The 55,946-nt window shown below is 68.2% G+C and carries 51 protein-coding genes (2 of these 51 only partly in view); 18 read left to right on the top strand and 33 right to left on the bottom strand.

The window, feature by feature from the left end:
* Positions 1 to 74: the 3' end of a low molecular weight protein-tyrosine-phosphatase gene (locus tag LCM15_RS04860; protein ID WP_224853675.1), read on the top strand. It extends 382 nt beyond the left edge of the window; 74 of the gene's 456 nt are visible here — the last part of the coding sequence; its start codon lies off the left edge, out of view; the stop codon is at positions 72 to 74.
* Here the strand turns inward: LCM15_RS04860 and LCM15_RS04855 are convergent.
* The 3 genes from LCM15_RS04855 to secG form a co-directional block, all read right to left on the bottom strand.
* Positions 59 to 244 (bottom strand): CTP synthetase, encoded by a 186-nt coding sequence (locus tag LCM15_RS04855; RefSeq protein ID WP_224853673.1) that lies wholly within the window; start codon positions 242 to 244, stop codon positions 59 to 61. The two genes, LCM15_RS04860 and LCM15_RS04855, sit on opposite strands and share 16 nt — an antisense overlap.
* A 374-nt stretch (positions 245 to 618) precedes the next feature.
* A complete protein-coding gene (locus LCM15_RS04850; RefSeq protein WP_224853670.1) occupies positions 619 to 2,262 on the bottom strand; it encodes a CTP synthase in 1,644 nt (547 codons plus the stop codon).
* A gap of 173 nt (positions 2,263 to 2,435) precedes the next feature.
* Entirely contained in the window at positions 2,436 to 2,813 is a 378-nt protein-coding gene (secG, locus tag LCM15_RS04845; RefSeq protein ID WP_224853667.1) for a preprotein translocase subunit SecG, read from the bottom strand.
* 241 nt (positions 2,814 to 3,054) lie between these two features.
* Between secG and LCM15_RS04840 the strand changes: the two genes are divergently transcribed.
* Positions 3,055 to 3,996, top strand: a complete 942-nt coding sequence (locus LCM15_RS04840) for a DMT family transporter (protein ID WP_224853665.1) — start codon at positions 3,055 to 3,057, stop codon at positions 3,994 to 3,996.
* Here LCM15_RS04840 and LCM15_RS04835 read toward each other — a convergent pair.
* Positions 3,911 to 4,606, bottom strand: a complete 696-nt coding sequence (locus LCM15_RS04835; RefSeq protein ID WP_224853662.1) for a thiamine diphosphokinase — start codon at positions 4,604 to 4,606, stop codon at positions 3,911 to 3,913. The genes LCM15_RS04840 and LCM15_RS04835 overlap by 86 nt on opposite strands.
* A gap of 138 nt (positions 4,607 to 4,744) precedes the next feature.
* Here LCM15_RS04835 and LCM15_RS04830 point away from each other — a divergent pair, with 138 nt between their 5' ends.
* Positions 4,745 to 6,907, top strand: a complete 2,163-nt coding sequence (locus tag LCM15_RS04830; protein WP_224853659.1) for a hypothetical protein — start codon at positions 4,745 to 4,747, stop codon at positions 6,905 to 6,907.
* A gap of 436 nt (positions 6,908 to 7,343) precedes the next feature.
* Here LCM15_RS04830 and rpsU read toward each other — a convergent pair whose 3' ends face one another.
* On the bottom strand, positions 7,344 to 7,550 hold the full coding sequence (rpsU, locus tag LCM15_RS04825; protein ID WP_005614280.1) for a 30S ribosomal protein S21: 207 nt from the start codon (positions 7,548 to 7,550) through the stop codon (positions 7,344 to 7,346).
* A 118-nt stretch (positions 7,551 to 7,668) separates the two neighbouring features.
* Between rpsU and LCM15_RS04820 the strand changes: the two genes are divergently transcribed.
* From LCM15_RS04820 to LCM15_RS04810, 3 genes are all read left to right on the top strand, one after another.
* Complete coding sequence (locus LCM15_RS04820; RefSeq protein WP_224853656.1) at positions 7,669 to 8,367, top strand: COQ9 family protein; 699 nt, start codon at positions 7,669 to 7,671, stop codon at positions 8,365 to 8,367.
* 18 nt (positions 8,368 to 8,385) lie between these two features.
* The gene (locus LCM15_RS04815; RefSeq protein WP_224853652.1) at positions 8,386 to 9,369 is read left to right on the top strand and encodes an NAD(P)H-quinone oxidoreductase; all 984 of its coding nucleotides are present in this window, start codon (positions 8,386 to 8,388) and stop codon (positions 9,367 to 9,369) included.
* Between the two features lie 212 nt (positions 9,370 to 9,581).
* On the top strand, positions 9,582 to 10,568 hold the full coding sequence (locus LCM15_RS04810; RefSeq protein WP_224853649.1) for a quinone oxidoreductase family protein: 987 nt from the start codon (positions 9,582 to 9,584) through the stop codon (positions 10,566 to 10,568).
* Positions 10,569 to 10,738: 170 nt separating this feature from the next.
* Here LCM15_RS04810 and LCM15_RS04805 read toward each other — a convergent pair whose 3' ends face one another.
* The 6 genes from LCM15_RS04805 to LCM15_RS04780 form a co-directional block, all read right to left on the bottom strand.
* Positions 10,739 to 11,875, bottom strand: a complete 1,137-nt coding sequence (locus LCM15_RS04805; protein WP_224853646.1) for an ATP-binding protein — start codon at positions 11,873 to 11,875, stop codon at positions 10,739 to 10,741.
* Positions 11,872 to 12,882, bottom strand: coding sequence for an ATP-binding SpoIIE family protein phosphatase (locus tag LCM15_RS04800; protein ID WP_224853644.1), 1,011 nt, complete (start codon positions 12,880 to 12,882; stop codon positions 11,872 to 11,874). The genes LCM15_RS04805 and LCM15_RS04800 overlap by 4 nt, the downstream gene beginning before the upstream one ends.
* Complete coding sequence (locus LCM15_RS04795) at positions 12,879 to 13,295, bottom strand: ATP-binding protein (RefSeq protein ID WP_224853642.1); 417 nt, start codon at positions 13,293 to 13,295, stop codon at positions 12,879 to 12,881. The genes LCM15_RS04800 and LCM15_RS04795 overlap by 4 nt, the downstream gene beginning before the upstream one ends.
* Positions 13,288 to 13,641, bottom strand: coding sequence for an STAS domain-containing protein (locus tag LCM15_RS04790; protein WP_224853640.1), 354 nt, complete (start codon positions 13,639 to 13,641; stop codon positions 13,288 to 13,290). Before LCM15_RS04790 ends, LCM15_RS04795 begins: the two co-directional genes overlap by 8 nt.
* 1 nt (position 13,642) lies before the next feature.
* The gene (locus tag LCM15_RS04785; RefSeq protein ID WP_224853637.1) at positions 13,643 to 14,518 is read right to left on the bottom strand and encodes an STAS domain-containing protein; all 876 of its coding nucleotides are present in this window, start codon (positions 14,516 to 14,518) and stop codon (positions 13,643 to 13,645) included.
* Between the two features lie 472 nt (positions 14,519 to 14,990).
* Complete coding sequence (locus tag LCM15_RS04780; protein WP_224853634.1) at positions 14,991 to 16,331, bottom strand: mechanosensitive ion channel family protein; 1,341 nt, start codon at positions 16,329 to 16,331, stop codon at positions 14,991 to 14,993.
* Between the two features lie 393 nt (positions 16,332 to 16,724).
* Between LCM15_RS04780 and LCM15_RS04775 the strand changes: the two genes are divergently transcribed.
* A complete protein-coding gene (locus LCM15_RS04775) occupies positions 16,725 to 17,828 on the top strand; it encodes a THUMP domain-containing class I SAM-dependent RNA methyltransferase (RefSeq protein ID WP_224853632.1) in 1,104 nt (367 codons plus the stop codon).
* A 44-nt stretch (positions 17,829 to 17,872) separates the two neighbouring features.
* A complete protein-coding gene (locus tag LCM15_RS04770) occupies positions 17,873 to 18,316 on the top strand; it encodes a hypothetical protein (protein ID WP_224853630.1) in 444 nt (147 codons plus the stop codon).
* Between the two features lie 69 nt (positions 18,317 to 18,385).
* On the opposite strand, the gene LCM15_RS04765 is transcribed toward LCM15_RS04770, so the two are convergent.
* From LCM15_RS04765 to LCM15_RS04745, 5 genes are all read right to left on the bottom strand, one after another.
* Entirely contained in the window at positions 18,386 to 19,933 is a 1,548-nt protein-coding gene (locus LCM15_RS04765; RefSeq protein ID WP_224853627.1) for a Ppx/GppA family phosphatase, read from the bottom strand.
* Between the two features lie 106 nt (positions 19,934 to 20,039).
* On the bottom strand, positions 20,040 to 21,338 hold the full coding sequence (locus LCM15_RS04760) for a flagellin (RefSeq protein ID WP_224853625.1): 1,299 nt from the start codon (positions 21,336 to 21,338) through the stop codon (positions 20,040 to 20,042).
* A gap of 528 nt (positions 21,339 to 21,866) precedes the next feature.
* A complete protein-coding gene (locus LCM15_RS04755; RefSeq protein WP_224853622.1) occupies positions 21,867 to 24,041 on the bottom strand; it encodes an RNA degradosome polyphosphate kinase in 2,175 nt (724 codons plus the stop codon).
* A 50-nt stretch (positions 24,042 to 24,091) separates the two neighbouring features.
* Positions 24,092 to 24,793: a chromosomal replication initiator DnaA gene (locus tag LCM15_RS04750; RefSeq protein ID WP_224853619.1), complete on the bottom strand. Its 702-nt coding sequence runs from the start codon at positions 24,791 to 24,793 to the stop codon at positions 24,092 to 24,094.
* Complete coding sequence (locus LCM15_RS04745) at positions 24,790 to 25,860, bottom strand: AI-2E family transporter (RefSeq protein WP_224853616.1); 1,071 nt, start codon at positions 25,858 to 25,860, stop codon at positions 24,790 to 24,792. The genes LCM15_RS04750 and LCM15_RS04745 overlap by 4 nt, the downstream gene beginning before the upstream one ends.
* A gap of 190 nt (positions 25,861 to 26,050) precedes the next feature.
* Here LCM15_RS04745 and proS point away from each other — a divergent pair, with 190 nt between their 5' ends.
* Both proS and LCM15_RS04735 read left to right on the top strand, forming a co-directional pair.
* Positions 26,051 to 27,388, top strand: coding sequence for a proline--tRNA ligase (gene proS, locus LCM15_RS04740; protein ID WP_224853613.1), 1,338 nt, complete (start codon positions 26,051 to 26,053; stop codon positions 27,386 to 27,388).
* Between the two features lie 78 nt (positions 27,389 to 27,466).
* On the top strand, positions 27,467 to 28,090 hold the full coding sequence (locus LCM15_RS04735) for a DUF2937 family protein (RefSeq protein WP_224853610.1): 624 nt from the start codon (positions 27,467 to 27,469) through the stop codon (positions 28,088 to 28,090).
* Between the two features lie 172 nt (positions 28,091 to 28,262).
* On the opposite strand, the gene glmM is transcribed toward LCM15_RS04735, so the two are convergent.
* The 9 genes from glmM to LCM15_RS04690 all read right to left on the bottom strand — a co-directional run bounded on the left by glmM (position 28,263) and on the right by LCM15_RS04690 (position 40,056).
* Entirely contained in the window at positions 28,263 to 29,606 is a 1,344-nt protein-coding gene (gene glmM / locus LCM15_RS04730; protein ID WP_224853608.1) for a phosphoglucosamine mutase, read from the bottom strand.
* Entirely contained in the window at positions 29,596 to 30,612 is a 1,017-nt protein-coding gene (folP, locus tag LCM15_RS04725; protein ID WP_224853606.1) for a dihydropteroate synthase, read from the bottom strand. The genes glmM and folP overlap by 11 nt, the downstream gene beginning before the upstream one ends.
* A 56-nt stretch (positions 30,613 to 30,668) precedes the next feature.
* Positions 30,669 to 31,580 (bottom strand): dihydroneopterin aldolase, encoded by a 912-nt coding sequence (locus LCM15_RS04720; RefSeq protein ID WP_224853603.1) that lies wholly within the window; start codon positions 31,578 to 31,580, stop codon positions 30,669 to 30,671.
* Between the two features lie 176 nt (positions 31,581 to 31,756).
* Complete coding sequence (locus LCM15_RS04715) at positions 31,757 to 32,386, bottom strand: cell wall hydrolase (RefSeq protein ID WP_224853600.1); 630 nt, start codon at positions 32,384 to 32,386, stop codon at positions 31,757 to 31,759.
* 162 nt (positions 32,387 to 32,548) lie between these two features.
* Positions 32,549 to 35,134: a putative PEP-binding protein gene (locus LCM15_RS04710; protein ID WP_224853597.1), complete on the bottom strand. Its 2,586-nt coding sequence runs from the start codon at positions 35,132 to 35,134 to the stop codon at positions 32,549 to 32,551.
* A gap of 155 nt (positions 35,135 to 35,289) precedes the next feature.
* Positions 35,290 to 37,392, bottom strand: a complete 2,103-nt coding sequence (gene glyS, locus LCM15_RS04705; protein WP_224853593.1) for a glycine--tRNA ligase subunit beta — start codon at positions 37,390 to 37,392, stop codon at positions 35,290 to 35,292.
* A gap of 97 nt (positions 37,393 to 37,489) precedes the next feature.
* On the bottom strand, positions 37,490 to 38,350 hold the full coding sequence (locus LCM15_RS04700) for a DUF1206 domain-containing protein (protein ID WP_224853590.1): 861 nt from the start codon (positions 38,348 to 38,350) through the stop codon (positions 37,490 to 37,492).
* Between the two features lie 213 nt (positions 38,351 to 38,563).
* Positions 38,564 to 39,079, bottom strand: a complete 516-nt coding sequence (locus LCM15_RS04695; RefSeq protein ID WP_224853587.1) for a DUF6446 family protein — start codon at positions 39,077 to 39,079, stop codon at positions 38,564 to 38,566.
* Between the two features lie 47 nt (positions 39,080 to 39,126).
* Positions 39,127 to 40,056 (bottom strand): glycine--tRNA ligase subunit alpha, encoded by a 930-nt coding sequence (locus LCM15_RS04690; RefSeq protein WP_224853584.1) that lies wholly within the window; start codon positions 40,054 to 40,056, stop codon positions 39,127 to 39,129.
* A 176-nt stretch (positions 40,057 to 40,232) separates the two neighbouring features.
* Between LCM15_RS04690 and LCM15_RS04685 the strand changes: the two genes are divergently transcribed.
* The 3 genes from LCM15_RS04685 (at position 40,233) to LCM15_RS04675 (ending at position 44,188) form a co-directional block, all read left to right on the top strand.
* On the top strand, positions 40,233 to 41,990 hold the full coding sequence (locus LCM15_RS04685; RefSeq protein ID WP_224853582.1) for a serine protease: 1,758 nt from the start codon (positions 40,233 to 40,235) through the stop codon (positions 41,988 to 41,990).
* A 458-nt stretch (positions 41,991 to 42,448) separates the two neighbouring features.
* Complete coding sequence (locus LCM15_RS04680) at positions 42,449 to 43,834, top strand: GntP family permease (protein ID WP_224853580.1); 1,386 nt, start codon at positions 42,449 to 42,451, stop codon at positions 43,832 to 43,834.
* A gap of 159 nt (positions 43,835 to 43,993) precedes the next feature.
* Complete coding sequence (locus LCM15_RS04675; protein ID WP_224853578.1) at positions 43,994 to 44,188, top strand: hypothetical protein; 195 nt, start codon at positions 43,994 to 43,996, stop codon at positions 44,186 to 44,188.
* Positions 44,189 to 44,269: 81 nt separating this feature from the next.
* Here LCM15_RS04675 and ilvC read toward each other — a convergent pair whose 3' ends face one another.
* Entirely contained in the window at positions 44,270 to 45,292 is a 1,023-nt protein-coding gene (gene ilvC / locus LCM15_RS04670) for a ketol-acid reductoisomerase (RefSeq protein WP_224853575.1), read from the bottom strand.
* A 135-nt stretch (positions 45,293 to 45,427) separates the two neighbouring features.
* Here ilvC and LCM15_RS04665 point away from each other — a divergent pair, with 135 nt between their 5' ends.
* The 3 genes from LCM15_RS04665 to LCM15_RS04655 all read left to right on the top strand — a co-directional run bounded on the left by LCM15_RS04665 (position 45,428) and on the right by LCM15_RS04655 (position 47,597).
* On the top strand, positions 45,428 to 45,883 hold the full coding sequence (locus tag LCM15_RS04665; protein WP_224853572.1) for an Lrp/AsnC family transcriptional regulator: 456 nt from the start codon (positions 45,428 to 45,430) through the stop codon (positions 45,881 to 45,883).
* A complete protein-coding gene (locus LCM15_RS04660; RefSeq protein WP_007798330.1) occupies positions 45,880 to 46,344 on the top strand; it encodes an Lrp/AsnC family transcriptional regulator in 465 nt (154 codons plus the stop codon). Before LCM15_RS04665 ends, LCM15_RS04660 begins: the two co-directional genes overlap by 4 nt.
* 128 nt (positions 46,345 to 46,472) lie before the next feature.
* Positions 46,473 to 47,597, top strand: coding sequence for an aminotransferase class V-fold PLP-dependent enzyme (locus LCM15_RS04655; RefSeq protein WP_224853569.1), 1,125 nt, complete (start codon positions 46,473 to 46,475; stop codon positions 47,595 to 47,597).
* Between the two features lie 265 nt (positions 47,598 to 47,862).
* Here LCM15_RS04655 and LCM15_RS04650 read toward each other — a convergent pair whose 3' ends face one another.
* From LCM15_RS04650 to LCM15_RS04640, 3 genes are all read right to left on the bottom strand, one after another.
* Positions 47,863 to 49,056 (bottom strand): UbiH/UbiF family hydroxylase, encoded by a 1,194-nt coding sequence (locus tag LCM15_RS04650; protein WP_224853566.1) that lies wholly within the window; start codon positions 49,054 to 49,056, stop codon positions 47,863 to 47,865.
* A 56-nt stretch (positions 49,057 to 49,112) separates the two neighbouring features.
* Positions 49,113 to 49,331, bottom strand: a complete 219-nt coding sequence (locus LCM15_RS04645; protein ID WP_224853563.1) for a hypothetical protein — start codon at positions 49,329 to 49,331, stop codon at positions 49,113 to 49,115.
* A 157-nt stretch (positions 49,332 to 49,488) separates the two neighbouring features.
* Entirely contained in the window at positions 49,489 to 50,133 is a 645-nt protein-coding gene (locus tag LCM15_RS04640; protein ID WP_224854574.1) for a pyrimidine 5'-nucleotidase, read from the bottom strand.
* A 99-nt stretch (positions 50,134 to 50,232) separates the two neighbouring features.
* On the opposite strand from LCM15_RS04640, the gene LCM15_RS04635 reads away from it, so the two are divergent.
* Positions 50,233 to 50,877, top strand: a complete 645-nt coding sequence (locus LCM15_RS04635; RefSeq protein WP_224853561.1) for a GntR family transcriptional regulator — start codon at positions 50,233 to 50,235, stop codon at positions 50,875 to 50,877.
* On the opposite strand, the gene LCM15_RS04630 is transcribed toward LCM15_RS04635, so the two are convergent.
* Both LCM15_RS04630 and carA read right to left on the bottom strand, forming a co-directional pair.
* Positions 50,874 to 52,703, bottom strand: coding sequence for a glycosyltransferase family 2 protein (locus tag LCM15_RS04630; protein ID WP_224853558.1), 1,830 nt, complete (start codon positions 52,701 to 52,703; stop codon positions 50,874 to 50,876). The genes LCM15_RS04635 and LCM15_RS04630 overlap by 4 nt on opposite strands.
* Positions 52,704 to 52,795: 92 nt before the next feature.
* On the bottom strand, positions 52,796 to 53,935 hold the full coding sequence (carA, locus tag LCM15_RS04625; RefSeq protein ID WP_224853555.1) for a glutamine-hydrolyzing carbamoyl-phosphate synthase small subunit: 1,140 nt from the start codon (positions 53,933 to 53,935) through the stop codon (positions 52,796 to 52,798).
* Between the two features lie 196 nt (positions 53,936 to 54,131).
* On the opposite strand from carA, the gene LCM15_RS04620 reads away from it, so the two are divergent.
* Positions 54,132 to 54,599: a GatB/YqeY domain-containing protein gene (locus LCM15_RS04620; RefSeq protein ID WP_224853552.1), complete on the top strand. Its 468-nt coding sequence runs from the start codon at positions 54,132 to 54,134 to the stop codon at positions 54,597 to 54,599.
* A gap of 46 nt (positions 54,600 to 54,645) precedes the next feature.
* On the opposite strand, the gene LCM15_RS04615 is transcribed toward LCM15_RS04620, so the two are convergent.
* Positions 54,646 to 55,542, bottom strand: coding sequence for a hypothetical protein (locus tag LCM15_RS04615; RefSeq protein ID WP_224853549.1), 897 nt, complete (start codon positions 55,540 to 55,542; stop codon positions 54,646 to 54,648).
* Positions 55,543 to 55,571: 29 nt separating this feature from the next.
* Positions 55,572 to 55,946, bottom strand: partial view of a DUF2244 domain-containing protein gene (locus tag LCM15_RS04610; RefSeq protein WP_224853547.1) — the 3' portion only. It continues 123 nt past the right edge of the window; only the last 375 of its 498 coding nucleotides appear in the window; its start codon lies beyond the right edge, outside the window — the gene reads right to left on this strand; the stop codon is at positions 55,572 to 55,574.

Raw genomic sequence — 55,946 nt, 5'->3', positions numbered from 1 at the left:
CCCGTGATTTCGACGGCACGCTCGACCTGATCGAGATCGCCGCCCGCGGGCTTCTGGATCAGCTCTCGGAATAGACCTTGCGGGCGACCAGCCAGGTCACCGGGACGCCGAGCACGGCGCCTGCCGCGGCACAGGCGACGATTGGCACCAGCGTGTCATGACCGGTCACCAACGCGGCGACGACGGCGCTGCCCGCCAGCGTGGAGCCGATGAGGGCGTAGAGGATCCCGGCAAGTCTGAGCATGGCGCTGTCTCCGTGAATGCGAGAGCGATTGGACCTGGCACGGAGCGTAGGCCGGGGGCCGGGAGGTCGTCCTTGATACCGATCAACCGCGATGTCTTGGGCCTGTCGCACGCGCCGCGCTACAAGTCCGCACGCGCGGGGCCATAACGCTGCAAGTACCGTGCTACAGGGCTGCTACACGCACCGTGCAGGAGAGTTGCTCCCTGCGCCCCAAGGGATGCAGGCGCCATCCTACAGGGTTGGAGGCGCTTCGCCACAGAGCTGCACCCGCCGCGCTACAGAGCTGCGCCCACCTGCACCCCGCTCCACAGCCCCTCAAGCGAAAGGCGCCGGAAGATCCGGCGCCTTTGTCATGTCATTGCTGCGCTGCGGTCTCAGACCAGCCGCGAGACCTCTTTGGCCGCGCGCACGAAATCCTTGAACAGCGGATGCGGATCGAAGGGCTTCGACTTCAGCTCGGGGTGGAACTGCACGCCGATGAACCACGGGTGATCCGGCCATTCGACGATTTCCGGCAGGCGGCCGTCGGGCGACATGCCCGAGAAGCAGATCCCGGCGGCCTCGAGCGGCTTGCGGTACTTGATGTCGACCTCGTAGCGGTGGCGGTGGCGCTCGTCGATGGTGGTGGTGCCGTAGACCTCGGCGACCTTCGAGCCCTTGGACAGCACGGCGTCATAGGCGCCGAGGCGCATGGTGCCGCCCTTGTCGTCCGCCACCGAGCGGTTGACCCGCTGGTTGCCCTGCACCCATTCCTTGAGGTGATACACCACCGGCTCGAAGCGTTTCTCGCCGGCCTCGTGGTCGAACTCTTCCGACCCGGCCTTGCTCACGCCCGCGACGTTGCGCGCCGCCTCGATCACGGCCATCTGCATCCCGAGGCAGATGCCGAGATAGGGCACGTTGTGCTCTCGCGCGAACTGCGCCGCCTTGATCTTGCCCTCGGTGCCGCGTTCGCCGAAGCCGCCGGGCACGAGGATGGCATCGTAGCTCTCGAGATAGGGGGCGGCATCCTCGCGATCGAAGAGCTCGGCGTCGACCCAGTTGATCTTGACCTTCACCCGGTTCGCCATGCCGCCATGGGTGAGCGCCTCGGCGATGGATTTGTAGGCATCCTCGAGCTGGGTGTACTTGCCGACGATGGCCACGTTGACCTCGCCCTCGGGGTTGTGGATGCGCTCGCTGACGTCTTCCCACTTCTCGAGGTTGGGGCGCGGCGCCGGGGTGATCTGGAACGCGTCCAGAACCGCCTGATCGAGCCCCTCGCGGTGATAGGCGAGCGGGGCGTCGTAGATCGAGGACAGGTCCTGCGCGGCGATCACGCTGTCGGGGCGCACGTTGCAGAACAGCGCCAGCTTTTCGCGCTCCTTCTGCGGGATCGGGCCCTCGGACCGGCAGACGAGGATATCGGGCGCGATGCCGATCGAGCGCAGCTCCTTCACCGAGTGCTGGGTCGGCTTGGTCTTCAGCTCGCCGCTGGCCTTGATCCAGGGCAGCAGGGTGAGGTGCATGAAGATGCACTGGCCGCGCGGCTTGTCCTGCGCGTATTGGCGGATCGCTTCGAAGAAGGGCAGGCCCTCGATGTCACCGACGGTGCCGCCGATCTCGCAGAGCATGAAATCGACCTCGTCCTCGCCGATCGAGAGCCAGTCCTTGATTTCGTCGGTGACGTGGGGAATCACCTGGATGGTTTTGCCGAGATAGTCGCCGCGGCGCTCCTTCTCGAGCACGTTGGTATAGATCCGCCCCGACGAGACCGAGTCGGTCTTGCGCGCCGGAACACCGGTGAAGCGCTCGTAATGGCCGAGGTCGAGATCGGTCTCGGCGCCGTCATCGGTGACGAAGACCTCGCCGTGCTCGAAGGGCGACATCGTGCCCGGATCGACGTTGAGATAGGGGTCGAGCTTGCGAAGCCGGACCGAAAAGCCGCGTGCCTGCAGCAGCGCACCAAGCGCCGCACTGGCAAGGCCCTTGCCCAGCGAAGAAACGACACCGCCTGTGATGAAGATGTAACGTGCCATTGTGGCAGGACCCCGTGATTTGCCTCGAATTGTGGACACCCACGGGCCTTTCGGACCGCAGCATCACGGGAGTCCATATATAAAGGATTCGGGCTGCACTGTCCAGAGAACCGCAAGATGCTGTTGCGGTTCAGGGTGCAGCCCTCAATCTATGGTGGTTGGGCCGGAAGGCCTTAGTCTGCGCGCGGAACCATCGGCGCGTCGGGCGCCGAGTCGCTGTCGGAGGCCGACGGCGGCGGCAGCAGCGCGTCGGTGTCGAGATCGCCCGGTTCGCTCTGCTCTGCAGCCGGTGCCGAGCCGCCCAGACGGTCCATGACCGAGACGCCCGAGGCATCCTGTGCGGCGAGGATCGTGAGCGTGATCGACGTCACGATGAAGCCGATCGCCAGGATCCAGGTCACCTTGCCGAGCGCGGTCGCGGCCGCGCGCTGGCTCATGGCGCCACCGCCTCCGCCCATGCCGAGCCCGCCCCCTTCGGAGCGCTGCAGCAGCACCGCGCCAATCAGCGACAGCGCGAGAAGAAGATGGACGATGAGAATGACGTTCTGCATGGAAGGTCCCGAAGCCTGCGGTCTTGGCGCGCTATGTAGGGGAAGCCGCAGATGGGCGCAACCCGCGAGATGGGCTGTCCGGGCCGCGGCGCGGGTGACGCCACGGGCCCCGACAGCGGACCGCGCACCGGCGGGGCGGAACGAGACCGGGGCGCGCACTCTTTTTGATTGAGTTAACGCATCAGAGAAATATTTGAGGTAGTGTATTGCCCGAAGGCCGGTCGCTCGCTACCGTCCCGCCATGCCACAGGATAAACCCCTTCTCGGCATCGTTCTGATGCTCGGTTTCTGCATCATCGCGCCGTTGGCCGACGCGGTTGCAAAGCTCATCGCCGACTCGGTCCCGCTGGCCGAGCTGGTGTTCTTCCGCTTCGCGGTTCAGGCCCTGCTTCTGGTGCCGCTGATGCTGCTGACGGGGCGCAGCTTCCGAATGCGCAGGCGGGTGGCGGGCATCGTGTTCCTGCGCACGCTCATGCATATCCTTGGCATCGGCATGATGGTCACCGCGCTGCGCTACCTGCCGCTGGCCGACGCCATCGCCATCGCCTTCGTCATGCCCTTCATGCTGCTGATCCTCGGGCATTATTTCATGGGCGAAGAGGTCGGCTGGCGCCGGCTCGTGGCCTGTGCCGTGGGCTTTGCCGGCACGCTTCTCGTGGTTCAGCCCGCGTTCCGCGATGTCGGCTGGCCGGCGCTGCTGCCGCTGGGCGTGGCGCTGAATTTCTCGCTCTTCATGATCACCACGCGCCAGATCTCGCGCGATATCGATGCGGTTTCGTTGCAGGCGATTTCCGGCCTGATGGCAATCGTGGTGATCGCGCCGATGCTGGTGTTTCTGCCGGCCGGGCGCATCCCCGAGATCCAGTGGGCGGCTCTGCCGGCCGAAGGCTGGGCGCTGCTGCTGTCGATCGGTCTGCTCGGCACCGTGGCGCATCTGCTGATGACATGGTCCTTGCGCTACGCGCCCGGGGCGACGCTTGCCCCGATGCAGTATCTCGAGATGCCCTTCGCCACGCTGTTCGGCTTCCTGATCTTTCAGGAGCTGCCGAATCCGATGGCGACGCTGGGGATCTGCATCATCATGTCCGCGGGGCTGTTCATCCTCGCGCGCGAGCGGGCCATTCATCGGGCGCAGAAAGCAGGGCTCGCGCCAGTTCCGGAAGTTCCCGCACCGGCAAAATGATCAGCATCAGCGGCGCGTCCACGCGCAACGAGACCGTCTCTGCGCTGGTCTCGTTCGAGGTGCCCGCGCGCTCTGCCGGGGTGAAGTCGAGCCCGCCCAGCGGCCAGCGCAGCCCGGTGCTCTCGCCGCGCACCAGCCCCATCGGATAGAGCGAAAAGCGCAGCCCCACGGGCAGAGACAGGGTGATTTGCGGAGGAGCCAGCGCGATGGCGTCCGCCTCGCCCACGAGAATGCAGCGCCGATCCGCGCGCCGCGCCAGAACCGTCAGCGCCGCGAGTTGGTGGTCGACGCGCGGGCCCAGGAACCCGGTGCCGAACACCAGAGGAGCCGCGATGTTGCGCAGGCACTTGTCGAAATCGGTGCTGTCCTGCTCGGCAATGTGATGCACCCGCTCGCCCGGGATCTGCGCCCGCGCGCTTTGGGACAGGGAATCGAGGTCGCCGATCACCGCGTCCGGCACCGCGCCCGCCTGCAGCAACGTCTCCGCGCCTCCGTCTGCCGCCACGCGAGTCCCGCACCGCGCCAGAAGCGGGGCAAGCTGCGCCCCGGGGCTGTCGCCGCCGCCCACCAGAAGGATCGGCTCGGCGCAGGTCAGAAGGGGGGCATTCATGGCAACTTTACGACTTTCGGTGAGTTAGGTCACAATGGCGACACGAAATGATACGCTAGAGACCTAAGATTCGGTCGGCTTTCGTCTCGTATGACGTGGTAAACAATTTGTTGCAAAGTGATTGAGAGTGAACAGAACATGGTTAGTTCGAGTAAAATTCTAACAGTCTCCTATGGCACCTTCTCCTGTACTGCGGAGGGGTTCGATGATCCGCTCGAGGTGGTGAAAGATGCCACCCATTTCTTCCGCGGCGTGGTCCGGGAAGACCGCTTCTTCGGCGCCGAGCCGCCGCAGTTCGACCCCGAACTCGCGGCCGAGTTGCTGCTGTCCCAGATGAGTGCAGAAGCGGGGCAGGGCAAGCTGACCCTCGGTGACCCGGCCTCCGCACCCGCGTTCTCGACCGGCCGTGCGGGGATGCAGCCCGCGGTGCCTGCGGGCGAAAGCGGCCCGCAAGCAAGCGCCGCGGCCAAGGCCGTGGCCGAGATGGCAGCGGAACGCGCGAGCGATGAGCCGAAGGTGGCCGTCTCCTACCAGGGCGACGGCAGTGAGGACGATCTCGATGCCGCCCGCAAGGCCGAGGATACCATCGCAGCGCTTCTCGCCGATGAAGCCTTCGAGGACAGCCTCGAGGACGAGCCGCTTTTCGGTGAGGTCGAGGCCGAGCTTCCCGCCGCGCCGAAACCCGGCGTCGGGCTGAGCGATCCGGACAGCGTGGCAGCCAAACTGCGCCGCATCCGCGCCGTGGTGGCGCAGGGCGCGCCTGCGGATGCCGAGGCGGAGCCGGAAGACGATGAGACCGATGCTTCGGTCTCGGCGCTGCTTGCGGATGAAGAATCAGCACGCGACGACACCGATGGCGCGACGCAGTCCCTGCACGACAGCCTGTTCACCGAGACAGACGCCACCGCTGCTTTCGATGAGGTGTTCGAGGACGATGTCGAGGAGGACAGCGCGTCCGACGACGCGGTCCTCGAGGCGCAGGCAGCGCTTTCCGAGCCCCAGAGCGCGCCCACGGAGCCGCGGGCCCGCGTGATCAAGGTCAAGCGGGCGGCGTTCGACACCGCGCCGGGCGCGGGTCTCGCCGCAGCCGCGGCGGCAAGTAGCCTGAGCCCGGAAGACGAGGATGATTTGTCGCGCGAGCTTGCGGCTGTCCGCGCCGAGCTTCAGGAGGACTTCGACGCCGACTGGGACGACGAGGACGCGCGCGAAACCGTCGATGGCGACCGCGACGAAGACGCCGCGGCGGAGGATCTGGCGGCCGAACTCGGCACCGATGCGGGCCTTGCCGCTGCCGTCGGCGCGGCCATGTTCCGCCAGGATGGCGACGAGGCCTGGGACGACGCCGACGAATGGGACGACGAGGAAGACGGCACTCCGGATCGGGGTGACGATTCCACCGCGCCGCTGCGCCTGCAGACCTCGGACGCCGCGCGTCAGGAGGACTGGGACGAGAACGGCGACAGCACGGTGCAGTTCGAGTTTTCGGAGATCTTCGAAGAGGATGAGGACGGCGCCAACCTTGCCGCCGAAGCTCAGCGCGAGGACAGCGAGCTTCGGACGGCGCATCAGGAGGTCCGAAAGGCGGTGAAGATGTCGAGCCCCGCGCGCGCCATGCTCACCGAGCGGAGCGTGGAGGACAATGACGCCTCGCGCATCCTCGACGAGACCAACACCCAGCTTCAGGAGCCGGAGGGCAACCGCCGCCGCAGCGCCATCGCGCACCTGCGCGCCGCCGTGGCCGCGACCCGCGCTGACAAGCTTCTGGGCCGCAAGCGCGATGCGCTGGAGCAGGCCGAGCCGTACCGCGCGGATCTTGCCAACGTGGTGCGACCGCGCCGGCCGGAAGTTCTTACCGGCCAGACCGAGCGCCCGGTCGAGGTGACGCGCCCGGCGCCGCTCAAACTGGTGGCAGAACAGCGTGTCGACCCGGAGACACCGGCCCCGGCCCCGCGGCCCCGCCGCGTGCGTCTCGCCGATATCGACGAGCCGGTGGCGATCAGCGCGGGTGAGGGGGATGACGGCTTTGTCGACTACGCTGAGAGCGTCGGCGCCCGCGACCTGCCGGAACTGCTCGAGGCGGCGGCGGCCTACATGTCGTTCGTCGAGCACCGCGAACAGTTCTCGCGCCCGCAACTGATGACCAAGGTGCGGCAGGTCGAGACCGAGGAATCGAGCCGCGAAGACCGGCTGCGCAGCTTCGGCCAGCTGCTGCGCGAGGGCAAGATCGAGAAGACCAGCGGCGGCCGCTTCACAGCCTCTGACCGGATCAGCTTCAAGCCGGACGCGCGCGCCGCGAGCTGATTGGGCGGGCATCGCTTGGAACGACCGCAGCGGCGGGGGCCACGGCCCTCGCCGTTTTTCGTGTCGGCGGCTTGGATGTCCGGGCGGAGGGTTGCCCTTGGAAGGAGCTAAGGGGGCTCTGCCCCCTCTTGGCGCTGCGCGCCAATTCACCCCCGGGATATTTTCGGCCAGAAGAAGACGTGAGCGCAGTGCCCCTGGCTTCTCTTCGTCAAAAATACTCCCGCCGGAGGCGGGCCGGGCGGTGCCGACAGTGGCGTGGGGGCGAGAGCGCGGGGCGTGCCGCAGGCATCAAAGACGGCGGGCAGGGCTAGCGCTTGGCGACAACGCGGGGCCGGAAAAAGACAAACCCCCGAAAGGCAGGGCCCCGGGGGTCGTCGAGTTCTTGTGTTGGAAGGTCAGCTGCCTGACCTTAGCCGGAAAGTCCGGGACGGAGGGCTCAGAGGAGGCCTTCGCGTTGGGCTTTCTTGCGTGCCAGCTTGCGGGCACGGCGGATGGCCTCGGCCTTCTCGCGCGCTTTCTTCTCGGACGGCTTCTCGAAATGTTGCTTGAGCTTCATTTCGCGGAACACGCCTTCGCGCTGCAGCTTCTTCTTCAGGGCACGGAGCGCCTGATCGACATTGTTGTCGCGAACACTAACCTGCATGTGGTTTTCACCACCTTTCTAAGTTTGAGTTGCAAGGAATTGCAGGAACTGGCCGTATAGCAAGGCCGGGCTAAATTGTCTAGGGTCAAGAAACTCAAATGAGACCGAGGAGAGGCCCATGACGGACGATGCAGCCGAGCGCCTGCTGGATGCGGCGCTGAACCATGTTGCCTTCGATGGCTGGTCCGAGACGACCTTCCGTGCGGCGGTGGCGGATGCGGGGGTGGATCCCGTGGTGGCACGCGGCCTGTTCCCGCGCGGGGCAGTCGATCTCGCGGTGGCGTTCCACAAGCGTGGCGACGACGCCATGGTGGCAGCGCTGGCCGAGAAGGACCGTGCACAGGACGGCGCGCCGCTGCGCTACCGGGACAAGGTGACGCGCGCGGTGCGGACCCGGATCGAGGTGGTCAAGGACCGCGAGGCCGTGCGCCGCGGCACCACGCTCTTTGCCCTGCCGATCTATGCTCCGGACGGGGCCAAGCTGATCTGGGGCACCTCCGACCGGATCTGGACCGTGCTGGGCGACACCGCGCGCGATTTCAACTGGTACAGCAAGCGGGCGACGCTGAGCGGCGTGTATTCCTCGACCGTGCTCTACTGGCTGGGGGACGATTCGCTCGACTTTCAGGCGACCTGGGCGTTTCTCGACCGCCGCATCGAGGACGTGATGCGATTCGAGAAGACCAAGGCGAAGATGCGCGACAACCCGTTGCTGAAGCGCGTGTTCGCCGGCCCCGAGAAGGTTCTGGGCTCGATCCGGGCGCCGCGCTCGGTGCGCGACAACGATCTGCCGGGCGGTTGGACCGCCCCACGCTGACAAGACAGGAAAGACCCTATGACTGACACGATGCGCGCCGTCGAGATCTCCGAGCCGGGCGGGCCGGAGGTGCTGCGACTGACCAGCCGACCCATGCCGCAACCGGGACATGGCGAGGTGGTGATTCAAGTGGCCTGGACCGGGGTGAACCGGCCCGATGCCCTGCAGCGGGCGGGCAGCTACGCGCCGCCCGCCGGCGCCAGCGACCTGCCGGGGCTCGAGGCGTCGGGCACCGTCGCGGCGGTGGGGCCGGGGGTGAGCTGGCCCGCGGTGGGCGATCAGGTCTGCGCGCTGCTTCCGGGCGGCGGCTACGCGGAATACGTCGCGACGCCGGCGGCGCATTGCCTGCCGGTGCCCGCGGGCATGGGGCTGCGCGAGGCCGCCTGTCTGCCCGAAACCTACTTCACCGTCTGGTCCAACGTGTTCCAGCGCGGCGGGCTCAAGGCCGGCGAGCGCTTCTTGGTGCATGGCGGCTCGTCGGGCATCGGCACGACGGCGATCCAGCTGGCGCATGTTCTGGGCGCGCGGGTCTTCGCGACCGCCGGCACGGCGGAGAAATGCGCCGCCTGCGTCTCGCTGGGCGCCGAGCGCGCGATCAACTATCGTGAGGAGGACTTCGTCGAGGTGCTGCGCGCCGAGGGCGGGGCCGACCTGATCCTCGACATGGTGGGTGGCGACTACATCCCGCGCAATCTGAAGACCCTCGCCGATGATGGCCGGCTGGTGCAGATCGCCTTCCTGCAATCGCCGAAGACCGAGCTGAATTTCGCGCAGCTTATGGTGCGGCGGCTGACCATCACCGGCTCCACCCTGCGGCCGCAGGGCGTCGAGGCCAAGGCGCGCATCGCCGCGTCCCTGCGCGAGCATGTCTGGCCGCTTCTCGACGCCGGACGCGTCGGTCCGGTGATGGACTCCGATTTTCCGCTCGAGGCGGCCTCCGAGGCCCATGCCCGCATGGAAAGCTCGGCCCATGTGGGCAAGATCGTCCTGAAGGTCGCCTGAGACCGGCCCGCCAACGGGGCGTGCCCGCCTGGTGTGGGGGCATCGCAGCGCGGCGGGAGAGATGCCGGGTGGACCATGTCGCGGCGCTGTCGCGTCGTAGCCTGCACCGCCCGCGCATCTGGTGATCGGGGGCGCGGCTTTGGGGCCTTGTACCCGAAGCCGCGCCGACGCAGTCTCTGCTCCAAACCACGCGCGAACAGAGGAGGATCCCCATGGCGGGCACGGCACGTACGGTCATCATCGAGGAACACGGCGGCCCCGAGGCGCTGAAGCTGGCGGACTGGCCGGTGGGCGAGCCGGGGCCGGGAGAAATCCGCATCCGGCACAAGGCCTGCGGGCTGAACTTCATCGATTGCTACCAGCGCTCGGGGCTTTACCCGATGACGCTGCCACACGCGCTCGGCATGGAAGCCTCGGGCGTGATCGAAGCGGTGGGTGAGGGCGTGTCGCATCTCGAGGTCGGCGACCGGGCCGCCTATGCCTCGGCGCCTCCGGGGGCCTATTGCGAGGCGCGGGTGATGCCCGCCGCGCAGGTCTGCCGTCTGCCCGACGCGATCTCCTTCGAGGAGGGCGCGGCGATGATGCTGAAGGGGTTGACGGTGCAGTACCTCTTCCATCGCACGACGCCGCTGCAGGCCGGGGACACGGTGCTGTTCCACGCCGCCGCCGGGGGCGTCGGGCTGATCGCCTGCCAGTGGGCCAAGTCCGAAGGCATCCGGCTGATCGGCACCGCCGGGTCGGATGAGAAATGCGCTCTGGCGGTGGAGCAGGGGGCGGATGCCTGCATCAACTACGCCACCGAGGACTGGGTGGCGAAGGTGCGCGAGCTCACCGATGACGCGGGCGTCGACGTGGTGATGGACTCGGTCGGCAAGGCCACCTTCGAGGGATCGCTCGACTGCCTGAAGCCGCTGGGGATGATGATTTCCTTCGGCAACGCCTCTGGCGCGGTCGATGCGTTCAATCTCGGCCTTCTGGCCCAGAAGGGGTCGCTCAAGGTGACGCGGCCCACGGTGTTCACCCATATCTCCGACCACGCCACCTGCCAGTCGATGGCGGGGATGCTGTTCGGCAAGGTGGCGTCGGGCGAGGTCGGCATCCGCATCGATCAGCGCTTCCCGCTCGAGGATGTGGCCGAGGCGCACCGGGTGCTGGAGGCGCGCCGCACCACCGGGCAGACCATCCTGACGCTGGAGTGATCTGACGGAGCGCCCCTCGCGGGGCGCGCAGGCTTTGCCCGGTCCCGGCTTCGCCGGGTCCGGGCGGGCAGGGCTCCGCTTGGCTGTGCACCGCGCCTCGTTGCAATGCCATGTCGCAGGGCCGGAGCACCTCCGGAGCGAAGGTCAGCCTCTCCTGCTTTCTTCAGCCGTCAGGAGCGCGGCGGGAACTTGATGTGCACGCGCAGGCCATCGGCGCCGTCCACGGTCAGGTTTGCGTCGTGCTGGAAGGTCAGGGTGCGGATCATCCGCCAGCCCAACGAGTTCGACCGCTCGGGGCGCTCCGCATCCGGCGGCAGGCCGACGCCGTTGTCCGAGACGAGCAGCGCGATGCCCCGCGTCGGGTCGCCGGTGACCTCGACGCGGATCAGTCCCCGGTCCCGGCCCACGAACGCATATTTGAACGCGTTGGTGATGAGCTCGCCGATGATCAGCCCGATGTCGATGGCAAACTTGCTGTCGAGCTGCAGCGTGGCGCAGGACACCTCGATATTGGCGGTGAGGGCGCCGCCGCTGAAGGCCCGCTCCGAGTTCTTGGCAACCTCGTCGAGCATCTCTGCAAGATCGACCTGTCCCGCATCCGTGCCGCGCTGCATCAATTCGTGGGCCTTGGCCAGCGAGCCGACCCGAACCTCGAGCTCGGTCAGAACCTGCTGGGTCTCGTCCTGCTCGGCCTGCGACTTGCTCATCCGGATCAGCGCGACGATGAGCGCCAGATTGTTGCCGGTGCGGTGATGCAGCTCCTGCATCAGCAGGTCGCGGTCGGCGATGCCCTCGGTCAGCTCGCGGTTCTTCTCGCTGAGCGCCGCGGTAGGGTCCTTCGCGCGCAGCTCGGTCAGAGCCCCCTCGGCCTGATCCACCAGCTGCGGGCTGGCGGGCAATCCCGCCGCGGGCAGGAAGGTCGCGTCGATCCGGGTGCCCTCGTGCCCGGTGTCGACGTCGAAGCGCGTGGCGATCCTCTGAACGCCGCGCAGCCCCAGCCCCATGCCCGTGGAAGAGGTGGGCGGGCCGTCCGGGGCGAGGCTCTCTTCCGGGATGCCGCGCCCCTGATCGGTCACCAGAAGACCGAGCGCCGACTTGCCGTTGACCTCGGTGAGCGAGAAGGTCGCACGGCCCTTCTGACCATGCTCGATGGCGTTCCGGCCGAGCTCGACGACGGCGGTCACGGTCCGCGTCCTCTCGAAGGCGCCGAAGTTTAGGACAGTCGTCAGCGTCATCGCCACATCGCGCAATCGGGCGACGTCGGCGCTCTGCTCGAGGGTCACGGTGGTCAGCTTGGCCGGTTTCATTGCGTGCGCTCCCGGTTGATGCGCATCACCACGATGCTGGCGTCGTCCCGTCCACGAAAGGCGCGGTCGAGGAAGAAGCCGGCGATCAGAAGTGGGCTCTTTCGCAGGATGCCCTGCGGAAAGTTGTTCTCCCGAAGCGTCTTGAGCCCGTCGCTGTGCATAATCACCATGTCGCCCGCCTCGAGCTGCGTGGCTTCCTCGTAGCCGCGCGTCGCGGCGCCGCCGATGCGGCCATCCCGGACCGCCATGCGGCGCACGCCCCCGGCGCCGATCACCAGCGTCGAGATGTTGCCCAGCCCGGCGTAGCGCAGCTCCATCTGCGGCTGCGCGATATGCACCAGCGCCGCGACGGCGCCGCGCTTGCCGACGAGCGACTCGGTGATCTGGCGCATGAGCTTGCCCGGCTCTGAGGACAGGCCGCCCGCCGCGACGGCGGCGTCCGTGACCTCGGCGGCGGCCTCTGCCGCCGCGGGGCCATGGCCGAGACCGTCGCAGAGCAGCACGTCGGTCGCCAGCGGCGTCTGCCGGATCTGGTAATCGTCGCCACAGGAGGTCTCGTGCGGATGGCACACGCGCAGCCCGACCGCCTCGACATCCCCCGTCCGCCCCGCCTCGGCCCCGCCGAAGGTGCAGACGATCGTGGTGCCGTGCTCGGGCGCGCTGAAGATATCGAAACTGTCGGACAGCCGCACGATGGCCCCGAGGCCGAGCCCGGCGGACTCGGTGGAGCTTTCGCCATCCTCGAACATCCGGTCGATATCCGGGATGCCCGGCCCCCGATCGGTGAAGATCATCGCGATGCGGCCTGCATCCGGCCCGCGCATCGGTTCGATCAGGGCCCGGCCACGGGTTGCGTAGCGCAGGATGTTGGTGGCGGCCTCCGACGCGACGATGGCAAGCTCTTCGAGGCGCGTTTCGGGCAGCCCGATCTCGGCGCCGTGACGCCGCGCCAGCCGCCGCACCACGGCGACGGCGCTGCGATCATCAATCTCGACCCACTGGTTCATAACTTGACGCTCATGGAAACGGTTGTGCCTTCACCGGGGGCGGACCGGATCTCGAAGTCGTGCGAGAGCCGCTTGGCGCCGCCAAGCCCTCTGCCGAGCCCGCCTGCCGTGGTGTAGCCCTCGGTCATGGCCAGCGTCACATCCTCGATCCCCGGACCATCGTCCCGGCACTCGACCCGCAGATACGCCTTGCCCGGGTCGAGATAAATCGAAATCCGGCCGCCGCCGCCATGCACGATCGCGTTGCGGGCAATCTCGCTCACCGCCGTCGCGAAGCGGGTGATGCGCATGGCGGAAAGCCCGCGCTCCTTCAGGACCCGCGCCACCGCCTGACGCGCGGCGACGACATCGCGACTGACAGCAAGCGTGATCTCCGCGACCGCGGTGCCCTTTGTCCCGGAGCGGTCAGCCACGCCGCAACTGGGACAGCGCGTGGGTGAGGCTGAGCGCCGTGCGGGTCTCGGGCAGGTACATCCCCAGCTCAACAAGCGTCACCGCGACCGCCGGGCGCATCCCGACAACGTAGGTATCGGCCGCCAGGAGCCGCGAGATCCCGGCCAGCTGCGCGATCACGCGCCCGACGAAGGTGTCGACGATCTCGAGCGAGCTGATGTCGAGGATCACGCCCTTGACGTTCTCCTTGGCGATCCGGTTCGAGAGGGTGTCTTGCAATTCCACGATCTCGGTATCGGTGACGTCGTCCTGAATGGAGACGAGAAGCGCGTTCTCGACCAGATTGATGGACGTCACACCCGACATGTCAGGAGACCTCGCTGGTCTTGATGACGTAGCCGACCTTTTGCAGCGCATCGGACAGCGCGGTGCGGATGCTCGAGCGGGTCGAAACCGTGCCGACGTCGATGCCAAGCTGGACCATCGTCTGCGCGATCATCGGGCTGATGCCGCTGATGATGCATTCAGCCCCCATCAGGCGCACAGCGGCGGCGGCCCGCAGAAGGTGCTGCGCCACCTGCGTGTCCACGGTGCCGACGCCGGTGATGTCCATGATCACCACCTCGGCCTGACGCTCGAGGATGGTCTGCAGCAGGTTCTCCATGACCTCCTGTGCGCGGGCGGAATCCAGCGTGCCGATCAGCGGCAGCGTAAGAACCCGGTCCCAGAGCTCGACCACCGGTGTCGACAGTTCGAGCATTTCCTGCCGCTGCCGCTCGATGATCTGGTCGCGCTCGCCGATGAAGATCTCGTTGGTGTAGATCGCGAAGGCATCGACCAGACGGGTCACCATGAGCACATCGCGGATGAGCCTCTGGCCCTCGAGATCGGGCATGGCCTCGAGTCGCTTGAACAGCGTCGACTTGAGGGCGAGAACGAAGGTCGCCATCTCGGTGGGCGTGACGCCGCGACCGACGCGCTCCTTGCTGACATCGACCAGAACCGCGCGCAGGTCTTCCCACGCGTCATCGTCGAGGTTGAATTCCTCGTTCACCACGCCGGCGCGAACGCCCTTGCTGAACGCTCTCAGCAGTTCGCGGTTCTGTGCCCGGCTTTCGGAATCGGAAAAGAGATCGGAGCGCTTCACGCCCTCTTTCACCTGGGTTCCAAGCCAATCCTCTATGAGGGAGGAAAAATCGGTCTCGAGGATGGACAAGATATTTGCCGTGGATGTCTGCGGCATTTGCTGAAACCTCAGTTGAATTTGATGCGGCAGATAAGCCAATCAGGTGAGCGAAAGTCAACAGATACGGTTACGTAAGCTTAAGCGGTCCCGGCTGAGGCGACCGGGAATCGCCCGCTCATGCCAAATATTCCCAAAATACCGGGCCCGATATTTTGCAGGTCGGAAGATTTCGAGCGGCTCGGAACCGCCATTCCCGTCATCGGGGCTCCGGGACCGGCAGTCGCGTCGCCATGGAGTCGTCAACGCGTGCCAGGGGCGGGCCTCGCAGCGGTTTCAAGCGATGCCTCCGCCCTGCCGCCATGCTCTGAACTGCGTTCGGTGGTCGCAGCGAAGCGCGAGGGCGGCCGCGTCTCGGTTTGCCGGACGTAGAGGACAAAGCATCGGGCAAGTGCCGCCGAAAGGCTGCCTCGGGCCGGTCGCACCCTGTGTCGCGCCGGAGGTGGATGTCGGCACAGAGAAAGGCGTATGACTATTCCCGCGGTGCATCCCGTTCGAGAAGGTCGTCACTGCCTTTGCGTTCGGCATCGACCAGCGGAATGAGCGCCGCTTCTTCCGATTTGCGGACCGTGCTCTCCTCGGTCGGGGCGGGCGTCGGCGAGACCGGCGCCCTCCGCGCCGGCGCGGAGGGTGCGCCAGGCGTGTCGGAGCCGAGCTGTGACAGTCCCGCGCCCTCGAGACGGATCCGGTAGGTCGTGTCCGGGATCGCCACGCCGGCCTCTTCGATGGCGGCCTTGACCAGCCGGATGGCATCGCCGCGCGCGGTGGCAAAGCCGGTGGCGGTCTGGTCGATCCATCCTGTCACGCGCAGAATCGCCCCGGACTCGGTCATGTTCTCGATCCAGACCAGTTCCTCCGGATCGTCGAGCACGAAAGGTTGTGCCTTCAGGGCCGCCTGCGCGAGGGCACGCGTCGCCTCTAGATCGGCGTCGGGGTCGATCCCGATGTCGAACATGAACCGCCGCGCCGGGTTCTGGGTGTAGTTCACGATCTTGCCCTTGAAGACCGTGGCGTTGGGAATGCGCACGTGGTTCCCGTCGAGCGAGAGCAGGATCGTCGCCCGGGAGGTGAGGCGGATCACGCGGCCAACGTCGCCCTCGATCTCCACCAGGTCGTTCGGGCGGAACGGCTGGCGCAGGCTGAGCATGATCGAGGCCACGAAGTTCTCGACCGTGTCGCGCACCGCGAAGCCGATGGCGAGGCCGATGATCCCCGCCGCGCCGAGGATGGTCCCGAGCAAGGCCGCCGCCCCGAGAAAATCGAGCGCGATCACGATGCCTGCGATGACACAGGCGACGCGGAAGGCCTGCCGGTAGATCGCCGCGATGAACGCATTGGGCGAGATCCGGTCCCAGAAGCGCAGCCGGGCCAGCAGGAACCCCGCCGTGACGATCACTGAGAAGGCGGCGAGCGCCACGAGGAACAGCGGCAGGCGCGAAACCAGCTGCGCGATCCGCGTGCGGAACCGCTCCACCGCCGGGTGAAGCTGCTGCGCAAGCTCGTCCGGGACCGCGAGCGCGTTGTTCACCGCGACCACGCCATCGAGGCGCTCGGCGATGCGCTCGACCTTCGCGATGGTGGCGGGATCTGCCACATCGCCCCTGAGCGAGACCACCCCGGCGTCGACCGACACCGCGATCCCGTCGAACTCGAGCGCGCCAAGGATGGCCCGAAGGCGCTGCGCGATGGCCGTGTCGTCGGGAACGTTCTCGACCGCCAGCGTGAGAGGGGCCTCGGTCTCCGCCGCGAGTTCCTGCCCGAGAAGCTGGCACGGGGCGAGAAGGAGTCCGAGGCAGAGAAGGATCTGTTTCATGCCTGTCCAGATAGCGTGACGCCGCACGCCGCCCACTCACGGCGGGGCGGATCGGTGTTGGTCTGTGTTCCCGGCGCTACGATGGCGAAAAGGGCAGGGGCTCCGCGCGTCCGATCCCGGCGGCGGGAGAGCCGTGCATTCGCTATCGCATCAGAGGGGCTCCCCCAGGAAAGAGAAAGGGGGCTCTGCCCCCTCTTGGCGCTTTGCGCCAATTCACCCCCGGGATGTTTTCAGCCAGAAGAAACCATGAGCGCAGCGCCCCTGGCTTCTCTTCGTCAAAAATACTCCCGCCGGAGGCGTCCGGGGCCGACACAGGCGCTGCCGTCGAAGGTCGGGGGCGGCGCCAACACGCGCGGACTCGTCGCGGGCGCAAAAAGGCGCTAAGCGGGCGGCATGGACGAGACATTCGAAATCTTCCTGGCCTGCGCGCCGGGGCTGGAGACGGCGCTGACGGCAGAGGCCAAGGCGGCGGGGTTCGGGCCGTTGCGCCCGGCGGCGGGGGGCGTGGCCTTCGATGGCGGCTGGCCCGAGGTATGGCGCGCCAACCTCTGCCTGCGGGGCGCGGCGCGGGTTCTGGCCCGCATCGGCGGGTTTCCCGCGGTGCATCTGGCGCAGCTCGACAAGCGGGCGCGGAAGTTTCCCTGGGGCGCGGTGCTGCGGGCCGATCAGCCGTTCAAGGTCGAGGCGGTGAGCCGCAAGTCCAAGATCTACCACGCGGGCGCGGCGAAGCAGCGGGTCGAGACCGCGATCACCGAAACCCTCGGCGCGCCGCTGGGCGATGACGGCGTGCGGCTTCTGGTGCGCATCGAGGACAACCTCGTGACCTTCTCGGTCGACACCTCCGGCGCGCCTCTGCATCGGCGCGGGCACAAGGAGGCGGTGGGCAAGGCGCCGATGCGCGAGACGCTGGCGGCGCTGTTCCTGCGCGACTGCGGCTATCGCGGCGAGGAGCCGGTGCTCGACCCGATGTGCGGCTCGGGCACCTTCGTTCTGGAAGCCGCCGAGATCGCCGCCGGGCTGGCCCCGGGCCGCACCCGCGCGTTCGATTTCGAGCGCCTGGCCAGTTTCGATCCCGAGGAGTGGGCCGCGCTCAAGGCGGCGCAGGCGCCGCGCGAGACCGCCCTGCGCTTTCACGGGTTCGACCGCGATGCCGGTGCGGTGCGCTCGGCCACGGCCAATGCCGAGCGCGCCGGCGTCTCGGAGCTGACGAGCTTCACCTGCCAGCCGGTCAGCGCGCTTGAGCCGCCCAAGGGGCCGCTGGGGCTCGTCATGGTGAACCCGCCGTACGGGGCGCGGATCGGCAAGCCGGGCCCGCTGCACGCGCTGCACCGCAGCCTTGGCGAGGTGCTGATGCAGCGCTTCCGCGGCTGGCGCGTGGGCATCGTCACCTCCGAGCCGGGGCTGGCGCGCGAGACCGGTCTGCCGTTCCTGCCGCCGGGACCGCCGGTGGCGCATGGGTCGCTGAAGATCAAGCTCTACCGCACCGATCCGCTCTGAGGCCGGCTCTTCTCAGATCGGCTCTTTGCCCTATATTGAGGGGCATGAAACAGTTTGCCGCCCTCTGCCTCTCGGCCAGTCTGCTGGCCATGCCCGCCACCGCACAGAACGTTGAGGAGGCGCCCGGCGAGGGCGGCGGCCTGATGAAGCGCGGGGCCGAGATGTTCTTCGAGGGGCTGCGTGACGAGCTCGACCCCGCCCTGCGCGAGCTCGGGGAGCTTGCCGACGATGCGGGACCGGCGCTGCGCAGCTTCATGCAGGAGATGGGGCCGGCGCTGAAGGATCTGATGGGCAAGGTGAAGGACTGGTCGGTCTACCATCCGCCGGAGATGCTCGAGAACGGCGACATCATCCTGCGCCGCCGCGAGCCGCTGGAGGAAAGCGACGATGGCATCGCGCCGCGAGACCGGGACTGGCCGGAGCGCGACCGCACGCTGCCGCCGCTCGACGGAACGCCGCCGGATCGCGGCGGCGAAATCGAGCTTTGAGGCAAGCGCTGCAGCCTGTGCGGGCCGCTTGCAAGAGGCAGCGCACACAGGCGGACGGCCTCGGCCCGATCAGTCGATCTCGACCTGCGTATCCTCTGCGTTCAGCGCCCGGGCCAGCGACTTGAAGCGCGATTCGGCGACTTCGCCGTAGAGCGGCGCCACATCCGGGGCCATCCGCAGCGACAGGCGCCCGGTCGTGGCATCCCATGCGAGCGAGGCGCCGTCTTCCTTGCTCACGTCCGACATCCACAGCATCGAGCCGAAGCGCATCGCCTTGCCGAGCACCTCGGCCTCCTGCAGCTCTTCGTCGCTCAGCAGCGCATAATAGGCCTCGAACAGGCCTTCGCGCTTGTTCTTGTAGCGGTGCAGCAGGGCGAGACCGAGAAACACCCGTTCGGGGTGAGTCAGGCCGCCGAGATTGGCGCGCGTGGCGTTGTCGAAACAGGTCTGCGCGCGGTAATCGGGGTGGGCGCGCCAGCTCACGTCGTGCAGCAGGCAGGCGGCCTTGACGATGCGCATTCGCTCGGGGCTTGCGTCGGCGAACAGCGGCTCCACGAAACGAAAGAGCTTCTTGCCGAAGCCGGGCAGGCGGGCGTCCTTCGCCTCGGAGAAGCGGCAGGCCTCGATCAGAGGATCGCGGTCGCGCAGCTTTTGCGGCATCTGCTCGTAGAGCAGCCCCTCGCGGATGCCGTAGGACGAGACCGCGATGCCGGCGGGCGTGAAGGTCTCGACGAGCCGGCCCAGCACCTCGCCGGCATAGGGCACGAGGCTCATCCGCGCCGAGGAAATCGAGCAGGCGCCGCGCAGCGCCTCGAGGTCGGATTTCTCGATGAATTTCAGCGTATCCGCGACGGCGTCCTTGTCCATGCGGTACTCGTGCAGGACGTGCAGCGGGTAGCCGCGGCGCTCCATGTCGATGCGGGCGATGGCGCGCCACGAGCCGCCGACGAGGAAGAGCTGCGCGTCGCGCCGCCCGATCACCTCGGCGAGCTTGTCGATATGCTTGTCGATGTGTTTCTCGCGGGCTTTCTTGCCGCCCTCGAGATCCTTGAACCGCAGCGGGCCAAGGGGAGAGGTCACGCGGCGGCCGACCTGGCCGTCGGAGAGCTCGGCCAGTTCCATCGACGAGCCGCCGATGTCGCAGATCAGACCGTTGGCGCCGGGCCAGCCCAAGAGCACACCCTGCGCCGACAGCCGGGCTTCCTCTTCGCCGTCGATGACCCAGATCTTGAGGCCGGTCTGTTTCTCGATCTCGGCGCGGAAGGCGGGGCCATCCTCGGCCTCGCGCATGGCGGCGGTGGCGACGGCGGTGAGCGGCGGCAGGTCCATGCCGCGCGCCAGCGTCTGGAACCGGGCCAGCGCCGACAGCGCCCGCGCCTTGCCCTCGGGGTTCAGCCGCCCGGTCTCGGGCATCCCGGCGCCGAGGCCACACATGATCTTTTCGTTGTAGAAATACGCCGGGCTGCGGGCCGCGCCGTCGAAGACCACCAGTCGCACCGAGTTCGAGCCGATGTCGACGACACCCACGCGCGACAGGCGGCGGGCCTGCGGGTCCTCGAAAAGCGGGCGACCGAAAGGCCCCCAGTCGCCTTGGGCGGAGTCGCTCTGTCCGTCCATCTGCATCCCCGGCTGTGGTCCGCGTTCGCTCTACCACGCTTCGGGCGCGCGGCGAAAGCACTTCGTTGGAGCAACGTCGCCGGTCCCCGGACCGTTCCGCGATGGGTCAGCGGAACAGCGAGAGCAGCACGCCCGGAGCGCCGTTGGCGATCGACAACGCCTGAATGGCGAGCTGTTGCTGAACCTGAAGCGCCTGCAGCCGGGCAGAGCTTTCCTCGAGGTCCGCATCGACGAGCGTGCCGATCCCGGACGTCATGGCGTCGGTGAGGCTGTCGTTGAAGCTGCTCTGGGTGTCGAGCCGGCGCTGGTCCGAGCCGAAGGCGGCGGCGGCGTTGATCGAGATGTCGAGCAGCCCCTCGATCGTGGCAAGGGCGTCATTGGCGCCGGCGGCGGTGGTGACATCGAGTTCGCCCAGCAGTTCCAGCCCGCCGCCGATGGTGCTGCCGGCATCCGCGCTCAGGGTATCGATCTTCACGGCGATGGTGTCGCTGGCGGTGGTGACCTCGGAGGAGATGGCAAGCGCGCTGCCCGAGGCCTGCACCTGCAGGACGGAGCTGTCGATGCCGGAGCGGGCGGCATAGCTGGCATAGCGCTGCGACAGTTGCGAGAGCACGTCGCCGATGCCGTCGCCGTCGCGGGCCACGTAGGAGATCGGCGCCGAGACCATCTCGGCGCGGGACTGCGTGGCGCCGGAGGTGGTGCGCAGATCGGTCTGCTCGAAGGTCGAGCCGTCGCCGTCGGTGCCGTAGAGCGACAGCGAGAAGGCCATGCCGGTGGTGACAGTGATGCCGCTGGCGTCGAGCGTGGCGCTGCGGGTGAGGGTCAGCGTAGCCGTGACCGCGGAGCCGCTGTAGGTACCGCCCGAGGCGGCGATTTCGCGGCTCGCGGTCGAGAGGTCCTGCTTGCCGATACTGATGTCGACCCCGCGCACGCCGCTGGAATCCCGTTGCAGAAAGCCCAGAACCTGCGCGCTGCCCGAGCCATCGGTGCTGTCGCGGTTGTTCAGCAGGTTGAGGCCATTGAACTGGGCGGTCTCGACCACCGCGCCGATCTGGTCGCGCAGGGAGGAGATGGTGCTCTGGATCTTGGCGCGGTCGACATTCTCTTCCTGCGCGGTGACCACCTGTCCCTTGATCTCGGTCAGCAGCTCGGTGATCGTCTCGGCGCCGTTGCGCGCCACCGCGAGGGTGGCGCTGCCAAGCGCGAGGCTGTCGGCCACCTTGCGGTAGCCCAGCACGTCGGCCTCCATGGTCTTGGCGATGGCCCAGACCGCGGCGTTGTCCTCGGCGCCTGCAACGCGGCGGCCGGTGGCGATCTCGGCCTGCACGTCGGCGATGTTGGTGTTGATGCTTTGCAGGTTCATCAGCGCGATGGACGCACTGTCATTGGTCAGAATGCTGGACATGGGATGCCTGTTCTCGGGGAAGCCTGTACGGGGCTGTTCAGGGAAAGCGCGCAGTTCGCGCGAGACGGGCCCGGGTCGGGGCATTCGAGGCAGCGTTTTCGCCGCTAGCGGTGCGTTCCTCGGACCGGAAGCCGAGACAGTCTACGCCCGCGCCGCCGCCCCCATGACGCAGGCCCCAGACTGGGCCTCGCCGGTTAACCCTGCGCTAAGGCAATGCGGCGCGGCTGTGGTGATTTCGGGGCGGTTCCGGGGCGTGGCGGTGGGTTGTGGGGGCCGGGGCGGTACAGAGGTCCGCGAGGACCTGGTAGAGGCCCCCTGAACGAGAAAGCGCCGGGGCGAGGAAATGGGCTGCGGCTGCCGAGGTCAAACAGAGACCCGCACCGGGCACACGTTCCCTCAACGAGAAAGCGACGGGGTGCGGGGGCCGTGCTCAGACAAAGGCCCGCCCGCACCGAGCAGGGCCCCCTTGCACGAAAAAGCGCCGGGGCGGCGTCCGCCCCGGCGTTTTACACAACCCGTCCGACCGTCTCAGCCGTCGCCGTGGGTCAGCTTCGGCACGTCTGCGGCACCGGCGGAGCCGCGGCCCGAGAGCGAGGGGTTCTCCATGAAGAAGCGGTGGCAGTTGAACGGAGTCTCGCCGTCGCTCACCGGGTGGCGGCTGAACTTGCCGGTGGGCTCCATCACCCAGCTCTGCGCGGTGTCGGCGAGGTTCGCCGCCATCACCTGGCTGACGATCTGCGCCTTCACGGTCTGGTTCAGGATCTCCACCCCGGTCTCGATGCGGCGGTTGAGGTTGCGGCCCATCCAGTCCGCCGAGGACATGAACACCCGCGCCTTGTCATGCGGCAGGCCGTGGCCGTTGCCGAAGCAGATGATGCGCGAATGCTCGAGGAAGCGCCCGATGATCGATTTCACCCGAATGTTCTCGGACAGCCCCGCGATGCCGGGCTTCAGCCCGCAGATGCCGCGGATCACGCAGTCGATCTCGACCCCGGCCTGGCTGGCCGCATAAAGCGCATCGATCATGTCGGGCTCGATCAGCGAGTTCATCTTGAGCCAGATCCTGGCCGGCCGCCCGGCGCGGGCGTGCTCGGCCTCGGCGGCGATCAACTCGAGCATCTTGGGCTTGAGCGTGTGCGGCGAGATCACGAGGTTCTCCATCCCCTCGGGCATGGCGTAGCCGCTGAGATAGTTGAAGATCTTCGCCGCGTCGCGCCCCAGCGCCGCGTCGCAGGTGAAGAACGACAGGTCGGTGTAGATCTTGGCGGTGATCGGGTGGTAGTTGCCCGTCCCCCAGTGCGTGTAGGTCACCAGCTTGTCGCCCTCGCGGCGCACCACCTGGCTGATCTTGGCGTGGGTCTTCCACTCGAGGAAGCCGTAGACCACATGCGCGCCCGAGCGTTCCAGCCGGCGCGACTGGCGGATGTTGGCGGCCTCGTCGAAACGCGCCTTGAGCTCGACCAGCGCGGTGACCGACTTGCCCTCCTCGGCGGCCTCGCACAGCGCCTCGACGATGGGCGAGTCCTTCGAGGTCCGGTAGAGGGTCTGCTTGATCGCCACCACGTCCGGGTCGAGCGCCGCCTGCTTGAGGAAGCGCACCACCATGTCGAAGGTCTCGTAGGGGTGGTGCAGCAGCATGTCCTTCTGGGCTATGGCCGAGAACATGTTGCCGTCGTGGTCCTGCACCCGTTCCGGCACGCGCGGCGTGAAGGAGGGCCAGAGCAGGTCGGGGCGGCTGCCCAGCACCAGCTCCTTGAGGTCGGCGATGCCGATCATGCCGTCGAGCTCGATGACCTCGTCATCGTCCACGTGCAGCTCGTTCTGCAGGGTGCGGCGAAGATCCTTGGGCGCGCCGGCGGTCATCGTCAGGCGCACCACCTCGCCCCGACGCCGGCGCTTCAGCGCGACCTCGAACTCGCGCACGAGATCCTCGGCTTCTTCCTCGACCTCGAGATCGCTGTCGCGCAGCACGCGGAAGCCGAAATGATCCTTCACCCGGTAGCCCGGGAACATGCTTTCGATGTGCAGTAGCAGCACGTCTTCGAGGAAGATGAAGCGGTGCTGGCCGTCTGGCGCGGGCAGCGCCATGAAGCGGTCGACCTGGTGCGGAATCGGCAGCAGCGCGTCGCGGGTGCGCCGGTCGCGCTTGCGCTCGAGCGAGATCGCGAGGCAGTAGCCCATGTTGGCGATGAACGGGAACGGGTGCGCCGGGTCGATGGCAAGCGGCGACAGCACCGGGAAGACCTGCGTCAGAAAGGCCTGCTCGAGATGGGCGCGGTCCGCCTCGGACAGCTCGTCGCGGGGCACGATGTCGATGCCCTCGGCGGCCAGCTCGATCTCGAGCGCGTGCAGCACCTTCTGCTGATGAGCCATCAGCTTGCGGGCGTCCTCGTTGATCTCGACCAACTGCTGCGCCGGCGTCAGGCCGTCGGCGGCGGGGTTGGTGTTGTTGGCATGAGCCAACTCGCGAAGACCCGCGACGCGCACGGTGTAGAACTCGTCAAGGTTGGTCGCCGAGATCGACAGGAAGCGCAGCCGCTCGAGCAACGGCACGCGCGGATTCTCGGCCTCTTCGAGAACCCGCCAGTTGAAGCCGAGCCAGCTCAGCTCGCGATTGTAGAAGCGACCGGGCCCCTCGAGATCGAGCTCGGTCATTTCGGTCGGGGCAGGCAACGGGGCCTTGAGGAAATCTGCGATACTCATGTGGGGCTTATGCGGGTTCATTTGAAACAGGTTCGTGACGCTCATAGAGATTATTCTGCCTCCGGGCGCTGACCCGGATCAAGCCGCGTCAGAACCTCCCGCGCAAGGCTGCGGGTGATGCCCTTGGGCCGCCCCATCGCGTTAGCGTCAAGCGCAGTCACCAGCGCCCGCGCCATGGCAAAGCTGCGCGGCATGTGCCGCACCAGATAGGGGATGACATCGGCGGCGGGCACGCATTGACGGTCGGCGAGCATCTTGGCGATCACCGCGGCCAGCAGCGTGTCGTCGGGGTCGGGCAGGGTGGCGGTCTGGGTGCCCTCCATGCGGCTCTTGAGGTCGGCGATCACCAGCGGCCAGAGCGGCGGCGCCGAGCGGGCGGTGACCAGCAGCGGCTGGCGCTGCGCCAGCGCGAGGTTGTGCAGGTGAAACAGCGCCTCCTCCGCCGGGCGATCCCCGGCGATGCGGTCGCCATCCTCGACACAGATCGGCGCCGTGGCGAGCATCGGGATATCGGCGTCCGGCAGGCTGGCGGCGGGCACGATGGCGGCGCCGGTCTCGGCGGCCCACACATGCGCGAGATGGGTCTTGCCGGCGCCCGACGGCCCAACCAGCACCATCTTGCCGTTCGGCCAGTTCTGCCAGTTGTCGAGCAACGCCACCGCAAGCCCGTTGGACTGCCCGACGAAATAGTCCTCGCGTCCCAGCGCGGCGCGGACCGGCAGGGGCAGGGGAAGCTGGTCGGGGGTGATCATCCTTGGTCCTCGTCGCTCTCGAGGCCGAGATAAAGCCGGCTGTCTTTGTATTGATCGACCAGGAAGCGCGCCACCAGGCCAAGCGCCGCCGCCAGCGGCACCGCGACCAGCATGCCCACGAAACCGAAGATCGAGCCGAAGACCGACAGCGCGAGGATCAGCCACACGGGGTGCAGCCCGACCGATTCTCCAACCATCTTGGGGGTCAGGAAATTGCCCTCGAGGAACTGGCCGAAGAAGAAGATCCCGGCGACGGCGGCAATCCAGACCCACTCGCCCCAGAACTGGAACAGCGCCAGCCCGATCGCCAGCGCGCCGCCGACGATGGCGCCGACATAGGGGATGAAGGTCAGCATCCCCGCCACGACCCCGACCACGAGGCCGAAGTTCAGCCCCACCAGCCACAGCGCCAGCGCGTAGTAGATGCCGAGGATCAGGCAGACCGAGCCCATGCCGCGGATGAACCCCGCCAGCGTCTTGTCGATGTCGCGGGCCAGCCGGCGGATCACCGGCGCATGGTCGCGCGGCAGCAGGCTGTCGACGCGGGCGACCATGTTGTCCCAGTCAAGCAACATGTAGACCGCCACCACCGGCACGATGACGAAGAGCAGCAGGATGTTGAGCAGCGACATCGCCGAGGTCAGAACCGCGTCGATGAGCTGCGCGCCGCGCTCGCGGATGGTCTCGCCGATCGAGACCAGCGTCTCGCGCACCGGGCTGCCCTCGACCATGATCGAGGGGAAATGCGTGGTCAGGAAGGCCTGCAGCTGGCGGAACAGCTCGGGCGCGGTGTCGATCAGCTGGCTGGTCTGGCGCACCAGCGCCGGCACCACCGCCAGCGCGAAGATGACGAAGATCAGGATCATCGCCACGGTGATCGTTCCGGTGGCCATGGCGCGGCTCATGCCCAGCCGCTCGAGCCGGTCGGCCACGGGGTCGAGGAAATAGGCCACCGCGCCGCCCAGCACGAAGGGCAGCAGCACGTCCCCGAGGAACCACAGCAGGACGATGAGGATCGCTGTCGCGATGCCCCAGTATTTCAGCTGTGTCCGCACCGGCAGCGCCATGATCGGCCATTCCTTTTCGAAAAACGTGTCCCTACATCGCGTCTCGCGCGCGATCTTGCAAGACTGGGCTGCGCCCGGCGGCCTGCATGCACGCTCTTGCTCTGCCCGGTCCCGCCCACGGCCTCTTGCTCTTGCGCGGCCCTTCGCATACGCCATCCCGGACCGTTTTCCAGCCCGGGAGCCCCGCCCCATGCGTCTGAGCCGCTATTTCCTGCCCGTTCTCAAGGAGACGCCTTCCGAGGCGCAGATCGTCTCCCACCGCTACATGCTGCGCGCCGGCATGATCAAGCAGGCCAGCGCCGGGATCTATTCCTGGCTGCCGCTGGGCTTCAAGGTGCTGCGCAAGATCGAGAATATCATCCACGAGGAACAGGCCCGCGCCGGCCACATCCCGATGCTGATGCCGACGATCCAGTCCGCCGATCTCTGGCGCGAGTCGGGCCGCTACGACGCCTACGGCGCCGAGATGCTGCGCATCACCGACCGCCATGATCGCGACATGCTGTTCACACCGACCGCCGAAGAGCTGATCACCGACATCTTCCGCGCCAACGTCTCGTCCTATCGCGACCTGCCGCTGACCATGTACCAGATCCAGTGGAAGTTCCGCGACGAGATCCGCCCGCGCTTCGGCGTGATGCGCGGCCGCGAGTTCTACATGAAGGACGGCTACAATTTCGACCTCACCAAGGAAGACGCGCTGCACGCCTACAACCGCCACCTGGTAAGCTACCTGCGCACCTACGAGCGCATGGGCCTGCAGGCGATTCCGATGCGCGCCGACAGCGGCCCGATCGGCGGCGACGACACGCACGAGTTCCTCGTGCTGGCCGAGACCGGCGAGTCGGAGGTGTTCTACGACAGCGAGATCACCGAGCTGAAGTTCGGCGACCGCGAGATCGATTACGACAGTGTCGAGCAGTGCCAGGCGGTGCTCGAAGAGTTCACCTCGCGCTATGCCCGCACCGACGAGACCCATGACGAGGCGCTGTTCGACCAGGTCCCCGAAGAGCGCCGCCGCACCGCGCGCGGCATCGAGGTCGGCCAGATCTTCTACTTCGGCACCAAGTACTCCGAGGCCATGGGCGCCACGGTCTCCGACAAAGACGGCAATCAGGTGCCGGTGCACATGGGCTCGCACGGGATCGGCGTGTCGCGCCTGCTGGGCGCCATCATCGAGGCCAGCCACGACGACCGTGGCATCATCTGGCCCGAGGGCGTGACGCCGTTCCACTGCGGCATCGTCAACCTCAAGACCGGCGACGCCGAGGCCGAGGCGGCCTGCGACAAGATCCACGCGGCGCTGATCGCGCTGGGGCTCGACCCGCTCTACGACGACACCAACGAGCGCGCCGGCGCCAAGTTCGCGACCATGGACCTGATCGGCCTGCCGTGGCGCATCACCGTCGGCCCGCGCGGCCTGAAGAACGGCGTGGTCGAGCTGACCTCGCGCCGCACCGGCGAAAGCGAGGAGCTGCCCCCCGAGGCGGCGGTGGCGAAGATCGCCGAGATCTACGGCGTCGCCTGAGGCTCGGCGGGCCTGACAGCGCCGCGGATTCGCGCTAACCTGCTCCAATGGCCCCGCAGAGGGCCGTTGGAGGCAGTCATGATCATACGGGCACTCGCCCTCGCCGCCGGGCTTGCCGGCGCGGCAGGGTTCTCCCAGTTCCCCGAATTCACCCAGCAATACGTGCAGCGCCTCGGCGGGGCGGTGGACGAGCTTGCCCGCAGCGTGCAGGCCTTCGACCGCGATGCCGCAGCGCTCGGCCTCGACCGGGACGAGGCTCTCACACAGCTCGCCACCGGCGGGGTGTTCGGCGCCGCGCGGGCCGAGACCATGCGCGAGACGCTGACGCGCCACGCGCGGCTTTCGGCGGATCTCGCAGCACTCGAGGGCAAGGGGGCGCTGTCGCGCGTGCCGTTGGTGGCGCATTTCGCCGATCCCGAGATCGCCGGGCGCACCTGGCAGGCCTATCGCCCCGGCGTGCCGGTGACCGCGGAAGGGGCGATCTTCGCCGGCAGCGGCTTCGTCAGCGGCTGGCTCGCCGCGACGTTCCTGCTGTCGTTGCTGCGCCTGCCGTTCCGCGCCCGAGGGCGCCGCAGCCGCCGCGGGCGGCGGGTCGAGCCGGTGCTGCATCGCCCGACACAGGCGCCGCACGGACACAAACTTCGTGCCGTCAGGGGCGCTGCCCCTGCGCGCGCCAGGGCGCGCTTACCCCGGGATATTTAGAGCCAGAAGAAGACAGGGGCGCTCGTCCCGGCTTCTTCCGGCCGGAAATATCCCCGCCGGAGGCGGCCGGCGGGCGCCGCTCTTGGTTCGCAGGGGGAGTGCGTCACGCGCGAGCCGCGACCAACAAACCTGTGTGCGCTTGCGCACGCCGCTTGATGAGAGGGGGCGCGGGTCAGACCGCGGCCTTGACCTCGGCGACGATGCCTTCGACGACCCGGCTCAGCAGCGCCTCGTCCTCGCATTCCGCCATCACCCGGATCAGCGGCTCGGTGCCGGACTTGCGGATCAGCAGGCGGCCCTTGCCCGACAGCGTCGCCTCGGCCTCGGCGATGGCGCCCTTCACGCTGGCCGCCTCGAGCGGCGTCTGGCCGGCGGCGAAGCGGACGTTCTGCAGCAGTTGCGGCACCGGTTCGAAGCGGCGCGCCAGCCGCGAGGCGGGCTGGCCGGTGCGCACCATCTCGGCGAGGAACTGCATCCCCGCCATCAGCCCGTCGCCGGTGGTGGCGTAATCGGTCATCACGATATGGCCGGATTGCTCGCCGCCGAGGTTCCAGCCCTTGGCCCGCATCGCCTCGACCACGTAGCGGTCGCCCACCTTGGTGCGCTCGAGCCGCAGGCCGCGGCCGGTGAGGAAGCGCTCGAGCCCGAGATTGGACATCACCGTGGCGACCAGCGTGCCATCGACGAGCCGGTCTTCCTCGGCCCAGCGGGCGGCCATCAGCGCCATGATCTGGTCGCCGTCGGCGATGGTGCCGGTCTCGTCGATCAGCAGGATGCGGTCGGCATCGCCGTCGAGGCAGATGCCCACGTCCGCGCCATGCGCCACAACCGCCTCGGCTGCGGCCTGCGGCTTGGTCGAGCCGCAATTGTCGTTGATGTTCAGCCCGTTCGGAGAGGTGCCGAGCGGGATCACGTCGGCGCCGAGCTCCCAGAGCACCTCGGGCGCGGTCTTGTAGGCGGCGCCGTTGGCGCAGTCGACCACCACCTTCATGCCGTCGAGCCGCATGCCGTGGGGCAGGGTGCCCTTGAGCCGCTCCTGATAGCGGAAGCGGCCGTCGTCGATGCGTTTCGCACGTCCGATATTGCCCGCCTGCGCCGGCGCCACGCCGGCCTCGACCAGCGCCTCGATCTCGGCCTCGGCCTCGTCGGACAGCTTGAAGCCGTCGGGGCCGAAGAACTTGATGCCGTTGTCATCCGCCGGGTTGTGGCTGGCCGAGATCATGATGCCGAGATCGGCGCGCATGGACGGCGTCAGCAGCCCCACCGCCGGGGTCGGCACCGGGCCCAGAAGCAGCACGTTCATGCCGGTCGAGGTGAGGCCCGCGGTCAGCGCGTTCTCGAACATGTAGCCCGACAGGCGCGTGTCCTTGCCGATCACCACCCGGTGCACGCCGCCCTGTTCGCGGCGGAAGTAGCGCCCGGCGGCGGCGCCGATCATCAGCGCCATCTCGGCGGTCATCGGGAAGCTGTTGGCGGTGCCGCGCACCCCGTCGGTTCCGAAAAGCTTACGCGTCATGGCCTGCTCCTGTTCCCTGTTCGACCGCCAGCCACAGCGCGATGGCCTGACGGGTTTGTGCGACATCGTGGACCCGGAGGATCTGCACCCCCTGGGCAATCCCGGCGAGCGCCACGGCAATCGAGCCGGGGGCGCGTTTCGCAGGGTCGGGCGCGGCGCCGATCCGGCCGACAAAGCCCTTGCGCGACGCGCCAAGAAGGATCGGGCAGCCAAGGCCGTGAAACAGCGCCAGCCCGTTCAGAAGCGCGAGGTTGTGCGCCTGCGTCTTGCCGAAGCCGATGCCCGGGTCGACCACGATCTTGTCGCGCGACAGCCCCTTGGCCTCGAGCATCTCGACCTGCGTTTCGAGGAAATCGTAGACATCGAGCAGCACGTCGTCGTAGCGCGGCGCGTCCTGCATGGTCTGCGGATCGCCCTGGCTGTGCATGATGCAGACCGGCAGGGCGTTCTCGACGCAATACTCCGCCAGCGCCGGATCGTGGGTGAGGCCCGAGACATCGTTGACCAGCGCCGCGCCGGCGCGGATCGCCGCCTTCGCCACCGCGGCCTTGCGGGTGTCGATCGAGATCGGCACGCCGGCCAGCGCCCGGATCACCGGCTCGGTGCGCGAGATCTCTTCGCCCGCGGGCACCTCCTCGGCGCCGGGGCGGGTGCTCTCGCCCCCGATATCGAGGAGGTCGGCACCGTCGGTCATCAGCCGCCGGCCGCGCAGCGCGGCTTCGGTGCTGGAACCGTCGAGCCCGCCATCGGAAAAGCTGTCGGGGGTGGAGTTGAGGATCGCCATGATCTGCGGCTGGCCCATGTCGAGCCCGAGCAGCGGCGCGCGCGGCGCGGTCAGGCGGTCGAGCACGGCGTCGGGGATCTCGGAGGCGGGGACCCGCGTGACGCTGCCGTCGCGGCGATGCCGGGCGGCGTGGGAAAACCAGCGCGGGCCACCGGCCAGCGGCCGGGCATCCTCGGGGCGGGGGGCGTCGGAGCGGACGAGGGGGCGGTAATAATCTCGCATGACCGGGTTGTGACGCCGCGCGCCGGAATTGGCAAGCAGCGCCGTCGCCGCCTGTTTCAGACTGTGACAGCGCGCGCCGGCACGGTGACATCCTCGGGCAGGGATTCGCCGATCACCACCAGCTCCGAGGCGTCCATGTGCTCGGCGAACCAGCCTGCCAGCGCCACCGAGTCCCGCGGCTGCGAGGCCGGGCCCTGGGTGGCGTCGAGCACGATCTTGGAGGGCGCCCAGACGCAGATCTGGCCGTTCTTCATCGCCCAGTCGAGCTCGGTGCGGGTGGAGACCACCTTGCAGCGCGGATCGCGCGCCGCCAGCACCCAGCCATTCTGCTCGATGGCCAGCAGGTCGACGCGGCGCTGCGCCAGCGGGTGACCCGCCTGCGGTCGCTCCAGATCCGGCAGCCCGACGCAGAGGATCACCGGCGTGGCCTCGGCGGCGAAGCCGTCGATCCAGCCGGCGAGCGCGTCCGAGGCGATGGCGGCGTTCGACAGGTAGACGATGCGCGGGTGCGGCCGGGACTGCGCCACCTCGTTGAGATGGGCGCCGAAATCGCGCCGCGTGCGGACGATCTCGACCCCGAGCGCGCCGGGGCCGCGGTCGAGCTTCTCGATGCGGACGAAAGTGCGCATCGCCCGAGGCTCGAGCAGGATGCGTTCGGCGATGCGCTCGGCCAGCGTTTCGAGCAGGTTGAGGCGCTCGGCCTCGAGCTCGGTGCTGATCGCCTCGGTCACCCGGTCATAGCTCAGGATGCGGTCGACATCGTCATCAAGCGGCCCGCCCGAGGGCGTGACCTCGACCACCACGTCGAAGCGGATGCGCTGGGTGTGGCCGCGCTCGGCCTGAAAGGCGCCGATCTCGACCTCGCGCACGTGCTCGCGCAGTGAAATGCGGTCGCGCGGCGCCTCGCCCTCGGTGGCAATGGCGCGCTCGGAGGGGTGCGCAAAGGCAAGGCGGATTTCATCGGCCATGAGGGGCCCTCGCATCTGGTCGTCAGGGGGCCGCCGCGGCAGATCTCTTGCGAGAGGCTGACGACAGGCGCGCGCCTCTCCCGAAGAGGGGAGGGCCGGGCGGGTTGCCCGACACCCTATCGCAGCGATTGGCCGGGCGCGAGGGCCGGAAAGCGGCGCTTTGCGCCGCGCCCGCGTCAGTTGCTGCTGATGCGGTAGTCCGGACGATAGAACTGGTGCACGCCGATCGCGGCCGTCTGGTTGAACTTGCGCGACCACGACGGGTTCACCGCGGTGGTGTGATAGTAGGTGGCCCCGCCGGTCAGCGCGCGCGGCGCGCCCGACAGCATGATCTTGGCGACCTTGCCGACGCGCTCCCAGGCGCGGGGCTCGCCGATATGCTCGGGGCTGCCGTCGCAGGTATAGGTGAACTGGCAGGCGTATTTGCGGCCCGTGCCCTGACGGATGACGCTGCAGACCGAATCCGGGAACTTTGCGCTGTCGACGCGGTTGAGAATGACCTCGGCCACGGCGAACTGGCCTTTCACGGTCTCGCCGCGGGCTTCGAAGTAGAGCGCCTCGGCAAGGCACTCCCACTGCGCACCGCCGCTGGCCTTGGGCTGGCTCTCAAGCCACGCCCGGTCGTACGAAAACCCGCCAGCCCGCGTATTGGGCGAGACGAGCGCGTTGAGATGTGCTTTGGTCGCGGTGCTCAGCCCGCGTTGTTCGAGCCTTACCAGATTGCGGATACTGTCCTGCTTCACTTCGGCAGCAAGCGGAGCGGCCGTCGCCAGCAGTGCCAGCGCGGTAAACATAGCCTTAATCATCTGTCCCTCTTTACGTCACTTCCCAGGCGGCGATTTCCCCAAAAATCGCGGCGTGACTATTAAAATTGTTCCAAGCGGTCCAGCGCAGGGGGCCGAGATGCGCGGATTCCGGCCCAAATTTCCTGTTAAGATTATAGATGTTGTGGTGCGAGGCGCGCGAGCCTACCCGATCTTGTCTCTTATCGCGAGTTGCGCGGCAGCGAGGCGCGCAACCGGCACGCGAAACGGTGAACAGCTCACGTAATCAATGCCGGCATTCCGGCAGAAGGCGATCGATTCGGGGTTGCCGCCATGCTCGCCGCAGACCGACAGCATGACACCGCCATTGCCCTCGCGACCGCGCTCAACGCCCATCCGGATCAGCTCGCCCACGCCCTCGGAGTCGAGCACATGGAACGGGTCCTCGGGGAAGACGCCCTGATGCACGTAGTGCGACATGAAGCGTCCGGCGTCGTCGCGCGACAGGCCATAGGTCATCTGGGTCAGGTCGTTGGTGCCGAAGCTGAGGAAATGCGCGTGCTGCGCAATTTCGTCCGCGCGCAGGCAGGCGCGCGGGGTCTCGACCATGACGCCGAGCGAATAGTCGAAATCGCGCCCACGCTCGTTGCGCACCGCCGCCGCCACCGCGTCGATGCGGTTGCGCACCAGCTCGACCTCGCGGCAGGCCGAGACCAGCGGCAGCATGATCTCGGGCACCACCGGCGCGCCCTCCTTGGAGGCCTCGAGCGTCGCCTCGAAGATGGCGCGGGCCTGCATGTCGTAGATCTCGGGCACCGCGATGCCGAGCCGCACGCCGCGCATCCCCAGCATCGGGTTGTACTCGCCCATGCTCTCGACCCGACGGGTCACGTCCGAGACCGGCAGGTCGAGCGCCTCGGCCAGATCGCGCAGGCCGGCGCGGTCCGACGGCAGGAACTCGTGCAGGGGCGGGTCGAACAGGCGGATGCAGACCGGCATCCCCTCCATGATGCGGAACAGCTCGATGAAATCGGTGCGCTGCATCGGCAGAAGGCGGGCGAGGGCGGTCTTCCGGTCGTCGGGGCTGTCGGCGAAGATCATCTCGCGCATCGGGGTGATGCGCTCGGCCTCGAAGAACATGTGTTCGGTGCGGCAAAGCCCGATGCCCTGCGCTTTGAAATTGCGCGCGGTGGTGGCGTCGGCGGGGGTGTCGGCATTGGCGCGGATGCCGATGTCGCGCTCGGCATCAGCCCAGGACATGAAGACGTGGAAGGTCTCGTCCAGCGCCGCCTCGATCATCTTGGGTGCTCCGGCCAGCACCTGCCCGGAGGTGCCATCGACGGTGATGGTGTCGCCCTCGCGGAAGCGGCGGCCATCCTCGGCCAGCAGCAAGCGGTCGTTGAGGCGGAAACCCATGCGCGCCGCGCCCACCACGCAGGGCAGGCCAAGGCCGCGGCCGATCACCGCCGCGTGGCTGGTCACGCCGCCGCGCTCGGTCAGCACCGCCACAGCGGCGTGCATCCCGCGCACGTCCTCCGGCGAGGTCTCGCGCCGGACGAGGACGCAGGGCTCGCCACGCGCGGCACTGGCCTGCGCTTCGGACGAGGAGAACACGATTCGGCCCGTCGCCGCGCCGGGAGAGGCCGCCACGCCGCGCCCGATCGCATCGCGCTCGGCCTCGGGGTCGATCTGGCGGTGCAGCAGCTCGGACAGGCCGCGCGGCTCGACCCGCATCAGCGCTTCCTGCTGCGAGATGATGCCGTCATTGGCCAGCCGCACGGCGATCTGCAGCGCCGCGCGCGCGCTGCGCTTCACCCGCATCCCGTCGAGGATGTGCACGGCGCCGTTCTCGAGCGTGAACTCGATCTGCATTTCGGCCCGCAGCCGGCGGCGCACCAGCGCGGCATAGCCTTTCAGCGTTTCGAAGGCCTCCGGCGCCTGCTCCTCGAGCGAGGGACCGCGGGGGTCACGCTCGAGGTAAAGAGAGCTTTGCTCGCATTGCAGCGCCTCGCGGCCCTGGCTCTGGCTCATGTAGCGGCCGGTGATCTGCGGCTGCCCGGTCTCGGAATTGACCAGTTGCAGCACGCCGGAGCCGCACTCGCCTGCGCCGAGCCCCAGCGCCATCTCCTGCACGATGAGCCCAAGCCCGGCATCGACCGGCGCGCCCTTGGCCTGGCGCAGCAGCCGCGCGGTGGTGCCCTCCCACGCCCGCGCCATCGAGCGCAGCACCTCGGCGAGCTGCACCGCGGGGTCCTGCGGGAAGGGCTCTTCGGCCTCTTCCTCGTAGCAGCGCAGCACGTCGCTCAGGCCTTCCTGACCGGGGCTGTCAATCTCTTCGAAGACATCCGGATCGAGCCGCGCCACGTGGATCGCATAGGCGGTGACGAAGCGCTTGTAGAGATCCGAGGCCAGCGCCGCGCCCATGCGCTCGGAGTATTCGACGAAAGCGGCGTCGTTCATGCCGATATTGAGCACCGAGCCCGGCCCGCCCCAATCGGGGTCCTCCGAGGAGGGGCGCACGCAGAGCAGGGCGCCGGGATTGAACTCGCGGAGGATGGCCAGCACGTCGGGCATTTCGCCCGCGGCGATGCGGTGCACGGTCTCGAAGCTCAGCGCGACGGTGCGCGGCACCGGCAGATCCAGCCGCACCAGACGCTGCAGGCACTTGGCACGCCCCCCGTGGCTCGGCGTCGAGATCGGCGCCGATGGGGTGATGAGCGTGACCCGCGGGTCCTGGTCCTGTCGCAGCGTGTCGGGCACGGGAGATCCTGTTTTTCCGCAGTGCAGCATACCCCGGATCAGGGCAACCGCACCATCACCTTTTCACGAGTACGTAAGGTAAAGGCGCTGCAGCAAGACTGCCACCGCGGGGCGGGCGCGTGCAAGAAATCTTGGCACGCGCACCGCAAGTCTTTGGTGGGTAAGGGCTTTCGGGCAACGCCCGGTCAGCCCTCGAGCCGGTTGAGGTCGGCCACCTGAAGGCAGCTCATGCGGATGCGCGAGAGCAGGTTGAGGCGGTTGCGGCGCACCACCGGGCTCTCGGCATTGACCTGCACCGCCTCGAAGAAGGCGTCGATAGGCGCCCGCAGGGCGGCCATGGCGCTCATCGCCTCGGCGAAATCCTCGTTTGCGAGCGCGGGTTTGATGCGCGCGTCGGCGGCATCGAGCGCGGCGAAGAGCGCCTTTTCCTCGTCGACCTCGGCGAACTTGGCATCGGCGCCGAAGCTGTACTCGACCCCGTCCTTCTCCTCGGCCTGGGTGAGGATGTTGTTGGCGCGCTTGAAGCCCTGAACGAGGTTGGCGCCGTCCTCGGTGCCCAGCACCTCGCCAAGCGCCGTGGCGCGGCGCACCACCTGCGCGAGGTCGTCATTGCCCGGCATCGCCAAGACCGCGTCGATCACGTCGTGCCGCACGCCTTCGCCCTTGAGGTACACCTTGAGGCGGTCGTGGAAGAAGGCGAGCAGGTCGGCTCTTTTCTCTTCCAGCCCCTGCATGTCCATCGACTTGACGTACATGCTGAAGGGCGCCTCGAGCGGACCGCCCGGGGCTTGCAGCGGCAACTTGAGCCCGTTCACCAGCACCAGCCGGATCACGCCAAGGGCAGCGCGGCGCAGCGCGTAGGGGTCCTTGGAGCCGGTGGGCTTCTCGTCGATGGCCCAGAAGCCGGTCAGCGTGTCGAGCTTGTCGGCCAGCGCCACGGTGACCGAGACCGGTGCGGTCGGCACTTCGTCCGACGGTCCAAGCGGCGAGTAATGCTCTTCGCAGGCCGCGGCGACCTCCGCCGGCAGGCCGGCGGCCTCGGCGTAGTAGCGGCCCATAAGCCCCTGAAGCTCGGGGAATTCGTAGACCATCTCCGAGCTGAGGTCGGCCTTGGCCACGCGCGCCGCCTGTTCGGCGAGCGCCGCATCGGCGCCCACCATCGGCGCGAGCTCGCGCGCCAGCGCCGCGATGCGCTCGATGCGGTCGCGCTGCGAGCCGAGCTTGTTGTGGAAGGTCACGTTGCCCAGCCGCTCGGTCCAAGCCTCGAGCCCGGCGCTCTTCGCGACGCGCAGGTCGTTCTCCCAGAAGAACTTGGCGTCCGACAGGCGCGCCGAGAGCACCTTGTTGTTTCCCGCGAGGATGGTCGCGCCGTCATCCGAGGTTTCCACGTTGGCGACCGTGACGAACCCCTCGATGCGCCCGGTAGACGGATTCCGGACCGAGAAGAACTTCTGGTGCTCCTTCATGGAGGTCTGCAACACCTCCGGCGGCAGCTCGAGGAACTCTTCGTCGATCTTGCCCATCAGCACCACCGGCCACTCGACCAGACCGGCCACTTCGGCCAGCAGGCCGCGGTCCTCGACCACCTCGAGCCCCTGAGCAAAGGCGCGGTTGGTGGCGTCGTGCCAGATGGTCTCGGCGCGCTCCTCGGCCGAGAGGACGACCTTCGAGCGCTTCAGCTTGGTCTCGTAATCGGCAAACGACGTCACCTCGAACGGGCCATCGCCCATGAAGCGATGGCCTTCGGTGGTCCGGCCCGCCGCGATGCCGTCGATCTCCAGCGGCACGACCGTGTCGCCCGCCTCGGAACTCAGCACGCAGAGGATGCGGTGCAGCGGGCGCACCCAGCGCAGCGTGCCTGCGCCCCAGCGCATCGACTTGGGCCAGGGGAAGTTGCGGATCGCCGCTTCGAGCACCTCAGCCACGATCTCGGAGGCCGGGCGGCCCGGCTTCTCGATCACCGCGTAAAGGAAGGTGCCCTTCTTGTCCTCGCGCGCTTCGCATTGCTCACGGCTCACCCCGGCGCCGCGCAGGAAGCCCTCGATGGCCTTCTCCGGCGCATCGACCTTCGGGCCGCGGCGCTCTTCGCGGGTGGCGGGGGAGGCCTCGAGCAGGCCGCTCAGGGTCAGCGTCAAACGGCGCGGTGTCGAGAAGGCGGCGGCGCCGGCATAGGTCAGACCGTTCTCGACCAGACCGTCGGTGACGAGTTTCTTCAGATCCTCCGCAGCGCGCGTCTGCATACGGGCGGGGATTTCCTCGGAAAAGAGTTCGATCAGAAGGTCGGGCATAGTCTCACCAAAGCATCCGCCCGCGCCGGGATCGGCACGGGCTGTTGTTCGTCTCGGTGGATAACGGCCCAAGGGGCAGAGGTCCAGCGGTTAGCCGTCAGCTGGAAACCTCGTTCAGCTTGCCTTCGGCCTTGAGCTTGGCGCGGCGCGCCAGCGTCATCACGTCGTCGCCCGAGCGCCGCGGCACGATGCGGTAGGCGGCTTCGATAAAGTTCTCGACGGCAAAGCCGATCAGGCCAACCGCGACCACGCCCAGAAGGATGCGGCCAAAGGCGGCCGAGCGGATCTGGTCGAGGGCCGTGCCCACGCCGCCCGCTTCGCTGGGATCGACGGTCATGCCGGCATAGAAGATCGACACGCCGATGATGCCCACGACCACGCCTTCGGCCACCAGACCGAATTTCATCACCGGGTCGAGCTTGCGCGCCAGCGGCGTGACGCGGATGTCACGCTTGTATTTCTCGGTCAGACCCTTGTGGGCATAGTAGATGCCGGCGCCGATGGTCACGAGCCCGGCCGCCATCACCAGCCACGGACCCCACGGCATCGACATCAGCTTCTGGGTGGCGGTCTGTGCGCCGTCACCTCCGCTACCGCCGCTGCCCATGGCGGTGGAGGCCACCGAGACGCCGATGGCCCCGTGGATCACCCCGGTCACCGCCTGGCCGACGCGGGCGATGATGCCCTTGCCGTCGGTGCCGTGGCACTCGAGATCCATCCACGCATCGATGAGGCGCCACACCATGTAGGCGATCAGGCCGATGGCGATCGCCCAGAGTAGCGCCACGCCCCACGGCACGCTGCGCAGATCGGCCAACGCATCCGTGGTGCCCTCGGCTTGTCCGCCTCTCAAGGCGGCCAGCAGGGCAAGCCCCCCGACCACGGTATAAACGGCACCACGCGCGGCATAACCGGCGCGCATTACGGGAACGACCCACGCGGGGGCTTTGTCTGTCATCACTGTACTCCTCGGTTGTGGAGACAGCGCCCAGACCCCGCAAAAGGTTCCGCGCAATCTGTCCTTGGGCGCGCAACCCCCTGTCTTCTCTGGTTCGAAAATACCTCGGGGGAATCGCAGCCCCGCTGCGATGGGGGCAGCGCCCCCGGATGTCGGCCGGCCCCGGACCCGGCGCAACCGCAGGAAAGAAGGCCGCGCCCCGTCCCGCTGCGGTCAGTCGCGCGGCGGGCAGTCCTCGCCGAGCGGCGTGCCGTCATAGGACTTGTCGCCGCAATCGTTGATCTCTTCCCAGATGTAGCCGCGCCCGTCCTCGGTCACCGCGACCACCCGGTCGATGCCGTACTCGATGTTGCGCTGCGCGGTGTAGACATGCGCCTCGCCGGTCTCGACCAACGCGCCGATGGCCTCGGCGTCGAAGCAGCCGAACCAGAACGGCGCGTTGCGCGGCTCGGCGCCGTCGTAGCGCTCGAACCGCGCGTCGAGCGCCTGCGGACGCTCCGGCGTGGTAAAGCAGCCCCGGAAGCGGATCGGCGAGCTGATGGCGTCGATGCCCTCGAAATCGCCATAGGCGATATGCTCTGGCGTGCCGCCGCCGAGCGGGGTCAGGAAGACCTGACCGGCATCGTCCTCGACGCGCTCGTAGTAATGGAAGACCTGGAAGTAGTAGACACCGGCCCCGAAGAGCAGGGCGGTCACGATGATGGCGATGCCGAGGATCTTGCCGCTCATGTCTGCGCTCCGGTCCGGGTCGGTTTCTGGTTGCCGTGCCGCGCGGCTCAGGCCGCGTGGCCGCCGGCCTCTGTCATCACGAAGGCGTCGGCGCAGGCTTTCGCCAGCGCCCGCACCCGGCCGATATAGGCCTGCCGCTCGGTGACCGAGATCACGCCGCGCGCGTCGAGCAGGTTGAAGAGGTGGCTGGCCTTGATGCACTGGTCATAGGCCGGGTGGGCCATGATGATGCGCTTGCCGGTCTTGGGATCGACCGCCTCGGCGTCGAGCGCGCGCTGGCACTCGGCCTCGGCATCTTCGAAGTGCTTGAGCAGGGTCTCGGTGTCGGCCACGTCGAAGTTCCAGCGCGAGTATTCCTCCTCGGTCTGGCGGAACACGTCGCCATAGAGCAGCGGCTGCGGTGATTGCGGATCGTTGAACGGCATTTCCATGACGTGATCGATGCCCAGCACGTACATCGCAAGGCGCTCGAGCCCGTAGGTCAGCTCGCCCGACACCGGGGTGCAGTCATGCCCGCCGACCTGCTGGAAATAGGTGAACTGCGACACTTCCATGCCGTCGCACCAGACCTCCCAGCCAAGCCCCCAGGCGCCCAGCGTCGGGCTTTCCCAGTCGTCCTCGACGAAGCGCACGTCGTGCATCGACATGTCGATGCCGATGGCCTCGAGCGAGCCGAGATAGAGCGCCTGCAGGTCCGGCGGCGACGGTTTGATCAGCACCTGGAACTGGTAGTAGTGCTGCAGCCGGTTCGGGTTCTCGCCGTAGCGCCCGTCGGTCGGGCGGCGCGAGGGCTGCACGTAGGCGGCGGCCCAGGGTCTGGAACCGAGAGCGCGCAGCGTGGTGGCCGGGTGGAAGGTGCCGGCACCGACTTCCATGTCGTAGGGCTGCAGGACGGCGCAGCCCTTGGCGGCCCAATAGGTCTGCAGTCGCAGGATGATCTCCTGGAAGCTCCGCGGTTTGGTGCTGGTGTCGGTCATCGCATCGGCCCTGTCTGAGAGTTGCGGACTGATTATGCGCCACAGGCGCAAGGGTCAATTGCGGGGCTGACCATATTTTGAGGTGACGCCCCGACCGGCTCTGTTAAACACGTCGCCAGAGCAAAAGAAGATTTCCGACGCAAGGGACAGATACAGGGATGTTGAGGTCAATACTGATGGCGGGCGCGACGACCGTGCTGGTCGCGCAGGCTGCCATCGCGCAGGAGCGGGTGTTCATCCAGATCGAGGCGCAGCCGAGCCTGACGCAGGCCGAGGCGGCGCTGCGCGGCTATGCCAGCCGGCTCGACAACGTCAACGGCTTCTCGCTGGGCGGCGGCTGGTACGGCATTGCGCTGGGCCCCTACAGCCCCGACGATGCCGGGCAGCTGCTGCGCAACCTCCGCGCCAACGGGGTGATCCCGCGCGACAGCTATCTCGCCGCAAGCTCGGAATACCGCGACCAGTTCTGGCCGGTGGGGGCGGGGCTTGCCACCGACGCCCCGGTGCAGACGGCGCCGCAGCCCGAGCCCGCTGAGCCGCGCGCCGAAACGCCGTCCGACACACCTGTGGTCGAGGCCGCGCCCGAGCGCGAGCCCGCGCCGCAGCCAGCGATCGAGGAGACCCCGCGCGAGGCTCGCGCCAGCGAGGCGCAGCTCAACCGGGCGCAGCGCGAACAACTGCAGATCGCCCTGCGCTGGGCCGGGGTCTACGACGCCGGCATCGACGGCGCCTTCGGAGCCGGCACCCGCAACGCCATGGCGGCGTGGCAGTCGCAGAACGGCTTCGACGCGACCGGCATCCTGACCACCGCGCAGCGCGCCGCCCTTATGGGCCAGTACAATGCCGTGCTCGACGGGCTCGACATGCGGCTGGTGCAGGACGAGCGCGCCGGCATCCGCATCGAGATGCCCACCGCCGTCGTCGGCTTCGACCGCTACGAGGCCCCCTTCGCGCTCTACGAGCCCACCGGCGATCTGCAGGCGCGGGTGCTGCTGATCAGCCAGCCCGGCGACCGCCAGAGCATGGGCGGTCTCTACGAGATCATGCAGACGCTCGAAATCGTGCCGCTCGAAGGCCCGCGTGAGCGCACCGGCAGCGGCTTCACCCTGACCGGCACCAACAGCCGCATCACCAGCCACACCGAGGTCAGCCTGCGCGACGGGCATATCAAGGGCTTCACCCTGATCTGGCCCGTCGGCGACGAAGAGCGGCGCACGCGTGTCCTTGGCCTGATGCAATCCAGCTTTGCCACCTCCGACGCGGTGCTCGACCCGGCCCGGGTCAGCGACGCGGGGCAGGCGGTCGATCTTGTCTCTGGCCTCGAGATCCGCAGGCCCATCGCCACGGTTTCGGGCTTCTTTGTCGATGCCGGCGGCGCGGTGGTGACCTCGTCCGACGCGGTGGCCACCTGCGGGCGCATCACCCTCGACGATGTCTACGACGCGACGGTGGCGGCACGCGATCCGGCGCTCGGCGCCGCCCTGCTGCGACCCGAGAGCGCGCTCGCCCCGCGCGCTGTGGCCTCCTTCCGGCAGGGCAGGCCGCAGCTCGCCTCCGAGGTCGCCGTGGCGGGCTACCCGTTCGGCGGCGTGCTGAGCGCGCCCACCCTGACCTTCGGCGCCCTCGAGGACATTCGCGGTCTGCACGGCGAAGAGCAGTTCGACAGACTCGCACTGGCGGCGCAGGCCGGCGATGCGGGCGGCCCGGTGGTGGATGCCGGCGGCGCCGTGCTGGGGATGCTGCTGCCCAAGACGCAGGACGGCCGGGCGCTGCCCGACGATGTCGCCCTTGCCGTCGATGCCTCTGCGCTGCAGGCCTTTCTCAACGACGCCGGGCTGCGCAGCTCGGTGGCGCAGGGCGAGACCGCCATGGCGCCCGAGGACCTGACCGCCGCCGCCGGCGCGATGACCGTGAAGGTCAGCTGCTGGGAATGAACCCGGCCCGGCCCGCGTCCGCTTAACCGCCCGGGTTTCACCGCCCTCGGGCGGTGGCGCCTTCGGGGGAATTCAGCCCCGGAGGTTCGACGCATGGCTCTCTCGGGCCGATCCTTGCGGCCGATCCCGACGGTATGTCGGGGCTCTCCGCGCCGTGCCTGACATGGTCTGGTGATCCTCTCTATCTCCCCGCGCATTCGGCGGCAGGCGGCTGCATCGCGCCGTGCCGCTGCCGCCCGTCAGGGTGGCCCTCCGTGCAGGGCCGCCTGAAGAGACCGGGGGCGCCATTGTAGGGCCGGCCATCACGCTCAACTATCACGCCAAGGCGCCGTTGCTGCCGATCCCGTGGGCGGATTTTCCCATGCGACATCATGGCGGTGAAGTTTCTGCGACGGTGCTGGCCCTCGTCGATCTCGCGGGCTACCTCGGGTGTCGATACAACTTGAGGGGAATCACAGATGGGTCTTTTCGGAATCGTCCTGTCGCTGGGTCTGCTGATGTATCTCGCCTATCGCGGGATCAACGTGCTGATCCTCGCGCCGCTGCTGTCGGCGCTGGCGGTGCTGATGTCGGGCGGTCTGCCGGTGCTGGCGACCTACACGCAGGTCTTCATGGAAAGCCTCGGCGGCTACGTCATCACCTATTTCCCGCTCTTCCTGCTGGGCGCGATCTTCGGCAAGGTGATGGCCGATGGCGGCGCCGCGCGCACCATCGCCGAGCGCATCGTCGACTGGGTCGGGCCGGGGCAGGCGATCCTTGCCGTGGTGCTGGCCTGCGGCGTGCTGACCTACGGCGGCGTGTCGCTTTTCGTGGTGGCCTTCGCGATCTATCCCATCGCCAACGCACTGTTCCGCCGCGCCGACGTGCCCAAGCGGCTGCTGCCGGCGGCCATCGCGCTGGGTTCCTTCACCTTCACCATGACGGCGTTTCCCGGCACCCCGGCGATCCAGAACGCCATCCCGATCCCGTTCTTCGGCACCAACGTATTCGCCGCGCCGCTGTTCGGCACGCTGGCCGGCCTGATCATGCTGGGCGGCGGCACGCTGTGGCTCAACCGCCGCCGCGCCAGCGCGCAAGGACGGGGCGAGGGCTATGGCGAGCACGACACGACCGGCGCCGACAGCACGCTGCCCTCGGACGTGAAGCTGCCGAATTTCGCCGTGGCCATCGCGCCGGTGGTGGCGGTGATCGGCCTCAACGCGCTGTTCACCTACGTGGTGATTCCGACCATGTCCGCCGACTACCTCGCCGAGCCGCAATACGGCGAGACCACGCTGAGCTCGGTCGCGGGGATCTGGGCCATCATCGTCTCGCTGACCCTGTCGATCCTGCTGGCCATCGCGCTCAACTGGCGCCGCTTCAAGGATGTGCTGGAGACGGTCAACACCGGCACGATGGGCTCGCTCCTGCCGGTGTTCAACACCGCCTCCGAGGTCGGCTACGGCGCGGTGATCGCCTCGCTGCCGGCCTTCGGCATCATCCGCGACGCGGTGCTGGGGCTGTTCCCGAACAACCCCGTGGCCTCGCTCGCGGTGGCGGTGAACGTGCTGGCCGGGATCACCGGCTCGGCCTCGGGCGGCATGTCGATCGCGCTGAACGCGCTCGGCGAGCAGTTCGCCGAGATGGGGCAGGCGCAGGGCGTGAGCATGGAGCTGATGCACCGGGTCACGGCGCTGAGCTCGGGCGGCTTCGATGCGCTGCCGCACAATGGCGCGGTCATCACGCTGCTGGCAATCACGGGCCTGACCCACAAGAAGAGCTACGGCGACATCTTCGTGGTGGCGGTGGCGATCCCTGTGCTGGCGACGATCGCGGTGATCGTGCTGGGCTCGCTGGGCCTCTGAGGTCCGAAACCGCCGCTTTTCTGGGCGGCGCGCTCAGATCAGGACGGAAACGCGGAGGGCCGGTGCTGCAACGCAGCATCGGCCCTCTTGATTCACGCGATCTTTGCTTAGGGTGAGGGAGGGAGGACCGGACCAACTCATGCTGAAGGATCTCTCCTCATGTGCCTGACCGCCGAAGCGCTCTTCCTCTTCCTGTCCGTGCTGCCACCGGAAATCGTCAAAATCACCGAGGCCCGTATCACCGTCGCGGCCGAAACCCGCGACGCGGTCTGGCTGGCCAAGGGCGACGAGTGGTGCACCTCCGCCCCAGAGATCGACGCTGCGATCCGACACGGACGCGGCGAGGTGCTCTGAGCGCTGCCGCAACGCAAAGGCCCGCGCCGGTGAGGGCGCGGGCCTGATCCGGCCAGGGCGGCCGGATGGATCACAGAGCGATCAGTTCTTCGCCTTGTCGACCATCTTGCCGGCGGAGATCCACGGCATCATGTCGCGCAGCTTTTCACCGACCTGCTCGATCTGGTGCTCGTCATTGGCGCGGCGCGAGGCCTTGAGGGTCGGCTGGCCGACCTGGTTCTCGAGCATGAAGTCGCGCACGAACTTGCCCTTCTGGATGTCGGTGAGGACCTCCTTCATGCGCTTCTTCGTCTCCTCGTAGGGGAGGATGCGCGGGCCGGTGACGTACTGGCCGTACTCGGCGGTGTTGGAGATCGAGTAATCCATGGTGGCGATGCCGCCTTCATAGATCAGGTCGACGATCAGCTTCACCTCGTGGAGGCACTCGAAATAGGCCATCTCGGGGGCGTAGCCGGCTTCCACCAGCGTCTCGAAGCCGCAGCGGATCAGCTCGACGAGGCCGCCGCAGAGCACGACCTGCTCGCCGAAGAGGTCGGTTTCGCACTCTTCGCGGAAGTTGGTCTCGATGATGCCCGAGCGGCCGCCGCCGATGGCCGAGCAGTAGGACAGGCCGATTTCCAGCGCCTTGCCGGTGGCATCCTGATCGACGGCCACGAGGCAGGGCACGCCGCCGCCCTTGACGTATTCGCCGCGCACGGTGTGGCCGGGGCCCTTCGGCGCCATCATGATGACGTCGACGCCGGGCTTCGGCTCGATCAGGCCGAAATGCACGTTCAGGCCGTGGGCGAAGGCGATCGCCGCGCCGTCCTTGAGGTTGTCGTGGACGTATTTCCTGTAGGTCTCGGCCTGAAGTTCGTCGGGCATGGTGAACATGATCAGGTCGCACCACGCCGCCGCTTCGGCGATGCCCATGACCTGCAGGCCCTCGGCTTCGGCCTTCTTGGCCGAGGCGGAGCCTTCGCGCAGGGCGACGACGACGTTCTTGGCGCCGCTGTCGCGCAGGTTCAGTGCGTGCGCGTGGCCCTGGCTGCCATAGCCGAGGATCGCCACTTTCATGTCCTTGATCAGGTTGATGTCGCAATCGCGGTCGTAATAAACGCGCATGGTCTCGTCCTTCCTAGGTGATCTCGTTGTGGCGGGCAATCTAGCTGGCGGGTGGCGATGGTGCTTGCGTAGTTCATGGGAATTCCGCAAATTGGCGAAAGATCATTCTCTTATTTGCGGATTTGCGGGGAAATCATGCTCAACGATACCGACCGGCGCATCCTGCGCCAGTATCAGGCCGCGCCGGAGACGCCGTCGACCGAGCTGGCGGAGCGCGCGGGCGTCACGCCCTCGACGCTGGCGCGGCGGCTGGCGGCGATGCGCGAGGGCGGCGTGCTGCGCGGCGTGCGCGGCGTGGTGCACTGGCCGGCGCTCGGCTACGACATCGAGGTGATGCTGCGGGTGACGCTGGAAAAGACCGATCCGAGGGCCTTCGACGAGTTTCTCGCCGGCGCGCGCGGGGTGCCGGAGGTAACCGAGATCCAGACCTTCCTCGGCTCGGTCGACATCCGCCTTGCGGTGATCGCCCGCGATCTCGCGCATTACCAGGCGCTTTACCGGGAGAAGCTGCTCACCCTGCCGCATATCGCCGATATCGAGGCGCTGATGCATGTGTCGCTGGTGAAATCCGACGAAACGGTGCCGCTGTGAGCGCGCTCGAAGACCTCGACGAGATCGACCGCGCCCTGATCCGGGCGCTGGCCGAGGATGCCAATGCCAGTGCCGGGGCGCTCGGGCGCCGGCTGGGCCTGTCGCAACCGGCCTGCTGGCGCCGCATCCAGCGGTTGCGGGCGGCGGGCGTGTTCCGGGGCGCGCGGCTCGATCTCGATCTCGAGCGGCTGGGGTTCGGGGTGACGGTGTTCCTCGGCATCAAGCTTGCGACCAAGGGCCGGGTCAGCCTCGAGGATTTCGAGCGCGCGGTGCGGGCGATCCCGGAGGTGCAGGTGGTCGACCACGTGCTCGGCGCCTTCGACTACCGGCTGCGGGTGGTGGCGCGCGACCTGCCGGATTTCGAGCGCGTTCTGCGGCGGCGCATCATGACCCTGCCGGGGGTCGGCAATGTCGAGGCCAACGTGATGCTGAGCGAGGAGCGCCGCCCCGGGCCGGTCTGATCGTCGGGAGGCGGGACGGCGCTCGCCTGCGGCAATCGCCCCGCCCGCCGTCCCGCCATGCCGCCCTTCGGAGGCGTTGCGTTTGCGGCGCGATGGGGTATCGAGGGGCAAACAGACAGGAGCTTGCCATGCCGCTGCGCGATGATGTCGATCCCAATGGGCTCGAGGAATTCTCGGTCGTCTTCACCGACCGCTCACTCAACCACATGTCCGCCGACTTCCAGCAGGTGATGCGCGACATCTCGTCGATGCTGCGCGAGGTCTACGGCGCCGAGGGCGTGGCGCTGGTGCCGGGCGGCGGCACCTTCGGCATGGAAGCGGTGGCGCGCCAGTTCGGGCAGGGCGCCAAGGCGCTGGTGGTGCGCAACGGGTGGTTCTCGTTCCGCTGGTCGCAGATCTTCGACGCGGGCGGCTTCGGCGGCGAGGTCACGGTGATGAAGGCGCGCCAGACCGGCAACGCGCCCACGGCCCCGTTCGCGCCCGCGCCGATCGAGGAGGTGGTCGAGGCGATCCGCCGCGAGGCGCCGCAGATCGTTTTTGCGCCGCACGTGGAAACCAGCGCCGGCATCATCCTGCCCGACGATTACATCCGCGCCATGGCCGAGGCCGCCCACGAGGTCGGCGCGCTGATGGTGCTGGACTGCATCGCCTCCGGCTGCGTCTGGGTCGACATGGCCGAGACCGGCGTCGATGTGCTGATCTCGGCGCCGCAGAAGGGCTGGTCGGCCACGCCCTGCGCCGGGCTTGTCATGCTGTCGCAGCGGGCGCTGGAGCGGATGGAGGAGACCACCGCGAATTCCTTCGCCATGGACCTCAAGAAATGGCGCGAGATCATGGCCGCCTACGAGGCCGGGGGCCACGCCTATCACGCCACCCTTCCGACCGATGGGCTGAAGATGTTCCGCGACGCGATGATCGAGACCCGGGAAATGGGCTTCGAGGCCGCCAAGGCCGCGCAGTGGGCGCTGGGCGACAAGGTGCGCGCGGCGCTGGCCGCGCGTGGCATCGCCTCGGTCGCCGCCGAGGGCTTCGCCGCGCCCGGCGTGGTGGTGAGCTATACCGCCGATCCGGAGATCAAGACCGGTCGGGCATTCGCCGAGAAAGGCGCCCAGATCGCCGCCGGCGTTCCGCTGCAATGCGACGAGCCTGCCACGTTCTCGACCTTCCGCCTCGGGCTTTTCGGGCTCGACAAGTTGGCCGATGTCGACGGCACCGTGGCCCGGCTGGAGGCGGTGCTCGACGAGGTCGTCTGACTGGCACTTCCGCAGGACGGGGGGCTGTCGCCTGTCGCCTGTCGGATTGAAGGTGCGCCTCTATGAAAAAAAAGGAGGGGGCGCTGCCCCCTCTTCGCGCTGCGCGCCAATTCACCCCCGAGGTATTTTCGAACCAAAGAAGCCATGAGCGCCGCGCCCCTGGCTTCTCTTCGTCGAAAATACTCCCGCCGGAGGCAGGCCGGACCGTGCCGTCGGCGGGATCTCTGGCAAGGGCACGGCGGGGGACACGAGCCCGGGGCGCGGCTCAGGTTCGGGTGCCGAGCCCCAGCTGCATCAGTGTGCGGCGCACCGGCGCGATGCCGTAGAAGGCGTCGAGCGCCTTGGCGCGGGCGTCGCGCAGCGGCGGCGCCGACAGCATCGACGTGCGGTTGAGCAGCGTGATGCCGGCCACCCGGGCGCGGATGTCGAGGATGCGCTGGCGGTGGTAGCGCTCGAGCATCTGCCGGTCGCCAAGCCGCTCGGGCGCCTCGAGGGCGAGCGCGTGCAGCGCGCGCAGGTCGTTGAGGGACATGTTGAGCCCCTGCGCGCCGATCGGCGGCACCACATGCGCGGCCTCGGCCACCAACGCCAGCCGTTCCCCCGCGAGGCGCTCGGCGTGCTGGGCGATGATCGGCCAGAGCGTGCGCTGCGAGGCCAGCGTCAGCGGCCCCAGAATGTGGCAGGAGCGTTCCGACATCGCGGCCTCGAGCGCGGGCGTGTCGAGCTTGAACAGCGCCTCTGCCTTCGGGCCTTCCTCCATCCAGACCACCGCCGAGGAGGGCTGGCCGTCGAGGTCTGGCAGCGGCACGAGGGTGAACGGCCCGCCGGTGCGGTGAATCTCGGTCGAGACGTTGCCATGCGGGATCGGGTGGGTCACCGCGAAGGCAAGCGCCTTCTGGCCGAACCGCGTGGTCCTGACCCCGATCCCGGCGGCGCGGCGCATCGGCGAGTTGCGCCCGTCGGCGGCGATCACCAGGCGCACATTGGCGTGGGTGCCATCGGAGAGCCCGACACGGGCGCCGGCCTCGCGGGTGAAGAGCGTGGTGGTGCCGGTGCCGGGGCGGAAGTCCACCCCTGGCATCTCGTGCAGGTGCGCCGAGATCTCGCGCCGCAGCAGCCAGTTGGGCAGGTTCCACCCGAACGGCCGCTCGGAGATGTCCTCGGCGTCGAAATCGCGGGTGACGCGCGGCTCGGGACGCTCACCGCCGGCATCGATGATGCGCATGACCTGCAGCGGCATGGCGTGGCTCTCGAGCCGGGCCCAGAGGCCGCACTGGTCGAGGAAATCCCGTGCCGGCTGCAGGAAGGCGGTGGTGCGCAGGTCGGCGCCCGCGGCCTCGCGCTCGGTCACCGGCGGGGCCGGGTCGACGCACAGCACCGAGAACCCGGCGGAGCCGAAGGCGGCGGCCGCGGTCAGACCCGCGATGCCGCCGCCCGAGATGAGAATGTCGTAATCCATGGCCGCTCTCCTTTGCCTCTCTATCTAGGGCAGGCCGGCGCCGGAGGCCATGTGCCTTACTTGCCTATGGTGATCAGCAGGATCGCGCCGTAGCAGACCGGCACGCAGGCCAGCGCCGACATGGCGAGACCGACGGCGCCCCAGGTGACGGTCGCGGCGATCACCAGCGCGAGGAACAGGGCGATGCCGGCATAGAGCTTGGCCTCGAGGCTGGGTCCCTCGCGGCGGGTTTGGGAAGCGGTGAGGGCGGTGTCGGCGGCGGTGGCCATGGTCATGCTGAGATCTCCTAGCGGGTGTCGCGGCACCGCCCGGGGGCGGCGGGTGTGCAGGGGAGATAAGGGGCCTCAGGCCGCAGGGCATCTGGCAGAATTGCCGCAGGCACGAAATGTCGCACCCTGCGCGCTCGGGCGAGCGGGCAAGATGCGCGACAGCTCAGCGCAGGCCGCGCAGGAAGCTGCCGAGATCGTCCGTGTGGTGCTGGATGTGATCGCCCACGCCGCGCTCGGGGGCCACGTGCACGGTGCGCATCCCCATGGCGTGCGGCGCGGCGAGGTTGCGCGGGTCATCCTCGAACATCGCGGCCTGCGTGGGATCGGTGCCGTCGAGCGCGAAGACGGCGCGGAAGGCGCCTTCCTCCGGCTTGGGGCGGTAGCCGGCGTGCTCGACCCCGTAGATCGCGTCGAAGGCCGCATCCAGCCCGCGCGCGCGCAGCACCTGCGCCGCGTAGGGGGCGCTGCCATTGGTGTAGACGATCTTGCGACCGGGCAGCGCGGTGATCAGCTCGGCTAGATGCGGATCGGGGGTGAGCGCATCGAAGGTGATGTCGTGCACCTCCTCGAGATAGGCCTCGGGATCGATCTTGTGCTCGGCCATCAGCCCGGCCAGCGTGGTGCCGTGCAGGTGCCAGTAGGTCTTGCGCAGGGTGTCGGCCTCGCCGTGATCGGCGCCGGTGATGCGCATGACGAAATCGGTCATCTTGCGCTCGATCTGGTCGAAGAGCCGGGCCGCGGGCGGGTAGAGCGTGTTGTCGAGGTCGAAGACCCAGTGACGCACGTGAGAAAAATGCTGTTTCACCATGGCCATGATCCTAATCCCGCCGCGGCAGCGCGGCAATGGGCGCATTGATCCCGGCGGCCTGATGGCGCTATCGTCGCGCAACCCCCCGAGGAGACTTGCATGACCCAGATCCGCACCCCGAACAAGGACGCCTACACGCTGATCCTCGAGGCCATCGATTCCGGCGTCTACCGCCCCGGAGACCGCCTCGTCGAGAGCGAGCTGGCCGAGCGTTTCGGGGTGTCTCGTACGCCGATCCGCGAGGCGCTGCAGCGGCTCGAGACGCAGTCTCTGCTGGCGCGCGACGGGCGGTCGCTGATCGTTGCCTCGCTCGATCACAACCAGATGGCCGAGCTCTACGTGGTGCGCACCGAGCTCGAGGGGCTGGCGGCGCGGCTGGCCGCGCGCCACGCCACCGAGGAAGAAATCCAGGTGATGCGCGACATGGTCAGCGAGGACCGGGCGCTGCTCGACGATCCCTCGGTGCTGGCCCGGGCCAACCGGCGCTTTCACAAGCGGATCCATCTCGCGTCGCACAACCGCTTTCTCGTGCAGCAGCTTGATCTCGTGCACCGCTCCATGGCGCTGATGGCGACCACCTCGCTCGCGGCGCAGGGCCGGGGCGAGATCGCTCTGGCCGAGCACAAGGCCATCGTCGATGCGATCTCGCGGCGTGATGAAGATGCCGCCTACAAGGCGCTGCGCGACCACATCTCGGTGGCCTTCGTGACGCGGCTCAAGCTCGACAGTCACAAGATCGACTAGGGCATTCCTCGCGGGGTGCGCTCGGGCAGGTCGGCGCCGTCGTGGTCCGGGGCGGAGTGGCCGTGCATCGTCTTGTCCCAATAGAACGGGCGGGTGACGAGCTCGAACAGCGCCTTGTAGATCGCCACCGTGGCCAGCGGGAAATACAGAAACAGCGTCGGCACCCAGGGCAGCAGGCCCCGGTGGGGGCTGCGTGCGACCGCGGCGACGCTGACGGTCAGCGAGATCGCCTCGGCGACGAGGAAGCCTCCGAACAGCGTCTGCGTCTGGGGTCCATCGAGGCCGGCGAGCGCGGCGGGCTGCCAGCCGAGCAGCAGCAGCCAGAAGCTCCAGAGCGCGGGGGCGAGCAGGAACTGCAGGATCGTGGTGAGGAACAGGATCTGCATCGCGAGGAACCGCCACGCGCCGAGGTTGCGCAGCAGCACCAGCGGCCTCCGGCTGTGCACCAGCCAGGTGATCATGTAGCCTTTGAGCCAGCGCGACCGCTGCCGGATCCACGGCCATGCCCGGTTGTTGGCTTCCTCGCGGGTGACCAGCGGCACGAGGTCCGTGACATAGCCGAAGCGGGCGAGCCGAATGCCGAGGTCGGCGTCCTCGGTGACGTTGTGGGCGTCCCAGCCGCCGACCCGGTCGAGCGCGCCGCGGCGGAAGAACACGGTGGTGCCGCCGAGCGGAATGGGGCAGCCGAGCCGGGCGAGCCCCGGAAGCACGAGGCGGAACCACGTGGCGTATTCGATGGTGAAGCAGCGGGACAGCCAGTTGGCGTGGGGGTTGTAGAAATCGAGGATGCCCTGAAGGCAGGCGGTCTCGGGCGGGGCGCGGCTGAAATGTCCGGCCACCCTGAGAAGCTGGTCGGGGGCGGGCGAGTCCTCGGCATCGTAGATCCCCACGATATCGCCCCGGGCGAAGCTCAGGCCGTAGTTCAGCGCCCTCGGCTTGGTGGCGATCGGCCCGGTCGGCACCTCGATCACCCGCATCCAGGGAGGCAGTCGGATGGCCGAGAGCGCTGCCCGCGTGGTGTCGTCGCCGGCCTCGAGCAGCAGCAGCACCTCGAGCCGGTTGCGCGGATAGTCGAGCCTTGAGAGCCTGTCGAGCAGCGCCGCCGCGATGCGCTCCTCGCGAAAGAGCGGCACCAGCAGCGAGATGCGCGGCAGACGCGCGGCCCGCGGGGCTGCGTCCGGCGCCGGGTGGCGGCTGGCGAGTAGCGCGGCAAGGCGGGTGATCTGGGCCAGCAGCAGCACCGCGATGGCAAGCGAGGCCGCAGCGACGAAGAAGACCGCGGGGGCGAGGGCGAGGGTGGTCAGCCCGGTCAGCGCAAAGCCGCCACCGACAAGCGCCCGACGCGGTGTGAGCCGGTTCAGATCGCGACAGCTCAGCTCCGGGGGCAGACGGGTTTCGGCGTCGCGGGCCAGCGCGGGGCCATGGCGGGCGGCGATCTCGGCATGGATGTCGGCGAGAGATGCGGTGGCCATGGCCACCTCGCCACACCCCGGGGGAAGGGCGGCGCGCGCCGCGTCGAAACGCTCGGGTCGTGCGGTCGCGAGATACAGGATGTCGCCGTCTCGCCTCCACGGCAGGGCGGCGTAGCGCAGGCAGAGCTCTGGCGGCAGCAGGGGGGCGAGGGCGGGATCGGGCGGGCGTTGGTCGCGCGAGAGTTGCGGAACGGCACCGCGCCAAACCGGGGCGGGGGCTTCCGAAAACTGCGTTCCGCGCTCTGGCGCGACCGAGAACGGCCTCGGCCCGGCGCCGGTCGAAGCCGCGGGCGCCACGGCGTCGGCCCCGCGTGGCAAGCGGGTCGAGCGGAAGACCGGTCTGCTCTCTGGCATGAACCCCTCCTGTACCGAAACAGGAAGGGTTCTGGAGACTTATGGTAAAGCGTCGGTTAATTCCGGCGCGGCGCGCCGAAATTTTGCCGCAATCACATCGCCTGAACGAAGCGCTCGAACAGGTAGAAGCTGTCCTGCGGGCCGGGGCTGGCTTCGGGGTGGTGCTGGACCGAGAACACCGGCCGATCGCTCATGCGTATGCCGCAGTTAGAGCCATCGAAAAGCGAGACATGGGTCTCGACCACACCGTCGGGCAGCGACTGGCCGTCGACCGCGAAGCCGTGGTTCATCGAGGTGATCTCGACCTTGCCGGTTTGCAGTTCCTTGACCGGGTGGTTGGCGCCGTGGTGGCCGTGGTTCATCTTGACGGTCTTGCCGCCAAGCGCCAGCGCCAGCATCTGGTGGCCGAGGCAGATCCCGAAGACCGGCAGGTCGGTATCGTCGAGGATGCCCTTGATCATCGGCACGGCATAAGCGCCGGTCGCGGCGGGGTCGCCGGGGCCGTTCGACAGGAACACGCCATCGGGATTGTGCGCCAGCACCTCGTCCTTGGTCGCGCTGGCAGGCAGCACGGTGACGTCGCAGCCGGCCGAGGCGAGGCAGCGCAGGATGTTGCGCTTGGCGCCGTAGTCGATGGCGACCACCTTCTTCTTGGGCGCGGTCTGCGGCGCGTAGCCCTCGGGCCAGGCCCACCGCATCTCGTTCCAGCGGTAGCTCTGGGCGCAGGTCACGCCCTTGGCCAGATCCACGCCGGTCAGGCCCGGGAAGGCGCGCGCGGCCTTGACCAGCGCCTCGACGTCGAAGTTGCCGTCGGGGTCATGCGCCAGCGCCACGTGCGGCGCGCCGGATTGCCGGATGGCGCGGGTCAGCCGCCGCGTGTCGACGCCGCCGATGGCGATGCGCCCGCGCGACGCCAGCCACTCGGAAAGCTCCTGCACCGCGCGCCAGTTCGACGACTGCGTCGGCATCCACTTGACCACCATGCCCGCGGCCACCGGATCCTGCGTCTCGTCATCCTCGGGGTTCACGCCGACATTGCCGATATGCGGGAAGGTGAAGGTGACGATCTGGCCCGCGTAGGACGGATCGGTCATGATCTCCTGATAGCCGCTCATGGCCGTGTTGAAGCAGAGCTCGGCCTCGGTCTGGCCGGTGGCACCGAACCCCTGCCCGTAGAACAGCGTGCCATCGGCAAGGGCGAGGCAGGCGGTAGGTTTGGCGATCGGCGGCATGGCGCGACTCCTCTTGGCAGCTGGCAGACGGCAAATTGCGCCTTAGGTAAGGTGCGCGGGACTTGGGGTCAAGAGCTATCCTGAAAACGGAATGTGTTGTAAATCAATGGCTTGGCGGTAGGTCGCGCAGAGTTGCGCTGCGCCGGGCCTTTCGGTAGGTTGGGCGCTTGAAACGTCAACGGGGATAATCGTTTCCATGCAATTGCGAGAACGCATCTCGGCTGCGACCAAGCAGGCGATGAAGGACCGGGCGAGCGACAGGCTGTCGACGCTGCGGCTTATCAACGCCACGTTCAAGGATCGCGACATCGCGGCTCGGAGCGCGGATGGCGAGTCCAAGGTCGACGAGGCCGAACTGCTGGCGCTGCTGGTGAAGATGGTCAAACAGCGCAAGGAAAGCGCGCGGACCTACGAGGAGGGCGGACGGCTTGACCTCGCGGAGCAGGAACTGGCCGAAGTCGAGGTGATCGAGGAATTCCTCCCCAAGCCGATGAGCGACGAGGAAATCTCGCAGGCCATCGACGAGGCCATGGCCGAGGTCGGCGCCAGCTCGATCCGCGACATGGGTCGCGTGATGGGGGTGCTCAAGGGGCGCTACCAGGGTCGGATGGACTTCGGCGCCGTGGGCCCGATGGTCAAGGACCGGCTCGCCGCGGCGGGCTGATCTTCTAAGGCCTCTCCGAAAGGAGCGCTGGCGGCGGGACTGTTGCTCAGGGCTCGGGGAATTGCCTCCGGGCCGCCGCCCAGTCCCGTGGAGCGACGCGGAAGCGCTGCACGAAGCGGGTCTTGAACCCGACCCGCCCGCGCCGCGCGCCGAAGTTCTCACCGTGATTGAGAACGTAGAGCACCGAGGGCCGGCGCAGCGCCGACAGGTCGCGCCCGGCCAGCGCCGCCAGATACGGAAACATGCGGTGCTCGTGCGCGGTCATCTCTCTCAGGAAGGCCGCGCTCTCGGTTAGCCTGGGGTCGTGCAGCAGCGCAGAGCACGAGCCGCAGAGCTTCCAGAACGGCTTGCGCAGGGGCATCGACAGGCGGCGCGGACCGGCCAGCGCGACGTCGCCGGTGGCGTGGTCCATGACATAGCCGGTCTCGACGAGGTAGCCGGCCTCCTGCCGCTCAAGCATTTCGGACACCGTGCCGTCGCGCAGCAGGTCGTCGGCATCGAAGCTCATGACATAGCCCGGGCCGCCCTCGCGCGTGGCGAGGTGGTCGCAAAGCGCGGCCAGCTTGCGCCACTTGTCGTTGCCCGGCGTCGGATCGTCAAAGGGCAGCCAGCTGAGCCGGGGATCGTCGGGCAGGGGCGGGCGCTCCTGACAGCAGATCACCGCCTCCCACGCGCCATTCTGCCGGCGAAAGCTCTCGACGGTCTGCTGTAGCCGCTCGGTCACCGCCTGCCAGTCGCCCACGTGATGCGGCCCGACCAGCGGCACGAGGAAGATCACCTTCTCCGCTTTCGGTCGGGGCGTGCCGCGCGCCGCGCTCCTCAGCGCCAGCGCCGCCTGCTCCGAGGGCGCCGGCGACAGCCGCGCGGCCAGCGACGGGGCGAGGGTGGCCGCGAGGCGCAGGCTTGCGCGTTTCAGCTTGGGCGTGGCGGGGGCCTGGGCCATGAGAAATCCTTGCAGGGACCGGGGCGGCGTCAGGGGTGAGCGAGCACGCGCACCCGGTCGCTCAGTTCGGCGAAGAGGGTCTTGCGTTCGTCTTCGCTCAGAAACGCGCCGATCTCAACCTCCCGCCCGCTGCCCTGCAGCGTGACGTAATAGGGCACCGGGCCACCGCGCTCGTGCATCGCGACCTTGACCCAGTAGGGATTGCCCTCCCAGTCCTGATCCGGCCCGCGCGGGTTGTGGCGCACGAGGCGCAGGGTCTCGTGGTCGATGGTGAGGATTTCGAGGATCTGCCGGTCGCGGTTGTTGCGTCGGATCGCGACCCAGATGCCGATCACGACGACCAGCATGAAAGGCAGCAGTCCCCAGAGCAGCACCGTGCCGATCAGGCCGAAGAACGGGATCAG

Source organism: Salipiger bermudensis, from assembly GCF_020171625.1.
GTDB lineage: Bacteria > Pseudomonadota > Alphaproteobacteria > Rhodobacterales > Rhodobacteraceae > Salipiger > Salipiger bermudensis_B.
This window is presented reverse-complemented; position numbering and strand designations above follow the sequence as displayed.

Coding starts and splice junctions, on each gene's coding strand:
- LCM15_RS04855 (WP_224853673.1), bottom strand. CDS start 244: ATGCTCAGACTTGCCGGGATCCTCTACGCCCTCATCGGCTCCACGCTG.
- LCM15_RS04850 (WP_224853670.1), bottom strand. CDS start 2,262: ATGGCACGTTACATCTTCATCACAGGCGGTGTCGTTTCTTCGCTGGGC.
- secG (WP_224853667.1), bottom strand. CDS start 2,813: ATGCAGAACGTCATTCTCATCGTCCATCTTCTTCTCGCGCTGTCGCTG.
- LCM15_RS04840 (WP_224853665.1), top strand. CDS start 3,055: ATGCCACAGGATAAACCCCTTCTCGGCATCGTTCTGATGCTCGGTTTC.
- LCM15_RS04835 (WP_224853662.1), bottom strand. CDS start 4,606: ATGAATGCCCCCCTTCTGACCTGCGCCGAGCCGATCCTTCTGGTGGGC.
- LCM15_RS04830 (WP_224853659.1), top strand. CDS start 4,745: ATGGTTAGTTCGAGTAAAATTCTAACAGTCTCCTATGGCACCTTCTCC.
- rpsU (WP_005614280.1), bottom strand. CDS start 7,550: ATGCAGGTTAGTGTTCGCGACAACAATGTCGATCAGGCGCTCCGTGCC.
- LCM15_RS04820 (WP_224853656.1), top strand. CDS start 7,669: ATGACGGACGATGCAGCCGAGCGCCTGCTGGATGCGGCGCTGAACCAT.
- LCM15_RS04815 (WP_224853652.1), top strand. CDS start 8,386: ATGACTGACACGATGCGCGCCGTCGAGATCTCCGAGCCGGGCGGGCCG.
- LCM15_RS04810 (WP_224853649.1), top strand. CDS start 9,582: ATGGCGGGCACGGCACGTACGGTCATCATCGAGGAACACGGCGGCCCC.
- LCM15_RS04805 (WP_224853646.1), bottom strand. CDS start 11,875: ATGAAACCGGCCAAGCTGACCACCGTGACCCTCGAGCAGAGCGCCGAC.
- LCM15_RS04800 (WP_224853644.1), bottom strand. CDS start 12,882: ATGAACCAGTGGGTCGAGATTGATGATCGCAGCGCCGTCGCCGTGGTG.
- LCM15_RS04790 (WP_224853640.1), bottom strand. CDS start 13,641: ATGTCGGGTGTGACGTCCATCAATCTGGTCGAGAACGCGCTTCTCGTC.
- LCM15_RS04785 (WP_224853637.1), bottom strand. CDS start 14,518: ATGCCGCAGACATCCACGGCAAATATCTTGTCCATCCTCGAGACCGAT.
- LCM15_RS04780 (WP_224853634.1), bottom strand. CDS start 16,331: ATGAAACAGATCCTTCTCTGCCTCGGACTCCTTCTCGCCCCGTGCCAG.
- LCM15_RS04775 (WP_224853632.1), top strand. CDS start 16,725: ATGGACGAGACATTCGAAATCTTCCTGGCCTGCGCGCCGGGGCTGGAG.
- LCM15_RS04770 (WP_224853630.1), top strand. CDS start 17,873: ATGAAACAGTTTGCCGCCCTCTGCCTCTCGGCCAGTCTGCTGGCCATG.
- LCM15_RS04765 (WP_224853627.1), bottom strand. CDS start 19,933: ATGGACGGACAGAGCGACTCCGCCCAAGGCGACTGGGGGCCTTTCGGT.
- LCM15_RS04760 (WP_224853625.1), bottom strand. CDS start 21,338: ATGTCCAGCATTCTGACCAATGACAGTGCGTCCATCGCGCTGATGAAC.
- LCM15_RS04755 (WP_224853622.1), bottom strand. CDS start 24,041: ATGAGTATCGCAGATTTCCTCAAGGCCCCGTTGCCTGCCCCGACCGAA.
- LCM15_RS04750 (WP_224853619.1), bottom strand. CDS start 24,793: ATGATCACCCCCGACCAGCTTCCCCTGCCCCTGCCGGTCCGCGCCGCG.
- LCM15_RS04745 (WP_224853616.1), bottom strand. CDS start 25,860: ATGGCGCTGCCGGTGCGGACACAGCTGAAATACTGGGGCATCGCGACA.
- proS (WP_224853613.1), top strand. CDS start 26,051: ATGCGTCTGAGCCGCTATTTCCTGCCCGTTCTCAAGGAGACGCCTTCC.
- LCM15_RS04735 (WP_224853610.1), top strand. CDS start 27,467: ATGATCATACGGGCACTCGCCCTCGCCGCCGGGCTTGCCGGCGCGGCA.
- glmM (WP_224853608.1), bottom strand. CDS start 29,606: ATGACGCGTAAGCTTTTCGGAACCGACGGGGTGCGCGGCACCGCCAAC.
- folP (WP_224853606.1), bottom strand. CDS start 30,612: ATGCGAGATTATTACCGCCCCCTCGTCCGCTCCGACGCCCCCCGCCCC.
- LCM15_RS04720 (WP_224853603.1), bottom strand. CDS start 31,580: ATGGCCGATGAAATCCGCCTTGCCTTTGCGCACCCCTCCGAGCGCGCC.
- LCM15_RS04715 (WP_224853600.1), bottom strand. CDS start 32,386: ATGATTAAGGCTATGTTTACCGCGCTGGCACTGCTGGCGACGGCCGCT.
- LCM15_RS04710 (WP_224853597.1), bottom strand. CDS start 35,134: ATGCTGCACTGCGGAAAAACAGGATCTCCCGTGCCCGACACGCTGCGA.
- glyS (WP_224853593.1), bottom strand. CDS start 37,392: ATGCCCGACCTTCTGATCGAACTCTTTTCCGAGGAAATCCCCGCCCGT.
- LCM15_RS04700 (WP_224853590.1), bottom strand. CDS start 38,350: ATGACAGACAAAGCCCCCGCGTGGGTCGTTCCCGTAATGCGCGCCGGT.
- LCM15_RS04695 (WP_224853587.1), bottom strand. CDS start 39,079: ATGAGCGGCAAGATCCTCGGCATCGCCATCATCGTGACCGCCCTGCTC.
- LCM15_RS04690 (WP_224853584.1), bottom strand. CDS start 40,056: ATGACCGACACCAGCACCAAACCGCGGAGCTTCCAGGAGATCATCCTG.
- LCM15_RS04685 (WP_224853582.1), top strand. CDS start 40,233: ATGGCGGGCGCGACGACCGTGCTGGTCGCGCAGGCTGCCATCGCGCAG.
- LCM15_RS04680 (WP_224853580.1), top strand. CDS start 42,449: ATGGGTCTTTTCGGAATCGTCCTGTCGCTGGGTCTGCTGATGTATCTC.
- LCM15_RS04675 (WP_224853578.1), top strand. CDS start 43,994: ATGTGCCTGACCGCCGAAGCGCTCTTCCTCTTCCTGTCCGTGCTGCCA.
- ilvC (WP_224853575.1), bottom strand. CDS start 45,292: ATGCGCGTTTATTACGACCGCGATTGCGACATCAACCTGATCAAGGAC.
- LCM15_RS04665 (WP_224853572.1), top strand. CDS start 45,428: ATGCTCAACGATACCGACCGGCGCATCCTGCGCCAGTATCAGGCCGCG.
- LCM15_RS04655 (WP_224853569.1), top strand. CDS start 46,473: ATGCCGCTGCGCGATGATGTCGATCCCAATGGGCTCGAGGAATTCTCG.
- LCM15_RS04650 (WP_224853566.1), bottom strand. CDS start 49,056: ATGGATTACGACATTCTCATCTCGGGCGGCGGCATCGCGGGTCTGACC.
- LCM15_RS04645 (WP_224853563.1), bottom strand. CDS start 49,331: ATGACCATGGCCACCGCCGCCGACACCGCCCTCACCGCTTCCCAAACC.
- LCM15_RS04640 (WP_224854574.1), bottom strand. CDS start 50,133: ATGGTGAAACAGCATTTTTCTCACGTGCGTCACTGGGTCTTCGACCTC.
- LCM15_RS04635 (WP_224853561.1), top strand. CDS start 50,233: ATGACCCAGATCCGCACCCCGAACAAGGACGCCTACACGCTGATCCTC.
- LCM15_RS04630 (WP_224853558.1), bottom strand. CDS start 52,703: ATGCCAGAGAGCAGACCGGTCTTCCGCTCGACCCGCTTGCCACGCGGG.
- carA (WP_224853555.1), bottom strand. CDS start 53,935: ATGCCGCCGATCGCCAAACCTACCGCCTGCCTCGCCCTTGCCGATGGC.
- LCM15_RS04620 (WP_224853552.1), top strand. CDS start 54,132: ATGCAATTGCGAGAACGCATCTCGGCTGCGACCAAGCAGGCGATGAAG.
- LCM15_RS04615 (WP_224853549.1), bottom strand. CDS start 55,542: ATGGCCCAGGCCCCCGCCACGCCCAAGCTGAAACGCGCAAGCCTGCGC.